At 65.1% G+C, this 57,671-nt stretch carries 35 protein-coding genes; 18 read left to right on the top strand and 17 right to left on the bottom strand.

Going from position 1 to position 57,671, the window contains the following annotated elements; translation table 11 throughout:
* Nucleotides 1-24 precede the first annotated feature (24 nt).
* The 4 genes from G0A00_RS18730 to G0A00_RS18715 all read left to right on the top strand — a co-directional run bounded on the left by G0A00_RS18730 (nucleotide 25) and on the right by G0A00_RS18715 (nucleotide 6,085).
* Nucleotides 25-1,413, top strand: coding sequence for an AAA family ATPase (locus G0A00_RS18730; RefSeq protein WP_164184332.1), 1,389 nt, complete (start codon nucleotides 25-27; stop codon nucleotides 1,411-1,413).
* A gap of 105 nt (nucleotides 1,414-1,518) precedes the next feature.
* Nucleotides 1,519-2,583, top strand: coding sequence for a ParB N-terminal domain-containing protein (locus G0A00_RS18725; protein ID WP_164184333.1), 1,065 nt, complete (start codon nucleotides 1,519-1,521; stop codon nucleotides 2,581-2,583).
* 161 nt (nucleotides 2,584-2,744) lie between these two features.
* Complete coding sequence (locus G0A00_RS18720) at nucleotides 2,745-5,237, top strand: glycosyltransferase (RefSeq protein ID WP_164184334.1); 2,493 nt, start codon at nucleotides 2,745-2,747, stop codon at nucleotides 5,235-5,237.
* Nucleotides 5,237-6,085 (top strand): hypothetical protein, encoded by an 849-nt coding sequence (locus G0A00_RS18715; protein ID WP_164184335.1) that lies wholly within the window; start codon nucleotides 5,237-5,239, stop codon nucleotides 6,083-6,085. The genes G0A00_RS18720 and G0A00_RS18715 overlap by 1 nt, the downstream gene beginning before the upstream one ends.
* Before the next feature lie 6 nt (nucleotides 6,086-6,091).
* Here the strand turns inward: G0A00_RS18715 and G0A00_RS18710 are convergent, their stop codons facing one another.
* Nucleotides 6,092-7,000 (bottom strand): hypothetical protein, encoded by a 909-nt coding sequence (locus G0A00_RS18710; protein ID WP_164184336.1) that lies wholly within the window; start codon nucleotides 6,998-7,000, stop codon nucleotides 6,092-6,094.
* 9 nt (nucleotides 7,001-7,009) lie between these two features.
* Complete coding sequence (locus G0A00_RS18705; RefSeq protein WP_164184337.1) at nucleotides 7,010-7,825, bottom strand: ABC transporter permease; 816 nt, start codon at nucleotides 7,823-7,825, stop codon at nucleotides 7,010-7,012.
* 301 nt (nucleotides 7,826-8,126) lie between these two features.
* On the opposite strand from G0A00_RS18705, the gene G0A00_RS18700 reads away from it, so the two are divergent.
* Both G0A00_RS18700 and G0A00_RS18695 read left to right on the top strand, forming a co-directional pair.
* Nucleotides 8,127-9,233 (top strand): hypothetical protein, encoded by a 1,107-nt coding sequence (locus tag G0A00_RS18700; RefSeq protein WP_368667714.1) that lies wholly within the window; start codon nucleotides 8,127-8,129, stop codon nucleotides 9,231-9,233.
* An 11-nt stretch (nucleotides 9,234-9,244) separates the two neighbouring features.
* The gene (locus tag G0A00_RS18695; protein ID WP_164184338.1) at nucleotides 9,245-9,907 is read left to right on the top strand and encodes an ABC transporter ATP-binding protein; all 663 of its coding nucleotides are present in this window, start codon (nucleotides 9,245-9,247) and stop codon (nucleotides 9,905-9,907) included.
* 36 nt (nucleotides 9,908-9,943) lie between these two features.
* On the opposite strand, the gene G0A00_RS18690 is transcribed toward G0A00_RS18695, so the two are convergent.
* Nucleotides 9,944-10,888 (bottom strand): glycosyltransferase, encoded by a 945-nt coding sequence (locus tag G0A00_RS18690; RefSeq protein WP_164184339.1) that lies wholly within the window; start codon nucleotides 10,886-10,888, stop codon nucleotides 9,944-9,946.
* Between the two features lie 188 nt (nucleotides 10,889-11,076).
* Between G0A00_RS18690 and G0A00_RS18685 the strand changes: the two genes are divergently transcribed.
* The 3 genes from G0A00_RS18685 (at nucleotide 11,077) to G0A00_RS18675 (ending at nucleotide 17,142) form a co-directional block, all read left to right on the top strand.
* Entirely contained in the window at nucleotides 11,077-13,773 is a 2,697-nt protein-coding gene (locus G0A00_RS18685; protein ID WP_164184340.1) for a DUF4214 domain-containing protein, read from the top strand.
* 160 nt (nucleotides 13,774-13,933) lie between these two features.
* Entirely contained in the window at nucleotides 13,934-15,991 is a 2,058-nt protein-coding gene (locus G0A00_RS18680; protein WP_164184341.1) for a DUF4214 domain-containing protein, read from the top strand.
* A 137-nt stretch (nucleotides 15,992-16,128) separates the two neighbouring features.
* Nucleotides 16,129-17,142, top strand: coding sequence for a DUF2793 domain-containing protein (locus G0A00_RS18675; protein ID WP_164184342.1), 1,014 nt, complete (start codon nucleotides 16,129-16,131; stop codon nucleotides 17,140-17,142).
* 99 nt (nucleotides 17,143-17,241) lie between these two features.
* Here G0A00_RS18675 and G0A00_RS18670 read toward each other — a convergent pair whose 3' ends face one another.
* From G0A00_RS18670 to G0A00_RS18645, 6 genes are all read right to left on the bottom strand, one after another.
* A complete protein-coding gene (locus G0A00_RS18670; RefSeq protein WP_164184343.1) occupies nucleotides 17,242-18,669 on the bottom strand; it encodes a mannose-1-phosphate guanylyltransferase/mannose-6-phosphate isomerase in 1,428 nt (475 codons plus the stop codon).
* A gap of 12 nt (nucleotides 18,670-18,681) precedes the next feature.
* The gene (locus G0A00_RS18665) at nucleotides 18,682-19,635 is read right to left on the bottom strand and encodes a sulfotransferase family 2 domain-containing protein (RefSeq protein WP_164184344.1); all 954 of its coding nucleotides are present in this window, start codon (nucleotides 19,633-19,635) and stop codon (nucleotides 18,682-18,684) included.
* Nucleotides 19,636-19,722: 87 nt separating this feature from the next.
* Nucleotides 19,723-22,353 (bottom strand): glycosyltransferase, encoded by a 2,631-nt coding sequence (locus tag G0A00_RS18660; RefSeq protein ID WP_164184345.1) that lies wholly within the window; start codon nucleotides 22,351-22,353, stop codon nucleotides 19,723-19,725.
* 16 nt (nucleotides 22,354-22,369) lie between these two features.
* On the bottom strand, nucleotides 22,370-23,383 hold the full coding sequence (gmd, locus tag G0A00_RS18655; protein ID WP_164184346.1) for a GDP-mannose 4,6-dehydratase: 1,014 nt from the start codon (nucleotides 23,381-23,383) through the stop codon (nucleotides 22,370-22,372).
* Nucleotides 23,384-23,610: 227 nt separating this feature from the next.
* Nucleotides 23,611-24,480: a hypothetical protein gene (locus G0A00_RS18650; RefSeq protein ID WP_164184347.1), complete on the bottom strand. Its 870-nt coding sequence runs from the start codon at nucleotides 24,478-24,480 to the stop codon at nucleotides 23,611-23,613.
* Nucleotides 24,481-24,485: 5 nt separating this feature from the next.
* Nucleotides 24,486-27,833, bottom strand: coding sequence for a glycosyltransferase (locus G0A00_RS18645; RefSeq protein ID WP_164184348.1), 3,348 nt, complete (start codon nucleotides 27,831-27,833; stop codon nucleotides 24,486-24,488).
* 211 nt (nucleotides 27,834-28,044) lie between these two features.
* Between G0A00_RS18645 and G0A00_RS18640 the strand changes: the two genes are divergently transcribed.
* Both G0A00_RS18640 and G0A00_RS18635 read left to right on the top strand, forming a co-directional pair.
* Nucleotides 28,045-30,303: a rhamnan synthesis F family protein gene (locus G0A00_RS18640; protein WP_164184349.1), complete on the top strand. Its 2,259-nt coding sequence runs from the start codon at nucleotides 28,045-28,047 to the stop codon at nucleotides 30,301-30,303.
* A 310-nt stretch (nucleotides 30,304-30,613) separates the two neighbouring features.
* Entirely contained in the window at nucleotides 30,614-32,281 is a 1,668-nt protein-coding gene (locus G0A00_RS18635; RefSeq protein ID WP_164184350.1) for a hypothetical protein, read from the top strand.
* Between the two features lie 46 nt (nucleotides 32,282-32,327).
* Here the strand turns inward: G0A00_RS18635 and rfbA are convergent, their stop codons facing one another.
* From rfbA to rfbC, 5 genes are read right to left on the bottom strand one after another with little or no spacing between them, the layout of a single operon-like run.
* A complete protein-coding gene (rfbA, locus tag G0A00_RS18630) occupies nucleotides 32,328-33,203 on the bottom strand; it encodes a glucose-1-phosphate thymidylyltransferase RfbA (protein ID WP_164184351.1) in 876 nt (291 codons plus the stop codon).
* Between the two features lie 13 nt (nucleotides 33,204-33,216).
* Nucleotides 33,217-34,029: a sulfotransferase family 2 domain-containing protein gene (locus G0A00_RS18625; protein ID WP_164184352.1), complete on the bottom strand. Its 813-nt coding sequence runs from the start codon at nucleotides 34,027-34,029 to the stop codon at nucleotides 33,217-33,219.
* The gene (gene rfbD, locus G0A00_RS18620; protein ID WP_164184353.1) at nucleotides 34,026-34,901 is read right to left on the bottom strand and encodes a dTDP-4-dehydrorhamnose reductase; all 876 of its coding nucleotides are present in this window, start codon (nucleotides 34,899-34,901) and stop codon (nucleotides 34,026-34,028) included. The genes G0A00_RS18625 and rfbD overlap by 4 nt, the downstream gene beginning before the upstream one ends.
* Nucleotides 34,898-35,968, bottom strand: a complete 1,071-nt coding sequence (rfbB, locus tag G0A00_RS18615) for a dTDP-glucose 4,6-dehydratase (protein WP_164184354.1) — start codon at nucleotides 35,966-35,968, stop codon at nucleotides 34,898-34,900. Before rfbB ends, rfbD begins: the two co-directional genes overlap by 4 nt.
* Before the next feature lie 6 nt (nucleotides 35,969-35,974).
* Nucleotides 35,975-36,541, bottom strand: coding sequence for a dTDP-4-dehydrorhamnose 3,5-epimerase (gene rfbC, locus G0A00_RS18610; RefSeq protein ID WP_164184355.1), 567 nt, complete (start codon nucleotides 36,539-36,541; stop codon nucleotides 35,975-35,977).
* A 212-nt stretch (nucleotides 36,542-36,753) separates the two neighbouring features.
* Here rfbC and G0A00_RS18605 point away from each other — a divergent pair, with 212 nt between their 5' ends.
* The gene (locus tag G0A00_RS18605; RefSeq protein WP_164214223.1) at nucleotides 36,754-38,076 is read left to right on the top strand and encodes a UDP-glucose/GDP-mannose dehydrogenase family protein; all 1,323 of its coding nucleotides are present in this window, start codon (nucleotides 36,754-36,756) and stop codon (nucleotides 38,074-38,076) included.
* Between the two features lie 60 nt (nucleotides 38,077-38,136).
* Here G0A00_RS18605 and G0A00_RS18600 read toward each other — a convergent pair whose 3' ends face one another.
* Nucleotides 38,137-41,217: a DUF4214 domain-containing protein gene (locus G0A00_RS18600; RefSeq protein WP_164185307.1), complete on the bottom strand. Its 3,081-nt coding sequence runs from the start codon at nucleotides 41,215-41,217 to the stop codon at nucleotides 38,137-38,139.
* Nucleotides 41,218-42,262: 1,045 nt separating this feature from the next.
* Between G0A00_RS18600 and G0A00_RS18595 the strand changes: the two genes are divergently transcribed.
* The 3 genes from G0A00_RS18595 to G0A00_RS18585 all read left to right on the top strand — a co-directional run bounded on the left by G0A00_RS18595 (nucleotide 42,263) and on the right by G0A00_RS18585 (nucleotide 47,931).
* Nucleotides 42,263-42,799, top strand: coding sequence for a helix-turn-helix domain-containing protein (locus tag G0A00_RS18595; protein ID WP_164185305.1), 537 nt, complete (start codon nucleotides 42,263-42,265; stop codon nucleotides 42,797-42,799).
* Nucleotides 42,796-44,703: a relaxase/mobilization nuclease domain-containing protein gene (locus tag G0A00_RS18590; protein WP_164185303.1), complete on the top strand. Its 1,908-nt coding sequence runs from the start codon at nucleotides 42,796-42,798 to the stop codon at nucleotides 44,701-44,703. Before G0A00_RS18595 ends, G0A00_RS18590 begins: the two co-directional genes overlap by 4 nt.
* A gap of 456 nt (nucleotides 44,704-45,159) precedes the next feature.
* Nucleotides 45,160-47,931 (top strand): DUF4214 domain-containing protein, encoded by a 2,772-nt coding sequence (locus G0A00_RS18585; RefSeq protein WP_164185301.1) that lies wholly within the window; start codon nucleotides 45,160-45,162, stop codon nucleotides 47,929-47,931.
* A gap of 406 nt (nucleotides 47,932-48,337) precedes the next feature.
* On the opposite strand, the gene G0A00_RS18580 is transcribed toward G0A00_RS18585, so the two are convergent.
* Together G0A00_RS18580 and G0A00_RS18575 are read right to left on the bottom strand one after the other, a co-directional pair.
* Entirely contained in the window at nucleotides 48,338-50,059 is a 1,722-nt protein-coding gene (locus G0A00_RS18580; RefSeq protein ID WP_164185299.1) for a DUF4214 domain-containing protein, read from the bottom strand.
* 239 nt (nucleotides 50,060-50,298) lie between these two features.
* Nucleotides 50,299-51,339, bottom strand: coding sequence for a hypothetical protein (locus G0A00_RS18575; protein WP_164214222.1), 1,041 nt, complete (start codon nucleotides 51,337-51,339; stop codon nucleotides 50,299-50,301).
* Between the two features lie 108 nt (nucleotides 51,340-51,447).
* Between G0A00_RS18575 and cysD the strand changes: the two genes are divergently transcribed.
* The 3 genes from cysD (at nucleotide 51,448) to G0A00_RS18560 (ending at nucleotide 57,378) form a co-directional block, all read left to right on the top strand.
* Complete coding sequence (cysD, locus tag G0A00_RS18570; protein WP_164185516.1) at nucleotides 51,448-52,353, top strand: sulfate adenylyltransferase subunit CysD; 906 nt, start codon at nucleotides 51,448-51,450, stop codon at nucleotides 52,351-52,353.
* Nucleotides 52,354-52,411: 58 nt separating this feature from the next.
* Nucleotides 52,412-54,319 (top strand): sulfate adenylyltransferase subunit CysN, encoded by a 1,908-nt coding sequence (gene cysN / locus G0A00_RS18565; RefSeq protein WP_164185517.1) that lies wholly within the window; start codon nucleotides 52,412-52,414, stop codon nucleotides 54,317-54,319.
* Nucleotides 54,320-54,552: 233 nt separating this feature from the next.
* Nucleotides 54,553-57,378 carry a DUF4214 domain-containing protein gene (locus tag G0A00_RS18560; protein WP_164185518.1) on the top strand — a complete coding sequence of 942 codons (2,826 nt, stop codon included), beginning with the start codon at nucleotides 54,553-54,555 and terminating at the stop codon, nucleotides 57,376-57,378.
* The last annotated feature ends 293 nt before the right edge of the window (nucleotides 57,379-57,671 follow it).

Genomic DNA, 57,671 nt, shown 5'->3' with positions numbered 1-57,671 from the left:
GAACATGGAAGGTCGCGCAGGGACATGAAGGCGGAGACGAAAACCGAGCTGCCCCCCTATTTCAACATCGACCCCGACGCCGCGCTGAGCGCGCTCGGCGGGCCCTTCGAAACCTCGGAGTTCGCCGAGATCGCGCAGGCTTGCGAGGCAGGGCGCAGCGATCTCGCCGGGCGCGGGCTCGAAGAGAATGGCGGGCGCAGCCTGCGGCTCTTCTCGACCTGGGAGATCACCCGTTACCTGATCCCCGTCGCAGTTGGCCATTTCCGCCGGGTGCTGAAGCAGAACCCCGAACTGCCGCAGGGCCGGTCGGAGACCGAGGGCGGCGCCAAATGGTTCACCTTCGAGGAGGTGCTGCGGCTGCGCGCGTATTTCGCCGCCGGTGGATCGAAGGCCAAGAACTATCTGCCGTGGCGCCCCGAGGGGCTGCCCGCCAAGATGGTTGCCGTGGCCAACTTCAAGGGCGGCGTCGGCAAGACCTCGACCTGCGCGCATCTGGCGATGAGCGCCGCGCTCGACGGCTACAAGGTACTGGTGATCGACCTCGACAGCCAGGGCTCGATGACCTCGATCTTTGGCGGCAGGGTCGAGGATGAATGGCAGACGGTCTTCCCGCTGCTGGCGCGTCACTACGGTCGTCACCTGCAATCGGAGAACCAGCGTCGGATGGATCGCGGCGACCCGCCGGTGCCGCTCGACGAAACGCTGTCGGGGGCGCTGGAGGCGAAGGCGCAGGATCTGGTGCAGACCACGCACTGGCCGAACATCGATCTCATCGGCGCGCAGCTCAACCTCTATTGGGCCGAGTTCCAGATCCCGGTCTGGCGCATGCAGGCGCGCGGCTGGAAGCTCTGGGACGCGCTCACCGAGAGCCTCGAGGCCGACGGGCTGCTCGACGAATATGACGTGATCTTCCTCGATACCCCCCCTGCCCTCGGCTACCTGACGATCAACGGGCTGGCCGCCGCCGACATCCTGCTGGTGCCGCTCGGTGCGTCCTTCCTCGAGTTCGACTCCACAGGCCGGTTCTTTGACATGCTGCATTCCACCTTCTCGTCGATCGAGGAGGCCGAGAACATGGCCGCCCGGGCGCTGGGGCGTGAAGGGCTGAACTTCCAATGGGACGCGGTGCGCGCGGTGATCACCCGCTACGACGGCACCCAGCAGGGCGAATTGGCGGCGCTGATGCAGGCCTATCTCGGGCCGGTGCTCTCGCCGCACCGGCAGGATTACACCGCGCTCATCGGGCAGGCCGGAGAGCAGGTGCGCGGCATCTATGAGGCCGACTACCGCGACTTCAACCGCGAGACCTATGCCCGCGGCCGCGAGACCTTCGACGCCACCTATGCGGCTCTGAAGCAGCTGCTTCTGGGCAGCTGGCGGCGCGATGAACAGGCTCTGCGGGCCGCCGAATGAGACTCTGTTTCGCTGCGAAACAATTTTTTGGGCGGCGGGGTCACCCCGTCTTAACCATGTTCGGGTCGGCTCTGTGCCGGACCTTTTCCTGACAGGAGCAGACGGATGGCCAAGCGCAAGAGACTGACCCCGGTCGAGCCCACCCCCCTCGGAGCCGAGACCGGCCCGGCGGGATTGGAAACGAAATCCATGTTCACCGCCCCCTCGCGGCGGGCCGCGCCAATCGCCGATGTGGCGGCGGGTGCTGCGGCCAGCGCCGCGCTGGAGGAATTGAGCGAGCGCTGGGAAGCGGCGAGGCGCGATGGCAAGCTGGTGCTGGAACTGCCGCTGGAGCAGGTCGAGCTGAACCATCTGGTGCGCGACCGTATGGCCGAGGATCCCGAGGAGGCGCAGGCGCTGCGCGACAGCCTGCGCGCGCGCGGCCAGCAGACCCCGATCGAGGTGGTCGCCCTGCCCGGCCGCGCCGGTTACGGGCTGCTCTCGGGCTGGCGCCGGTGCCGCGCTTTGGCGGCGCTGCGCGAGGAGACCGGGGATGCACGCTTCGGCACGGTGCTGGCGCTGCTGCGTCGCCCCGAGGATGGCCATGCGGCCTACCTCGCGATGATCGAAGAGAATGAGATCCGCGCCAACCTCAGCCATTACGAACGCGCCCGCATCGTGGTGAAGGCCGCCGAGCGCGGCATCTTCAACAGCGAGAAGGATGCGCTGGCAACGCTCTTTGCCTCGGTGCCGCGGGCGCGGCGCTCGAAGATCAATTCCTTCATCGGCATCGTAAAGACCCTCGACAGCGCGCTGCGTTTTCCCGAGGCGCTGAGCGAACGCGCCGGGCTCGAGCTGGCGCAGCAGCTGCGCGACCGCCCGCGGCTGGCGCAGGAAATCTCTGTCGCGCTGAAGGCCGAAGCCCCCGCCGATGCCGGGGCCGAGCGCGAGATCATCACCCGCTGCATGGCGGCGGGTCGCGCGGAGGAGGCCCCCGAGCCCGCGCCCGCGCCGCAGATCGAGAGCCAAACTCACTCTGTAGAGCCGAAAGAGCCACCCGAAACCCTCGCGCAATGGCCCGGGCTCACCCTGCGCCGTCGTGGCTCGCGGCTCGAGATTTCGGGGCCCGCGGCGGATGCCGAGCTGGGTACCGATCTCGCCGCCTGGCTTTCGGCGCGGATGGAGGGGTGAGGCCTGTGGTCGGCATGCTTTGGCAAAATGTTTCGCTGCGAAACAATTTCGCGGGCAGCGCTGTGGCGCGCGCACACCGGGCGGGCGTGGCGTGTGCCCATATGCTTGCGCCGCGCCGTCCGGCCCCGTAAGCCGGGCCGACTGTTTCAAGGAGACGATTTTTGCTGCTCGCCCGGGTTTATCGCATCTTCCTGCGCTACGCGGAGATGAACATCGAGCTGGATCGTCCCGGCGCAGTTTTGCGCGACGAGACCGGCGCGTCCTATGGCGAGATCACCCGCATCGCCCTGCGTCGCCACCGCATCCATGTGGAAGGCTGGGCCGAGGCGGCGCGCATCGGCCTGGCGGTCAACAGCACCCGCGCCTGGGTGGTGCCCGATCTGGTGCAGGCGGGCAGCGCGCGGCGCGGCTTCGCGCTCGATATTCCCTGCGAGACCGGTCCGATCACGCTGGTCGCCGAACGCGGCGAGGGGCAGGAGCCGCTGCGCCAGACCCTGCCCGGCTTCTCGCATGAGGCGCTGCTGCGGGCGCGGGCGCCGATGGCGCTGCGTTTCGTCACCACGCTGGCCCAGCTCGCCCCGGTGATCCACCGCTGGAAGCGTCAGGGCGATCTGGGCGCGCGTGAGGTGGTGAAGGAACGGCTGGGGCTGGTGCCGCGCTCGGATGCCGCCGAGATGCTGCCTGCGCTGCTGCCCGAGGTGCCGCCCGCCGCCGCGTCCGAGCGTGCCGCGACGCTGATCCTGCCGGTCTACAACGCCTTCCATCTGCTGCCCGAGGCGCTGGACCGCATCGCCCGGCATTCCGGCAGCGGCTGGCGGCTGCTGCTGATCGACGATGCCTCACCCGATCCGCAGGTCCGGCCTTTCCTGCGCGACTGGGCCGCGGTGCATCCGCAGGTCACCCTGCTGGAGAACGACAAAAACCTCGGCTTCATCGGCACGATCAATCGCGGCTTTGCCGAGGCGCTGCAGCACTGGCCGGAAGACCCGGTGGTGCTGGTCAATTCCGATGCCATGGTGCCCGAGGGTTGGCTGCCGCGGCTGCTGGCGCCGCTATCGGAGCCCGATGTGGCCTCGGTCACGCCGATGTCCAATGACGCCGAGATCTTCACCGTGCCGGTGATCTGCCAGCGCAACGATCTGGCGCCGGGCGATGTCGACGCGCTCGACGCGGCTGCGGCGGGCTTCGATCCTGTGGCGGGGCTGGCCGAGGCGCCCACCGGCGTCGGCTTCTGCATGGCGCTGGCGCCGGAGTTTCTCGCCCGTATCCCGCAGTTCGACCCGATCTTCGGCCGCGGCTATGGCGAAGAGAATGACTGGTGCCGCAAGGCGGTGGCCATGGGCGGACGGCATGTCTGCGCGCCCAATCTTTTTGTCGAGCACCGCGGTGGCCAGTCCTTCGGCAGTGCCGACAAGCAGCGCCTGCTCGAACGCAACCTGCGGGTGCTCTCGGGGCGCTACCCGGGCTATGACGCCGAGGTGCAGGAGTTTATTCGCCGTGATCCGCTCAACACGCCGCGGCTGGCGCTGGGGCTGGTGCTGGCGGCGCGGCGGCAGACAGGCGCGGTGCCGGTCTACCTTGCTCATGCACTGGGGGGCGGCGCGGAGAACTACCTGCAGGACCGTATCGCCGCCGAGACCAAGGCGGGCCAGTCGGCGCTGGTGCTGCGGGTCGGGCAGGGGCACCGCTGGAAGCTCGAGCTTTACGGCCCCACCGGCATGACCCAAGGGCTCACCAACGATTGGGATCTGGTCGCGCGGCTGGTGGCGCTGCTGCCCGAGCGGCGGATCGTCTATTCCTGCGGCGTGCATGAGCGCGATGCCTCGGAACTGCCGGACCGGCTGCTGGCGCTGGCGGCAAAGCCAGACGGTCAGGGCGCACATCCGGTCGAGATCCTGATGCATGATTTCTTCCCCATCAGCCCCTCTTACACGTTGCTCGGCGCCGATGGCGTCTACCGCGGCGTGCCGGTGGCGGGCGGGCCGCTGGAGGACGATCCGGCACATATCTACGAGCGCCCCGGCGGCGTCATGGCCTCGCTGCGCGACTGGCAGGCGGCTTGGGGCCGACTGATGGCGGCCGCCGAGCGTGTGGTGGTCTTCTCCGGCTCCAGCCGTGATATCGTGGCGCAGGCCTACCCGCAGGCCGCCCCCCGCATCGAGGTGCGCCCACACCAGCTGCCCGCGACGCCGCCGCGTATCGCGTTGGGCGGAGGTGCTGATGGCGTGCCAGTGATCGGCGTGCTGGGCAATATCGGGGTGCAGAAGGGCGCGGCGCTGCTGCAGGACCTGAGCCGGGATCTGGCCCGCTCCAGTGCCGCCCGGCTGGTGGTGCTGGGCCACATCGACCCAAGCTACAAGCTCGCCCCGCCGAGCCTGGTACATGGCAGCTACGAGCTGCGCGATCTGCCGGGGCTGGTGGCGCGCTATGGCATATCGAGCTGGTTCATGCCCTCGATCTGGCCCGAGACCTTCTCCTTCACCACCCATGAGATGCTGGCGACGGGCCTGCCGGTGGTGAGCTTCGACATTGGCGCGCAGGGCGAGGCGGTTGCCCGCGCCGTGGCGCAGGGCGCACCGGGGGCGGTGCTGCCGTTGCCGGAGAGCGGGACCGATCTGGCGGCGGCGCTGCGGTGGCCTGAGGGGGCGGTTTGATGTTTGGTCTCTTTCGGCGCAGACAGGCTGCTCCAGGTCCATTGGCTGAGGAGCTTCTGACCGGGATGGCCCGCGCTGGCGAACACGAGCGCCGGATCGCCGAACTCTGCGCGGGCCCGCTGCGCTTCGAGGGGGATGTTCCGGTGATCAACCGGCCGCTGGTGCTGTTGGCCTTCACCAACCGCTCAGGCTCTACGCTGCTGGGTGAGTACCTTGGCCAGACAGGGCTCTGCGCCCCGGCTGGCGAGTTTCTCAATCACGCGGGTATCCAGGCCCGTGGTGAGGATTTGGAGGGCGGTTTTCCCGAGTATATCGCCCTGCTCGCGGCGCAGGCCGGCGCAGGTCGTGCGCTGGCTCTCAAGGCCTCTTGGGACCAACTCGCTATGCTGTTGCGCTGGAACATCCCGGCGATGTTCCAGTCCTGCACTGTGCTTCATTCGCTGCGGGGTGATCTGCTGCGACAGGCAATCTCGCTCCGGATTGCAGAAGTCTCGGGGCAATGGACCAAAGACCAGCCTGCGCGCGGAACGGAAGGTACCTATCCAGCCTCAAACTCCGATCTGGCCCCAGCTCTGACTCCCGATCAGATCGCCCGTACCATGGCTGCTCTGCAGCAGGCCAACCTGCGCATCCAACTGCTCACCGAGGCGGCGGGGTTGCCGCGTTGGGAGGTCTCTTATGAGGCGATGAGCGTCACCCCCGAGCGTCATTTGCCGGAGGTTCTGGGCGCCGCGGGACTGGCTGAGGTAGGCTGGCGGCCCACGGTGCCGCGGCTGCGCAAGCAGGCCGGGGACCACAACGCTGCACTGGCCGAGGCCTTTCTGTCCGCGCTGAGGGCGCGGCTCTGAGCGGTTTCAGGAGGCAGTTGCCGTCTCCGGTTGCGGATCGACGGGAAATAGATCCTCGTCGCGCTTGAGAAAACGGCGCGAAATCTGCCGGTTCTTGGCACGGTAGAGCGCCTCGATTACCTGCCGGGTCTCGGGCGAGAGGAGCTCGTGCCGGTAAAAGGCTGGAGCGCGGTGCTTTGCAAGGATGCGGCTGCGCGCGGCTTGCAGACGCATTGGGTTATCAGCGTGACGACGGTTGGCCTCAAGCATCTCAGCCATTCCCCGGGCAGTAAGCCCGGGGTTGAGTTCCGCTGTTTTTAGCGAAAGCGGTCCGCGATCAAGCCCTATCAACTCGGCTATGTCCGAGACGATGTCACCGTTCTTCATGTGCGCTTTCTGGTAACGCCGCACGATGATCGCTTGCGGCCCGAGACCAAGCGCGGCCACGTTAAGATAATGCTGATATTCCAACCGTGGCGCGATCTGCGCCATGAAATCGAGGATCCCGCGCTGCTCACCAACAGATTTGACGTTGTGGTTGTAGAGCGACTCTATCATCTCAGCTTGGGGACGTAGGTAGCATATAAGCTGAATCTCGTAGCTCGCGAAGATTTCGGCGATGAGCTTGAAGGGCTCGGCTCCGGGCATGGTTGGGAAAGGCAGCAGCGCGAATTCTTCGGAGGAGATCATGACTTTGGGCAGCGCCTTCGCGTCGGCCTCCTCGCGCATGGCGGTCCAGAACTGGCGCGCCTTGCCACGGTGACGGAGCGCGTAGGCCAGTTCGTGATGTCCCCAATTCGCGGCTTTCTCCGATAGCCCCGTTTCGGGGTAGAGAATGCCCTGCTCGCGTAGCGCCGGGCGGTTGTCGTGCAGTGTCTTTTGCAGGCTTGTGGTACCGGTCTTGTGCAGGCCGACGTGGATATAGAGCGTGGGCATGAAGGAGATTTACCGCGTGAGGATGTCGGCGTGGAAGCGTTTCAGCAGCAGCAGGCCGAGCGTAAGGCTTATACCGGAGATGCTCAGGACGTAGGTGTAGGAGACATAGGTTGCATCATAGGTCGGATAGAAACCCTCGCGCATGAGACCGACAATATGAACGAGAGGGTTGTACCAAAGATAACCCTGATATGGCTCGGGGATGGTCTGGTAGAGGAAGAAAATGCAAGAGATGATGAACAGCGGTTTTGTGGCAATTCCCCAAGCTTTCTGGAACAGCGGGAAGCGTGTGAAAACATAACACATTAGCGTGCCAAGACCGAGGCCGAGGAAAGCCGCCAAGGCGAAGCTTTCGAAGATCTTTGGAAAATCCAACGTAACCCTCGTATCGTAAAGGATCATGATCCCGCCGAAAACGATGTAGCTGACAAGCAACTTCGTCATCACCTCAAGGATAAAGCGTCCAAGGATAGCGTCGATGAAGGTTACAGTGGGGTAGGCAAGTAAAGGTTTGGAGAAGTTTAGCGCACTGGCGATCTTGCCCTGTAGGTCGGTGTACATGAGGAACGGCATCATGCCGGTGGCGTAGAACATTGGAAAGCTAATCCCCAGAGCGGGGGCTCGCATGATCGCGGAGAACGCGAGTGAGAGCATCACGATGCCCCCCACTGGTTCAAGGATGGCCCAGATGTAGCCGCCCGGCGAGCGACCGTAGCCGGTAGCCATCTCGCGTAGGATTAGTGCAGCCACGGCACGGGCGCTGGGAAAAGACCGCTTACCAGAGATGGTCGGCGTGGCGGGAGGGGCGAAGTCTGTCGAGCTCATACCGAGGCCTTTGAATTCTGGTATCTTGTTTCTGTCCGGTGTATTAGCATCTCGATCCGGCAATTGACATTCCAATGGGGAACGTTTGACACAACCCGCCAAGGACAAGGCTTCCGACCCTGCACAGGGTCAGCCGCAGCAGGGCGGCAACGCCCCAGCCCGCCCCGGTCCCGCACAGAATAAAGCTCCTGAACAGGCACAGCCTTCGGCTGTGCAGCAGCCTAGGCCGCAGAATGTGGGCGGCCAGCAGGGCCCGAAGCCAGCAGCGCAGCAGGCGGGCAGTACACATCCTCCTGCCGGTGTGGCGAAGCCGCAGAGACGACACAAGCTGATGCTGCTGAGCTTCGTTGCCAGCGTGATCCTGCCCAGTATCTTAACTGCGCTTTATCTGTGGCTGGTGGCCGAAGACCAATACGCCTCCAGGGTGGGCTTCACCGTGCGCCAGGAGGATGCCGCTTCGGCGGTCGACCTGCTGGGCGGGCTGTCGAGCCTGTCGACATCGAGCTCGTCCGACACTGATATCCTCTACGAGTTCATCCAGAGCCAGAAGCTGGTGTCGGATATCGACGAACAGATCGACCTGCATGCAATCTGGACACCTCCCGGCTGGGACCCCGTGTTCAAGCTCGAAAAAGATGCTTCGATCGAAGAACTCATGGGCTACTGGGAGGACATGGTCCGGATCTCCTACAGCTCGGGGCTGATCGAGGTCGAGGTCCGTGCGTTCCGACCCGAAGACGCGACGCTGGTGGCTCAGACCCTGCTGGATGAAAGCGCGGATGTTATCAATGAGCTTAGCTCGGTCGCCCGCGAGGATGCGATCAGCTATGCCCGCGACGAGCTTGATGAGGCGGTGGAGCGGCTTAAGGAAGCCCGCGAGACGGTCACCCGCTTCCGCAATGAGAACCAGTTGGTCGACCCGCAGATGGACCTGCAGAGCCAGGCTGGGCTGTTGGGCACGCTGCAAGGGCAGGAGGCGGAGCAGATCATCGAGCTCGACCTGCTGCTCGAGACCTCGCAGCAGAACGATCCACGTGTCTCCCAGGCTGAGCGCCGTCTTGAAGTGATCCGCTCGCGGATTGCTGCCGAGCGTCAGAAGCTCGGCTTCGAGGGTGGCACGGGGCCGGGCGGGCAAGCCTTTGCCGATCTGGTCGGCGAATACGAGCGGCTGACCGTGGACCGCGAATTTGCCGAGCAGTCCTATGTCTCGGCGCTGGCCGCCTATGATGCGGCGCGCGCCGATGCCAAGCGTAAGAGCCGCTATCTGGCTGCTTATATGCAGCCAACCTCGGCTCAGACTGCGGAATACCCCAAGCGGGCGACCCTTCTGATGGTAACCGCTCTGTTCCTCTTCCTGCTATGGGCAACTGTCGTGCTTGTGCTCTACTCGGTCAAGGATCGCCGCTAGGAGGCCAAATCGTGATCCGTTTCGAGAATGTTACCAAGGTCTTTGCGCTTGAAGGTAAGCGTAAGACCATCATGCAAAACGTGTCGATGACCTTTCCGACGGGGCGTTCGGTGGGACTCTTGGGGCGCAACGGCGCGGGTAAGTCGACGCTGCTGCAGATGATCGCTGGTACCATGCCCGTTACCTCCGGGAAGCTATCTTCCACGGGCTCAATTTCTTGGCCGGTAGGCTTTGCTGGCTCATTTCACCCTGAGCTGAGCGGCGCTCAGAACTGCCGCTTCATAGGCCGCATCTACGGCGTGGATACCGACGAACTTATAGCCTTCGTTGAGGACTTTGCCGGGCTCGGGGTGCATTTTCATCTGCCACTAAAGACCTATTCTTCTGGTATGAAATCACGGCTCGCTTTCGGGACTTCTATGGGGATCGCCTTTGACACCTACCTAGTGGACGAAATTACTGCAGTAGGTGATGCCTCATTCCGGGCGCGCAGCGATGCGCTGTTCAAGCAGCGTATGCGCAACGCTGGAGCGGTTGTCGTGAGCCACTCCATGGGGCAGATTCGTCAGCTCTGTGATGCGGTGGTGGTGCTGGAAGGTGGGCATCTGACCTTCCACGACGATGTCGATAGGGGCATCCGCGAGCATGAGCAGAACATGAAGCGTCGAGCCTGACGCTCCAAACCTCCCGTTTTAGAGCCTGTATTAACCTCAGACCCGCCCCAGTGCGGCGGCGAGATAAAGACTGGCGGTGGTCAGCCGGGTCTGTCGGTGCAGCCCCAGCCGCCGAAAGGTCAGCAGCCGGCCCGGGCCGGGGTGCGGCTTTGCGGCGCGCAGTTCGGTGATCAGGGTGCGGTTTTCCTCGGTGAGCAGGCCCGACACCCGGTCGAGCGCGGTGAGGTTGGCGGCGAGCCAGCGTGCGTAGCTGCGGCCCAGCACCATGCGGGCGCGGCGCAGCTTGGGCGCCAGCCCCTGATGCGCGCCGACCGCATTGGTGCGGTGCTGGCGGTAGTAGATCAGCAGCGCCGGATCGACGATCACTGTGCCGCCGGCGCCGCTGACCAGCTGGTAGAGCCACCAGTCGTGATGCGGGATATCGGCGGGCACTCCGGCGCGGCGCACCAGTTCCAGCGCCCCGGCGCTGAGCGTGGCGCTGTGGCCGCTGATCACATTCTGGGTCAGCGCGTTGCGGAAACACGGCGCGCGGCGGGGCTGGCGCGAGCGCCCGATGACCCGTAGCGCCACGTCGGTGTGGTAGCTCTGCGCCCCCCAGAGCGCCAAGGGGCCGGCGTCTTTCAGCGCTGAAAGCGCCAGCCGCAGCTTGCCGGGCAGCCAGACGTCGTCCTGATCCGACAGCGCCGCCGGTCCGGCGGGCAGGTCGGGATGGCACAGCAGCGACAGGAAATTGGCGGCATGGCCGCGCTGCGGGCCCTGTACGATGCGCACTTCGCGGCGGTGGCACTCGGCGGCCTGAAAGGCACGCAGGATCTCCAGTGTGCCGTCGGTGGAGCCATCGTCGCTGACCCAGAGGTCCCAAGCCTCGTGGTTCTGCGCGAGATAGCTGTCGAGTTGCTCCTGCAGGTGCGCGGCGCCGTTCCATGTGGCCAGAAGGATGGTGATCCGGGGCAAACCCTCAGCGGGCAGGGCGGGGGTCATAGAAATCTCGTGTCGGCGGCGACGGGGAGTGGCGCGACGATGCCGGAGCGGGGGCACCGGCGCAAGCTGTTCTGCGGGTTTGTCGTAAAATCTGGTGCCTATACCACAAATTTGCCGCGCGCTCCGATCGCTTGGCGCCATCCGTCGCTGCCAGTCAGATGCGGGGGCCTGATCGCGGGCTGCGGTGGATGGTACAGTTGCGCCATATGGCGACGCGGCTCGATGGGCCGCAGACGCATATGACCTCGGTCAGCGGGCTGCTGACGGTGGTTTCGGAGGGCGGCGTGCTGCGGCTCTACAGCGCCAGCGGAGCCGGCGGCGGGTTGCTGGCGCGAGGCTCTGATCTGGCGCTGCAAGACGCAGCCCATTACGGCGCTGGCGCAGGACTCGACGCGCCGCGCTGGCTTGAGCAGTTGCAGATGGGCGGCGCTGACCTGCTGCTGGCACCGGGACGCTACGGCAGCACCCTCGAGGGCTGGGAGATCTCGGCCAATGGGGATCTGTCGGAGCAGAACCTGTCGCTGCGGATGCAGGGCGCTGCGCCGCAGGCGCTGCTGGCGCTCGACCACCTGAGCATCAGTGGGCAGGACTTCGTGATCACGGCCGGGCGGCAATCGGCGGGCGTGCATATCTGGCGGCTCGAAGGCGAGACGCTGGTGGCGCAGCCCCGGGACGTGCAGGCGCAGACGCCGGGTCAGGTCAGCGCGATCGAGGTGGTCGGAGAGGGCGCACAGAGCCGGGTTCTGGCTCTCTCCGCTGAGAAGAACAGTCTCTATTCTTACGCAATATCCACCGAGGGGCAGCTGTCGGACGTGCAGCGGCTCGACCTGCAGGATGGGCTTTTCCTCGACCGGCCGACCGTGCTGAAGACTGTCGACCTGGCCGGGCAGACTTATGCGCTTGTGGGAGCGGCCAATGGTGTGATCGCCGTGGTGGCGCTGGGGGCAGGCGGCAGGATGCAGCTTACCGACCTTATCGGTGACGACCTGCAGACCCGATTTGCCGGGGTCACCGCGCTGGAGACGGTGAGTTGGGGCGGGCAGATCTATGTGGTGGCCGGGGGCAGCGACGACGGGCTCAGCCTGATGACCCTGCTGCCCGGCGGGCGGCTGCTACATGTGGACACGCTGGCGGATGATGCGGTCATGGCGCTGAGCAATCCCGCGGCGCTGGCGCTGACGGCGGATGCGGAGGGGCTCGACATCTATGTGGCCGGCACCGCGCCGGAGAGTGCGGGCGGCAGCGGGATCTCTCGGATCAGGGTCGATCTGGGGCAGGAGGGCAACACCATCGGCCCTGCGGGTGCGGCGCAGAATCTTGCGGGCAGCGCCGGGCGCGACCAGATCCACGGTGCTGGCGGGAACGACACGCTGTCGGGGGGCGCCGGCGACGATGTGCTGATTGACGGGCCGGGGCAGGACCGGTTGAGCGGCGGGTCGGGGGCGGATGTCTTCGTCTTCACCGCCGATGGGCAGACCGATCGGATCACCGATTTCGAACGGGGCATCGACCGGCTCGACCTGTCCGATCTCGGGCGGTTCTACACGGTGGAGGCGCTTGATATCCAGAGCACTGCCCGCGGTGCGCGCATCGTGGTGAACCGCGAGGTCACCCAGGTTGATAGCGCAGACGGTCGTCCATTGAATGCCGGGGATTTCGACATCTCGGATCTGCGCGACCTGTGGCACATCGACAGCAGCGCGATTCCCGCTGCGCCGCTGTCGATAAGCGGCACCGGGGGTGCCGACCTGTTGCAGGGCCGTGAGGCGGCCGACACGCTGGAGGGCGGGCCGGGGGCGGATATCCTGCGCGGCGGAGAGGGCAATGACCTGCTCATCGGCGAGGCCCCGGACCCCGTGTTTGACCCTGTTTCGGGGCAGGTCTTCCGTCTTTACCAAGCGACGCTCGACCGCGCGCCCGACCTGCAGGGGCTGGTGAACTGGAGCGCTCGGCTGATCTCCGGCGAGCGCGAACTGGCCTCGGTCGCTGCGGGATTCACCAATTCGGCCGAGTTTCGCAAAACCTATGGCGCGCTGGATGACCGGGGTTTCGTCACGCAGCTCTACAACAACGTGCTGGACCGCGATCCCGATGCCGGTGGTCTGGCGGGCTGGACGGCGCGGCTCGAGGCCGGCATGAGCCGCGCGCAGGTGGTGCTGGGGTTTTCCGAAAGCGCCGAGTTCAAGGCGGGCACTGCCGCCGCGGCCAATGCCTTCAGTCTTGGCGGGCTGCAGCAGGGCTGGAGCGACGATGTCTTTCGGCTCTATCAGGCGACATTGGACCGCGCGCCGGATCTCGGCGGGCTGCTGGGCTGGTCCGGGCGGCTGGCCGAGGGGCAGGCCTATCTGGGCGTGGTCAACGGTTTCGTGCAGAGCGCCGAGTTCCAGAACACCTATGGCACGCTCGGGCACGCGGGGTTCGTCGCGCAGCTCTACCGCAACGTGCTGGACCGCGAGGGCGACGCCGCCGGGCTGGAGAACTGGACGGGGCGGCTCGAGGGCGGCATGAGCCGCGCAGAGGTGGTGCGGGGCTTTGCCCAGAGCGCCGAATTCGTCGCCGCCACCGCCCCGGATCTGCTGGCATGGATGCGCGACACGGGGGCGGATGACCTGCTCGAAGGCGGGGCTGGGCACAACCTGCTGGTCGGCGGGCTTCTGTCAGATTGTTTTTCCTTCCACGCCGGGGAGGCGGGCGAGCACGATATCGCTGGGCTGGAGCGCTGGGATCTGCTGCGCTTCGAGGGGTTCGGCTATACCGAGGCGGCGGATGTCCGGGCGCATCTGGTGCAGGATGACAACGCTATGGTGTTTTCGGATCAGGGTACCCGCGTCATCCTGCATGGTGTCGATCAATCTGATATTCATGATGACATGTTCCTGTTCTAGCACCCGCCCGCCGGTCCCGTGCTTGCAGCGCCGCGGCAGCCTTGTGCCTGCGGCGCGTGTGTAAGTCCGGGTTGCGGAAAGACGGAGGGGCGGCGGGGACGAACACCGAGGCAGCCCCCGAAGACCCCGCAAGAGACCCGAACAGGACGCACAGGACGCCATGTCGAGCCAGACCCCCACCGCCTTCGAGCAGCTGATGCTGGAATATATCAACCGCGCCCGGATCGATCCGCAGGGCGAGTTTGCCGCGATGATCGCTGACGCGGCGAGCGGGACCGCGGTGCAGGCCAATATCACCAATGCGCTGGGGTATTTCGGTGTCGATCTCGATCTCTTCGCCGAACAGCTGGCCGAGTATGATCCGGTGGCGCCGCTGGCTTGGAACAGCGCGCTGGCCGCGGCGGCGGAAGATCATTCGCAGGCGATGATCGATGCCGATATGCAGGGCCACCAGATGGACGGGGAGGCCAATCTCAGCACCCGGATCGAGGCGGCAGGCTACGATGGCTGGTCGCGGCTGAACGAGAACGTCTTTGCCTATACGCAGGACCCACTGCACGGGCATGCGGGTTTCTATATCGATTGGGGCGCGGGCACCGGCGGCATGCAGAACCCGGCCGGGCACCGCAACGCCATCCTCTCGGGCACCGTCACCGAGATCGGCATCGGCGTGCTCGAGGCGCCGGATGGGCTCGACGTCGGCCCCTATGTGGTGACGCAGGATTTCGGCACGCGCTCGGAGTATCAGGCGCAGCTGCTGGGCGTGGTGATCGACGATGCCGATGGCGACGACTTCTACGACATCGGCGAGGGGCTGGGCGGCATCACCGTCACCGCCACCGGCGCGAGCGGCACCTATACCACCACCAGCTGGGCCTCGGGCGGTTATCAGATGGTGCTGCCGAGCGGTGTCTACGAGCTTAGCTTCACCGGCGCCGGGATCGACGGCGCGGTCAGCTATACGATCAGCATGGGGTCGGAGAACCTCAAGGTCGATGCGATTGCCGATGAGGCACAGGCGGTGCAGGAAGAAGCGGTCGAGACGGTGCTGCGCGGCAGCACCGGCGCCGAGGCGCTGAATGGCAGCGATGGCTACGATCAGGTGCTGATTGGCAATGGCGGTGCCGATACGCTGACCGGTGCATCGGGAGATGATACGCTGATCGGCGACGATCTGGACCCGCAGCATCTGCCCGAGCTTTCGGGGCAGGTGTTCCGGCTCTATCAGGCCACGCTGGGCCGCAGCCCCGATGCCAGCGGTTTTGCCGGCTGGACCGAGCGTCTGCTCACCGGCGAGCGCACGCTGGCAGAAGCGGCGGCGGGCTTCACCGGCAGCCTTGAGTTCCAGAATACCTATGGCGCGCTCACCGATACAGCGTTCGTCGCGCAGCTCTATCGCAACGTGCTGGACCGTGAGGCTGATGACGGCGGGCTGGCCGGCTGGACTGCACGGCTCAAGGACGGCATGAGCCGCGAGCAGGTGGTCTTGGGCTTCTCGGAAAGCGCCGAATTCGTCTCAAGCACCCGCGGCGCGGTTTATAACGCTGCGGTTGCGGCCTCGGCGCAGGGATGGGGAGACGATGTGTTCCGGCTTTATCAGGCGACGCTGGATCGTGCGCCGGATGCTGCCGGCTTCGAGGCTTGGAGCACCCGTCTGGCCGAGGGGCGCGAGTATCTGAGCGTGGTCGACGGCTTCGTGCAGAGCGCCGAGTTCCAGGCGACCTATGGCGCGCTCGGTAGCGCGGGCTTCGTCGGTCTGCTCTATCGCAACGTGCTGGGCCGCGAGGGCGACGCGGCCGGGCTGGAGAGCTGGACCGGACGGCTGGACGCAGGCATGAGCCGCGCGGAGGTGGTGCGCGGCTTTGCCCAGAGCACCGAGTTCGCGGCCGCCACCGCCGATGCGCTGGAAAGCTGGATGCGGGCGCAGGGCACGGATGATGTGCTGGACGGTGGCGATGGGGAGAACCTTCTGATCGGCGGGGCAGGGTCGGATATCTTCGTCTTCTCCGCCAGCTCGGGGGGCACCTCCACCGTGGCCGATTTCGAGGCTTGGGACACGCTGCGCCTCGAGGGCTTCGGCTTCGCCGACGAGGCGACGGCCCGCGCGGCCTTCGTGCAGGAGGGCGACGATCTGGTGCTGGCGCAGGGCGATCTGGCGCTGACGTTGCTGGACACCGAGCTTGAGTTCCTGACCGGAGCACGGCTCGAACTGGCCTGATCGGGGCTGATTTCGACCCTGTTTTGGGGGTTTGCGCCGTTGCGCCCGGAACGCTCCGGGCGCACGGTAGGGCCGCATTCGCTTAACTCGTGCGTCTCACCCTCTGCGCAAAGCCCACGGCGCAGGGAGACCCGTTAATGTCCGAGCTATCCGCCAACCTGTCGCTGCCCTTTCTGGCACCGGCGCAGGCGCAGAAACATGTCACCCACAACGAGGCGCTGACGCTGCTCGATGCGGTGGTGCAGCTGGCGGTGCTGAGCCGCTCGATGGCCGCGCCGCCTGCCGCTCCTGAGACCGGGGCTCGCTACATTCTGCCTGCCGGTGCCAGCGGTGGCTGGGCAGGGCTGGAGGCCGGGGCGCTGGCGCTCTGGGATGGCACGGCCTGGCGAGTCTTCGGGCCGGGTGCTGGCTGGCGGGTCTTCGTGCTGGATGAGGCGGTGGAACTGGTCTGGCGCGGGGGCGACTGGCAGGCGATGCCGCTGCCGCCGCAGGGGCAGACCGGACTGCTGGGGGTGAATGCCGCGCCCGATATGACCAACCGCCTTTCGGTCGCCGCGGCGGCGAGCCTGCTCAGCCACGAGGGGGCGGGGCACCAGTTGAAGATCAACAAGGCGGCGGCGGGCGACACCGGCAGCCTGCTTTTTCAGACCGGCTGGTCGGGGCGGGCCGAGATGGGCTGCGCGGGCAGTGATGAGTTCTCGGTGAAGGTCTCGGAGGATGGCGCGTCTTGGCGGACGGCGCTCAGCTTTGAGGCCGCCTCTGGGCGGGCGCATGCGCCACAGGGCGTGCGGGTGGATGGTACGCTCAGCGGCTCGGGAGTGCTGGGCACCGTGGCGCAGCTGGCGGGGGAAAGCACCGGCGCGTTGCTCGAGACCGGAGAGGGCGCCGGGGGTGCCTACCTCCGGCTCGCCGATGGCACTCAGATCTGTTGGCACACGCTGACCAGCAGCGCCGCGGGTGCGGTGAGTTGGAGCTACCCGGCGGATTTCGCAGCGCCGCCAGTGGTGACCGGCAACTGCGCCTCGGGCGGCGCGCATCTGCTGTCGGCGGGATCGGTGGCGGCGGGCTCGGCCGGGATCTCGGCTTGGGACCTGACCGGCGCGCGGGTTGCTGTGGGCAGCGCGGTGATGGCGGTCGGACGTTGGGTCTAGGCCTGTGTCAGAGACAGGTCGGGAACAAAAAAACCGGCGCCGCGGGGCGCCGGTTGGTCTGTTTGTGGGGGGCTACCGGATGCGTAGCGCGTCCCCGGATCAGCCCTTGGCACCCTGACCGCGGGCGTATTTATCCTCGTAGCGGGTGATATCATCCTCGCCGAGATAGCTGCCGGTCTGCACCTCAATAAGCACCATCGGCACCTTGCCGGGGTTCTCCATCCGGTGCACGGCACCGAGCGGGATATAGACCGACTGGTTCTCGGTGAGCAGTTGCACCTTGTCGTCGACGGTGACCTTGGCGGTGCCCGCCACGACTATCCAATGCTCGGAGCGGTGCACATGGCTTTGCAGGGACAGCGAGGCGCCGGGGTGCACATGGATGCGTTTGACCTGAAAACGGTCGGCCAGCACCAGCGTCTCGTACCAGCCCCAGGGGCGGTGATCGACGGGGAAGTGCTGCGCCTGCTTGGCACCGCGCGCCTTGAGCTCCTTCACCGCCTTCTTGACGTTCTGGCTTTCCGAGATATCGGCGACCATCACCGCATCGCGCATGGCCACGGCGACGGTGTTCTTCAGTCCGATGCCGACCAGTTCGATCTCGCCTGTTTCCGAGCGCAGCAGTGTGTTCTCGCAGTCGAAAGCAGTGGTGTGCTCGGACAGAGCGTTGCCCTTCTCGTCCTTCTCGGACTCCAGCCAGACCGACTCCCAGCCGCCGAGATCCGACCAATGGCCGTCGAAGCGCACCACCGAGACGTTCTCAGCCTTCTCCATCACCGCGTAGTCGATGGAATCCTCGGGCACCTGCGCCCAGAGGTCCGGGTCGAGCCGGGTGAAGCTCAGATCCTCGTGTCCGGCCTCCAGCGCCGCCTCGACGGCAGCATAGATTTCCGGTGCATGTGCCTTGAAAGCGGCGATGAAGGTCTGTGCCGACGCGAGGAACACACCGGCATTCCACAGGTAGCGCTTGTCGCCGAAGAGCTCTTCGGCGCGGGCGGCATCGGGTTTTTCGACAAAACGGGTCAGCGCGTGCACGCCGTCGTGGGTGGCCTCGCCGGCCTCGAGCCAGCCGTAACCGGTCTCGGCGCGAGTGGCGGCGATGCCGAAGGTGACGATCTGCCCCTCTTCGGCGGCGACGCGGCCTTTGGCGACAGCAGCACGGAACGCCTCGGGGTCAGCCACCGCGTGGTCTGAAGGGACCAGCAGGATCATCGTGTCGGGATTGGCCTTGGCGGCAAAGAGCGCCGAAGCGATGGCCGCGGGCGCGGTGTTGCGCCCCTCGGGTTCGATCATGATCCCCGCTGCCTTGAGGCCGATATCGTCAAGCTGCTCGGTGACGATGAAGCGGAAGTCGTTGCCGGTCACCACCACGGGGTCGGAAAAGCCATTCCCCGTGAAGCGCCGGGCCGAGGCCTGAAACAGGCTCTCCTCGCCGATCACATCGGTGAACTGCTTGGGATAGCTCTTGCGCGACAGCGGCCAGAGCCGAGTACCGGAGCCGCCGCAGAGCAGGATGGGGGTGATCATGTTTGAAACCGTTTAAGTGTTAGGATCAGAAGCAAAGTAGGCAGATTTACAGATTTCGTAAAACTTGTTGTCCCAGTAGTTGAATTGATCGAAGAGCTCTTTCTGGGGCGCGTTCAGTTGTGCGAGAACCGGTGCGATTTCGGTCTTTTCCGGTGCCATGTTCAGCCGAGTATCCTTATGGCCGGAAATGATCTTCCGCTTGGTTAGACGTTCAAGGAAGTCGTCGAAATATTCGGTGAAGCCGTAGACAATATCTTCGGCGAAAATATTGTGCAGAGCTTTTTGGAACAGCTTTTCTTCCTGACCGATGCTTTCAATCTGGCGTGCGTAACCGGCAAGTCGCCGGACCTGTCCGTTGTCGGACTCCAGACGAACTTCGGGTGTGTCAGCGGCATATTCCAAGAAATCGCCGAAGCTCATCTTCTTTTTGGCAACTTGGACATGAAGGGGGTGGTCCGTAATGCGCTGTATGTAGCGGAAGTAGCTCAGAAGCCGGTTGCCGGGATCCCGTAGCACTGTGATGTAGGCGCAACTTTGTGGCAGGTGGCGTGCGACACCATGAGAAAGATGGCCAAAGATGAAGCGTAGTTCGCTTCGGCGCTGCAGCCCAAGTCCACTGAGATGCTGTAGATTATTGTCGCCGACCGTCATGTGGGTGGTTTGCGGGCAGGTTGGTGCGAGGATTGCGGTCAGCGTGCTCCCAGCGGATTTCGGTACGTGCAGGTGAATCAGCGTTTTCGCCTTTTCGGGTGTTGTGGTGCCCGAACCGCTGACCGCTTGCTGAACCCAACCGTTCTTTTTCTGGAATTCTGGCGAGTTCAGGAAAGTACGGCGGATGCTGTCGTAGTTGTGCCCATGCTCATGCATACGGTCCAGTTCGGACTCGTTTGGCTTTCGTCCTAGGAAGAGCTGATAAGCGTGCCTGATATCTTCACGACTCAATTCCGGCGTTTGCGTGTTCGTCATGTTCGTGTGCCTCTTGAGCGGGCGAGTCCCGTTTTGGGTGCATTATAGGCACGCATCCCTACCGAGTAGGCGCGCGCGAAATGGGTGTCAGGACGCCATCTTACCGTTCATATCCGCGAGAATCTCGCGCAGCCGTCCGCCGTAGCGCTTGGCGATGGCCGGCGCCGAGAAGTTTTCCCGGATGTGGGTATAGGCCGCCTCGGCTTTGGCGGTGCGGGCCTGCGGGTCGTCATAGGCGGCGCGCAGCTGGCGCGCGGCGTCCTCGACCGATGGTTCCGCCCAGACCGAGCCAGGGCGCACGAAGATGTAATCGCCTTGGCGCAGTTCGGTCTCTTGGTAGTCCACCAGCCAGGTGGTTTCCTCCGAGCAGAAATCCATGTTGCCCGAATAGGCGGTGCAGATCACCGGCACTTTCAGCGCCATGGCCTCGATCATCCCGAAGCCCCAGCCCTCGGATTTGTGCAGCGAGATATAGCAGTCCGAGCCGGCCTTGAGCTGCAGCAGGTCGCGGTAGCTCAGCGTCTCGTTCATCACCACGATGCGCGGATCGCTGGAGATGATCGCGTCGACGCGGTCCCAGAGGTTCACTTGCACCGGGTCGAACACGCTGTCGCGGTTCTGCGTCTTCACCACCAGCCGAGCGTTCGGCACGCCCTCGAAGGCCTTTTGGAAGGCCTTGAGCACCGAGACCGGGTTCTTGCGCTGCACGAAGGAGAAACTGTCGAAGGCCACGAGGCAGACGTAGTGGCTGTCGTCGAAGCGGAAGCGGCGGTTGACGAAGCCGCGGGCGGCCTCGCGGGTGATGTCGGGGTGTTCCTCGTAGCACATGCCGACGTTGACCACCGGCTTGCCCTTGGCGTCGGGCTTGTACATCTCGACGCCGTATTCGGTGGACACCCAGATCTCGTCGAGCAACTCCATGCCGAGGTAGTGGCAGTATGCGGGCTTATCGAGTTCCCAGAAGAAGTAGCCGATGTTGTAGGCGTTCGAGAAGACATCGGGCTGATAGGCGAAGGCCAGCGGCGTCGATTCCGCGTTGAGGTGAATCATGTTGATCTTCGCCGGGCCGTATTCCTCGATCAGCGTCTCCGAGGAGAAGCCCTCCGGCGCCGGGTTGTCGAGGTCGAAATCGACGCCGCGCACGTTCAGCCCGGTCTCGCGCAGGATCGCCGCCGAGAGGCGCGTGGCCTGACCGAGGCCCGAGGCCTTGGCGAGCGGGCCGATGAGCTGCACGTCCACTTCCTCGCGGTCGGGGCGCGGGATCGGCAGCGCGGCGGCCTCGAAACGGTTGCCCTCATGGTCGCGGGTCAGGAAGGAATAGCTGTCGAGATCGAAGAACTTCTGGCGCAGCGCCGCGGCGAAATGGTCGCGCGGCAGGGCGATATGCTCGGGCGCGGCGGGGGCCTCGGCGGTCTCGCTCTCTGCCGCCTTGTCGAGCGCGGCCTCCTGCGCATGGCCGGCGGCGATCAGCCCGTTGACGAAGACCTCGAAGTCTGAGGCGCCGTTCTCGTTTTCGGGATTTTCTCTCAGCAGCGCGTTGATCTGCGTGCGCGGCATGTAGCGCAGCAGGTCGGGACGGCGCGCGGCGCCGAGCAGCATCGACAGCATCAGCGTCTTGCGGCCCTCGGCGCTGCCCGGGTCGAGGAAGTGCAGCTTGGGGCTGTCGAGGAAGAAGCGCTCGGTGAAATAGCTTAGCGGGAAGGCGTCGAGCCGCCGCGAGGGGTGCACGCCGCGTAGCGCGTCAGCAAAACGGTCGGGGACGAGGCAATCCTCGAAATAGAGATGCGTGACGTCCTGATGGGCCCACCAGAACAGCACGTCCATGTAGTTGTCGCGGTCGTTGAGGTTGAGCTTGGCCATCAGGTCGGGCCGGGCCGACAGGCGCCACCAGATGATGCGACTGAGAGCAAAGCTCTGCCCGCCCATCACCAGCGGCGTGTTGAGGTAGTCGAGCTGCTCGGCCGAGAGCGGCGTGCGGCGCTTTTCCTGACCGCGGTAGGCGGTGAGATACCAGTAGAGGAAGCGGTCGGCGCTCTCGAGCCCTTTCTCCACCGCGTAATGCTCGTCCATCCGGTAGCGGTAGCGCACGTAGTCGAGATAGGCCGGCTGGCCGCTCTCGGGGATGTCGGGGACCAGAGGCTCCTTGGTGAACATCGTGCCGTGATGGGTGAAGGGCGGCTGCACCACCGGCGGCAGGGGCTCGGCTGCCTCGGGGGTGTCCTCGAGCAGGTCGAGTAGCGCCTCGAGGTCGTGCTTCAGCGCAAAGCGCGCACGGGTCACCACATCGGCGCCGATGCCGGGGTTGCTGGCGTCGGCGCGCAGCTCCAGCGTGCCGAGCTCGGCGGCACCGGCGCCCTCGGTGCGGATGCTGACCTTGCCGCCAGCGGCGACGATCTTTTGGTAGATAGCATCCGACAGGCCGAACTGGAAGCCGCACGCCGCCTCGCCACCGGTGGCGGCGCGCACGTCCTCACGGATCGCATCGGCGATGCCGGCGTCAAGCAATGTGTCGCCGGCATAGATCGCCACCGGCACCCGCCCCTTCTTGCTTTCGCGGTGGATCACCCAGCCGCGGATCACCCCCTCGTCGGACAGACCGTCCACATTGCCTCGGAAGGCGCCGTGGTACTGGTGGCCGTTGAGATCGAGCGGGCCTTTGAGCGCGCGGCGGGCAGCCGAGCGCAGCTTTCGGGTCAGCGGAGTGCCGGCGATGCTCATGGTGATGTCTCCCGGCTCAGGCGAGCGCGTCGTAGTCGGATTTCGCCATCATCGCGGCAAGGCCGCGGATGTCGGTCTTGGCTTCCCAGCCGAGCTTCTCGCGCGCCTTGGAGGCATCGCCGATCAGCAGGTCGACCTCGGCAGGACGGAAGAATTTGGGGTTCACCTTCATCACCAGCTTGCCACTCTTGCGGTCGGTGGCGGTCTCGTTCTCGCCCTCGCCTTCCCAGGCCAGATCCATGCCCAGCTCTTCGGCGGCGAAGGTGAAGAAGTCGCGGATGGTGGTGGTCACGCCGGTGGCCAGCACGTAATCGTCGGCGACGTCCTGCTGCAGCATGCGCCACATGCCCTCGACGTAATCGCCGGCAAAGCCCCAGTCGCGCTTGGCGTCCATGTTGCCGAGCTCGACCGCCGCGTCCCCGCCGTGCGCCAGTTGCGCCAGGCCGAGGGTGATCTTGCGGGTGACGAATTCCTTCCCGCGCAGCGGGCTTTCATGGTTGAACAGGATGCCCGAGCTGGCGTGCAGGCCAAAGCTCTCGCGGTAATTCATGGTGATGTAATGGCCGTAGACCTTGGCCACGCCATAGGGCGAGCGCGGGTAGAGACGGGTGGTCTCGCGCTGCGGAACCTCCTGCACGAGGCCGAACATCTCGGAGGTCGAGGCCTGATAGAAGCGGGCGTCGGGGCGCAGGGTGCGCAGCGTGTCGAGAATTTTCACCACCGCCATGCCGTCAACATCGGCGGTATAGACCGGCAGCTCCCAGGACGCGCCGACGAAGCTCTGCGCCGCGAGGTTGTAGAACTCGTCCATCTCGATTTTCTGGATGGTGCGGAAGATGTTGTTTTGCTCGGTCAGGTCGAACTCATGCAGCTCCACATCATCGGCGATCCCCAGCAGCTCCAGCCGGGTGGTCTCGGGCTGCGAGATGCGCCGCACGCCGCCATGCACCTTGTAGCCCTTCTCGAGCAGAAGCTTGGCGAGATAGGCGCCGTCCTGGCCGGTGATGCCGGTGATGAATGCTGTCTTCATAAGTTCCTGTCCTTGAAATTCTCGGTCCGGGGCGGCCCGCGCCGGCTCCTGATGTCCCTGTGACACAGCCTGTCGGCGTTGTGATAGTGGGCGGCCTGAGGAGGATCAAGCGCGCATGGTCGCACCCCGTCCCCGGTCTCACCGGGTGCTACATCGAGGGCACGGTTTATGGGCGTGTCATAAGCGGTTCTGCGGGTGTCTCCCGGAAGGGTTGTGGGGACGTTGCGTCAATCGCCAGAGCGCAGGCTGAGCCTCTGCAATTGCAGGCCCAGTTCCCGGGTGTCGGCGTTGATGCCCAGAGAGTGCGGCGACATGGTGTTGCGGATGACCAGCTCGAAACGGCGGTCACGTGCATCCGTCCAGTCGGGCAGGGGGCAGACCCAAGGTCCGGCGGTGTCGGAGGTGATGCGCCAGCTGGCCAATACGCTGCCTGCCTCGCGGAGGTCGATCTCCAGCGGTGGCTGCTCGGCCGAGCGTGGCAGCGTGTTGCCCTCGAAGACCAGTTCAGTGGCAGTACCGGGGGACAGATACCCGGGCAGATGCAGCACCGCGCTCGACCCCAGCGACCAGCTGCCCCCCGCCTCCGGCGGGGCCCAGCCCTCGACCAGTGCCGACGCGGCAGCGCCGGAGGTGGTGAACTCCAGCGGGAAGGCGATGTCCGGAGCGCCGGGCTGAATCTCGGTGACTGACAGGCCGAGCAGCCGCTCGTCGGGGCTGCGGCCGCTCAGGAAGGGGCTGCCAAGCTGATCAAGCTCTAGGCTGATCTCGCTGATCTCGGCCCCCGGCGCGTGGTGCGGCGTGTGCAGCAGCACCGCCACGGGTTCGGGAGTGGTGATCGTCAGGCTCACGGGTGCATGGCCGGGGCTTTCGGCGCGCAGTTGCCGGGGCCGGTTGGGCGCGGCGTCGAAAGCGCGCAGGCGCAGCAGCACCGGCACGGGGTCAGGATACTGCTCGGCCAAGACCAGCAGCCGGGCGAGCCTACTGCGCGACCAGGCCGCGCCTACTTCGGCGTGCCAGCCGCGGCCCAGCCGGATGCCGGGCGCCAGAGTGGGGCGTTCGAGCGGCGCTTCGAAGAGATTTTTGGGGGCGATCTGCATGGCGGTCACTCGGCTGAGGCGGAAAGGTCTTGGGGGGTGAGGGCGAGGTCCAGCACGCCAAGCCCGGCCAGCCCGCGCTCGTGTCCGAGGTGCAAATCGGCAGGGGTGGCCAGAGCGGTCGGTACGATCTCGAGAACCGCCGGTCCGGTCTGCAGGTCTGCGGCGTGCAGCGCCAGTGTGAGTTCGACCGGCTGGCTGTCGGTCCATGTGCACTCGGCCAACTGCCGCCCGTTCCAGAGGATGCGGGCGCCGGAGGGCGCTTGCGGAGAGGCCACGGGACGTAGGGTCAAGGCAAGCGTTTGCGGACCCGCGCCGGGCAGCAGCGGCACGAAGAGGGCAAATCGCGGATGCAGGCTGCCGACGCCCCAGCCGGGGGAAAACTGCAGCCCCGGAGCGACCACCTCGCGGTGAGGCTCGAGCGCGAAGTCGACCTCCTGCGGGTGCCGTCCTTCGCTCCAATGCGCCGATTGAGCCACGGCGGCGAGCGGGTTGTTCAGCGTCGGATCGAGCAGGCAGACCGAGACGAGGCCGATCCCCCGCGCCGCTGCGCTCTGCAGCGGCTCTTGGTCGGGGGGCGGTCGCGTCTCGGCGGTGGCATCGGGCATGGCCGGCAGCACGGGGAACTCGAGCGTGAGCGGCAGGCAGTCCTCGTCGTCGAGCGCGCTGGTTGGCACCCGGAGCATGAGATCGCGGGGCAGGCTGGCCCCTGTGATCGCGCTGTCGAAAAGGCAGGCCGGGCCGCTGCTGACGCGCAGGCGGGCGCGGCGCGTCTCGGGCAGGGTGCTGTGCAGATGCAGGTGCATGAGCAGATGATCCGGAGCGGCTGCCTCCTCTGCTCGGCGCAGCAGGCCATCGGCACGGACCCGGACCTCGGCGCGATCCGAGGCGGCCCAGCGGAGACCTTCTTCGGCCGGGTGCCAGCCCGCGCCGAACTGCAGCGCTTGCGGCGGTGCGTGAAAGCCCGCCGGGGCGGTTTCGCCGGCGCGTAGGTTGCGCGCCAGCCGCACCGGCTGCGGGGACAGGGCCAGTGCCGCCAGCGCGGTCGCAGGCTCTGCCCAGGTGCCCTGCGGCGTTTGGGTCAGCCGGGCGGGCGGAGTGTCGGCATGCGCCGAGAGGCGCGCTTGCCAGGCCGGCAGGTCGTCGGGGTCGAGTGCCTCCACGCCCGCGCGGGCGGCGCCAGTCAGTTCCGGGTCGGCCAGCGTCGGGATCTCGGCGACGAGGCACGGCGTGCCTTGTGCGAGGCTTTCGGTCACCGGCCAGTCCCAGCCTTCGCTCTGCGATGGGCACAGGGTGATCAGCGTATTGCGCAGCAGCCAGGCGAGATCGGCGCCTTCGGCCTCCAGCAGGTGCACGCGCCCGTCGAGCCGGGGATCACGGGCGATGCGCCCGGCCAGGTCTTCGCCGTCCGGCGCGATGCCGCCGGCGATCACCAAATGCAGATCTGGGTGCCACCCTTCGGCGGCAAAACGCGCCCAGATCCGGATCAGCAGATCAAGGTTGCCGCGCGTGCCGACCGCACCGGGCACCAGCGCGAAACGTTCCTCGGAGAAGCGGGCGGTCAGAGCCGGGTCAGGGGCGCCCTCGGGCACGGGCAGGGTAGGTAAGGGCAGGGCCGAGATCGCCTCGGCGCGCGGCGGCTCTGGCGCGCTCTGCAGCGCTTGGATCAGCTCGGCACGGGCGGCGGGCGAGGGGGTGACAAGCTGGTCGGCCAGCGTCGCGAGTCGGTGCAGCCGCGCAGCGTAGCCCTCGGCGTTTTCGGCACCAAAGAGATCGGGGCGCAGGCAGGGGCCGGCGTCTGCCGTGAGGGCGATCAGGGCGCCGCCGCTGAGGCCCTTGAGCGCCTCGAGCCCGCGCAGATGCGCCTCGTCACACCCCCAAGCGCCGCCGGCGACCAGCAGCGCGGTGCCTGGGGCGAGAGAGACGGGGGGCAGGCTGTGATCCGCAGCGGTACGCGCGGCATAGCGCTGCGCGTCGGCTGGGCTGAGAAAACTGTCTGGCAGATCGAGAAAGCAGCGCCTTACGGGACACCAGAAGATAGCTTTCGGCGGAGTATTCTGAGCGTGCAACGCCCGCGCCAGCGCCTCGGTGCTGCGTTGCACCTCGCGCGGCAGATCGGGGCGGGTGAGTGCGGTCAGATCGACCGCCCAGTGGTCGGCCTGCCGCAGCGGCCAGTGCGGCCTCTGCAGCGGTTTTACTGGCATCTCTTCGGCCTTTGCATAGGCTTGGGCGGTGGCCCGGGCATGGCTTGGCCAACTAAGTTCCTGCGCGACCCGGCGCTGCAGCGCTTCGGCGCGAGACGCAGCGTCCGCATCGGCGAGGGTGTCGCGCAGCGCGCTACGCAGGCTCTCGGGATCGCCGGGATCGCAGTAGCGCGCCAGATCGCCGAAGTACTCGCGCTCCGAAGAGCGGTCCGACAGGATCAGCGGCACGCCCGCCGCCGCCGCCTCGAGCGCGGCGAGCGAGGCGCCTTCGGCCCAGCTCGGCAGCACGAAGGCGCGGGCCCCGGCCAGCGCCGAGCGCAGCGTCTCGCCGCCGGGGGCGAGACGTCCGGGGCGGATCAGATTGGTACCGGCCTCTTGGCGGATTTGCGCGGCATAGGCCGGATCTCCCTCATGGCCGACCAGCGCCGGCCGCAGCGGCAGACCGCGCAGCGCGCGGACCAGCGCCAGCTGGTTTTTGCGCGGCTCTATGCGACCGACACAGATCACGTAGTCGGTGCTTTCGGCGCCCTGCAGGTAAGCCTCTCGGAAGGGCGCGGGATCGCCGCCCTGCCAGAGCGTCGCATCCACTGGGTTGTGCACGAGGCTGGCACGCGCGTCGGGCACCTCGGCGCCGATCTGTTCCAGCACTGCGCGCTCGGCTTCGCTGAGAAAGACCACATGGTCGGCCAGTGCCAGCATCTCGCGCACCATCGCGTGGTAGCCCGGCACGATCTCATGCTGCCGCCCGCGGCCCTGCAGGTGGCGCCGCATGGCGCTGCGTTCTTGTTCGGAGGCGCCGAGGGACCACGTAGGGCGCTCGGAGAAATCGAGGTAGATCGGCGAGAACACCACCCGCTTGCCCGCCGCCTTCAGCTGGCGCAGCGCCTGCAGCGCGCTGGTCGGTGGCCAGACATTGAACAGATGCACGTTATCCTCGGGGATATCCGATGGGCGCCGATAAAGCGCCGCCTGTGCCGGCACACCGATGTCGCGCAGTGCGGTAGCAGTGCGCGGCACCCGCACGCTAGGCCCGCCAAGTGTGCGGTCCTCCGAGCCGTGTAGCAGCAGGCGGACCGGGGGGACGACGGGGGGATTGTGCTCGCCGCCGGTAGTGTCGGAGCCGGGGTGCGGGCTGGAAGGGGAATGGGCCATGTTTGCCTTACGTCGGGAACAACTCCGGTCTTTCCCAAGGTTTTTGGCAGACACGAGACGAGGCGACAAGCCGGGTCGGGGGCGCTTGGCGCGTTGACGGGGGGCTAGGCGCGACCTAAGCAAGTGGCCGGGCCCGCTCAAGCGGGATCTGGCAAGCTGTCGCGGCGGAGCGCCGAGGCGGTCGATGAAGTGACACGGACGGAGACCTGTCTTGGCTTTGCTGCGCTCGCGTGACGAGAAATGTATTCGGAACAGTCGGTTTTTCGACGCGGGTTGGTATCGTCAGAGCTATGCGGACGTGCGGGGCGACGCCGCGCGGCACTACCTGAAGACAGGTGCCTTAGTCGGTTACGACCCGGGGCCGGAATTCAGCACCCAAGGCTATCTTGCGGCCAACCCCGATGTTGCGGCCGCCGGACTCAATCCGTTGCTGCACTACGAGCGGCATGGCCGCGCCGAGGGGCGCACGGGGCATGAGACCGGTGCGCTGCAGCCCGTTGCCGAGGCAGCCGCTGAGCCGACTCTGCCCACGCCCTGCTCGGATTACGCGGTGATCGTGCATGCGTTTCATCCCGGATGTTTCGACGACCTGCGCCGGGCGCTCGCAAATTTTCCTGAAACGGTGGACCGTTACGTTAGCTACCCGCGCGGCTCGCAGGCGCACTCCGAAGCGATAATTCGGGACGCTTTTCCTGGTGCGGTCCCCGTGGCAGTGGATAATCTTGGGCAAGACGTAGGTGCTTTTCTGCAAGTGTTGCAGCGGATCGGTCCGGGCAAATACGCGTTCTTTTGCAAGCTGCACAGCAAGGTCGGTGACAAGCTTCCCTCCATCTGGCGCGAGGCGCTGCTGCGCGGCACGGTCGGCAGCAGTGCGCGGGTAGCGCAGTTTGAGCAGCTATTCCGTATGCAGCCCGAGCTGATGCTGGGCGGTACGCGCGAGCTGTTCCTGCATGGTCCGAGCTATGTGATGGAAAACGGCGTGCAACTTGGGCGGCTCCTGGAGAAGGCTGGATTGTCGGGGGCTGCCTTGGACCAGGACTGGGGCTTCTTCGCGGGCACTTTCTTCTGGATGCGCGCTGCGGTGGCCGAGCAGCTGCTTGGGTGCATCGATCCGGCCGAATTCTCAGCTGGCAAGGTGCAGCGCGACGGCCAGCTTGCTCATGCCGGCGAGCGTCTCGCCGGGCTGTTGTCCCAGGCGATGGGCGGACAGGTGGCGCTGGCGTCCTGCCTTGATCTTTCGGCCGCGGTGGAGGTGCTGTCTGGCTTGCCGGACGAGAGCCCGCGCAGCTACGTGCCGATGATGCAGCTGCTGCAGTCGCTGCAGACCGGCTGGATTGGTCGCCGGGTCGAGGCGATGGTCGCAGGACGGGAGCCGGGTTTGGGCTCTTCGCGGGTTTACGACGAGGCCTCTCGCGCGGTTGCGCAACGTGCGGACTACGCCATCATCACCCCGACTGGCGACCGACCAGAGGCATTTCGCCAGTGCATCCGGATGGTGGCGACGCAGACGGTACAGCCGCAGGAATGGATCGTGGTGGATGATGGCCGAATGCCCCTGCTCGAAAGGGTTTCGCTGCCCGACTGGGTCACCTACGTGCGCCGGGACCCGGCCCCAGACGATCCGCCGCACACGTTGTCCTGCAACGTGCTGGCAGCGCTGGAGCATGTCAGTGCCGACCGAGTGCTGATCGTTGAAGACGATGACTGGTACTCGCCCCTCTACGCTGAATTCATGCTGCCCTGGCTCGAATGCTACGATCTCGTCGGACTGAACCTGATCCGCTACTATCACTTGCAAGGCCGGGCTTGGAAACACGGTCATCCCCCGGCTCACACCGCCTTCGCGCAGAGCGCCTTTCGACGGGGGCATGCCTGGGAGCATTTGGCAGCGGTCTGCCGTACCGGATTTCCTGAGGTCCGGGAAAAAGGTGTGCTGGACCGCTACTGGTGGCATAGTTTCGAGGGTAAAAAGTACTTGGTGGATGCTCACCCCTGCCTACATCTGGGGTTGAAGGGTGGCTTTGGTCGGCCTGGGCTCGCCTCGGGGCACGACCGGGCGGAGGTGGATTACATTCCTGATCGCAATGGCGCATATATGGAGGTGGTGCTTGGGCCGGACGTCGTGCATTACGCTCGCTTCCGTAAACGTGTGTGCCGCCCTTTCGCCCTGTGCACGGTGGTTTCGGGACAGGGTGCCGCGCAGGAGCTTCCCGACCTGGGTCTGCCGTTTTTCGACTGCTACGTATTTTCCGATGTGAAGATGGCATTGCCTCCGCCATGGCAGCAGCTGCCGCTCGATTGGGATAAGGAGCGCACCCTCGACACTATGGCGCGGGGTAAGGCGTTGTCGCATAAAAACTTTCCAGATTATGAATGGACGGTATGGGTAACGCCGGAGGCGCTGAGCCGAGAGGATATAGGGCGGGCGGCGACAAAAGCGATAGCAGCAAAGATTGCTGTGCTGGAATGAGAAGACGGCGGGTGTGGCAGCGACTGTTGTGCCGCGACTGATGTCTCCGGCGGCTTCCTTGTGCTCTGGGCTGGCGACAATTGAAAGTTGGGCGACTCGGTGTGGGAGAGCAGAGGTATCGGTTCCGCATGCGATGGGAACAACGGGGGAGACCAAAGATGAAAGCGGCAATATGAGCAAGCAAGATCGTATTACTGGGCCAGACGCTCCAGTTCGGCAACTGGTCGTGGTCCTAGGGATGCACAGGTCCGGAACATCGGCGCTCGGTGGCATTCTTCATCATCTTGGATGCGGGATGCCGAAGTCCCCGATGCCGGCCAACGAGAACAATCCCAAGGGATATTTCGAGAGCTTACGGGTCTATCAATTCAACGATGAAGTCCTGCGGGTAGTGAAATCGAGCTGGCGCGACTGGCGGGAAATCAATCCCAGTTGGTTCGCGTCAGCGCAGGGGCAAGCCTATCTACACAAAGCGCGAGATGTCCTGATACACGAGTTTGGGGAGTTGCCGTTGGGAGTGCTGAAGGACCCACGCATTTGTCGCATGGTGCCGTTCTGGGCCGAGGCCGCGCGTATGGCCGGGTTCCAGTTTTTGCCTATTCTGGCCCATCGCAATCCGCTTGAAGTCGCCAAGTCGCTGAATACACGGGACGGCATAGATGCCTCGGAGGGGATGCTCGTTTGGCTGCGCCACGTACTTGATTCTGAAGCCGGTACGCGTGGTATGCCGCGCTGCACCACCAGCTATACGGCGGTGCTGCATAACTGGGTGCAGCAGGTCGCGACGATCCAAGACGGCCTAGGCGTGGTCTTTCCGGATTTCGATGACCGTAGCTCGATGGAGATCGAGGCGTTCCTTTCGCGTGGGCTGCGACATTTCGACGAAGTGCCTGAAAAAGTCATCGAGAACCCGGCGTTTTCGGCTTGGGTGCGTGAGGCCTACGAAATTCTCGAGCGTTGGGTGTACCAGAAGGAGACCAAGGGGGATCATAAACAGCTGGACCGGATCCGTGCTGAATTCAACGCGGCGGCTCCGGCCTTCGGACAGCTGGTCGGCGGCCCGGAGGACAACCGTTTCAGTCTATACACTCGGCTGGAGACCGTGCAGCAGGAGGTCGCCGCGGCCGAAGCCCGGGAGGTGGAATTGACCCAGCGGATCAACGTCGCTCGGCAGCAGCGGGAGGCGTTGCAGGAGGAACTCGCCGATGCACGGAGGAAGGTGTCGGAACTCGACGGCCGACTGGGTGAGGCGGAGGAGCGAAACGCTGAACTGTCGGAGCACGTAGAACGCGACGGCCGTCGCCTTACAGCACTGCAGAACGAACGCGATGGCCTGACCGGGCGGCTCAGGTCAATCGAGGACGAACTCGGGGACGTGCGCGCCGAACTGGCACGTAAGAACACGCAAATCGAGGAAATCGAGCAGTCCTGGCACCAATCACGCAATGACGTCTCTCAGATGCAGAGCGCTCTGGCGCAGCGCGGGCTGGAAGCAGAGCAGGCGGCGGAGCAAGCGAAGGTCGCGGAAGAGAAGCGTATCGCGGAAACCGACCGCGCTGAACGGCTCGAGTACGACTTAGGTAGGCTGCGGGCGGAGAAGAGTGTCCTTGAAGTCGCTCTTGAAGATACGCAGGCGCAGCATCGCGCCGCGCTGGCCGCGGAAACCGATCGCGGGCAAAAGAGAAATGACGTGCTGTCAGTGGAACTCGCCGAACTGCGCGACAGTTCGGCCCAAGATAGGGCCCTGATCGCCGAGCTCAGGGCGCGGGTCTCGATGGTCTCCACCGATCGCGCAAGCTTTCAGGCGGCGAGCCGAAAGCGCGAGGCGCAGTTAAGCGAAGCCCTAGCATCGCGCGAGGCGCATCTGCAGGAAGTGAGGCGCCTCTCCAAGGACCTGGAGGCGTTGCGTAATAGCACTTCTTGGCGGCTGACCGGGCCTGTTCGGGGGCTGCTGAACAGGCTGCGGGGCGCCCGCTAATGGCTTCCGAGCCGCGACGCAGAAACTGCGGAGTTTCTGCCGCGGGTCAACCCCGGAGTAGTCCCATAAGGTACCGCCCATAGTCGTTCTTGCGGAACTTCTCGGCGCGGGCCGCCAGTTGCTCGCGGTTGATCCAGCCCTGATCGAAGGCGATTTCCTCGGGGCAGCCGGCCTGCTGACCCTGACGCTTTTCCAGCGTGCGCACGAAGTTGCCGGCGTCCAGAAGCGAACCGTGGGTGCCGGTGTCGAGCCAGGCGTAGCCGCGGCCCATGCGTTTCACGTCGAGTAGGCCTTCGTGCAGATACATTTCCAGCAGCGTGGTGATCTCCAGCTCGCCACGCGGCGAGGGTTCGACCTTCTTGGCGCGCTCCGGTGCCGTGCCGTCGAGGAAGTAGAGGCCGGTGACCGCGTAGTTCGAGGGCGGCACCTCGGGTTTCTCGATGATCGAGGTGGCGCGGCCGTCGGCGTCGAAATCCACCACGCCGTAACGTTCGGGATCGGCAACCCGGTAGCCGAAAACGGTGCCACCGGTCTCGCGCGCATCGGCCTCTGCCATCATCTGCGGCAGCCCGTGGCCGTAGAAGATGTTGTCGCCCAGAACCAGCGCCGAGGGGGCGCCATCCAGAAAGTCTTCGGCCAGAAGATAGGCCTGTGCCAGCCCGTCGGGGCTGGGCTGGACCACATAGGTCAGCTCGATGCCCCATTGGCTGCCGTCGCCGAGCGTGCGTTTGAACTGTTCTTGGTCCTGCGGCGTGGTGATCAGGCAGATCTCGCGGATCCCGGCCAGCATCAGGGCGGTCAGCGGGTAGTAGATCATCGGCTTGTCGTAGACCGGCAGAAGCTGCTTCGACACACCCAGAGTGATGGGATAGAGCCGGGTTCCGGAGCCGCCTGCGAGGATGATACCTTTACGCTTGGTCATTGGGAGAATTGCCTCAAGTCGGGAGAAGGTCTGGGAAAGAAAGCAACTGCGCATCGAGATGCGCGGCATAGAGGGTCAAATCGCCTGCATAGAGCGCCGCGACCTGGCGCGCGAGCGCTTCGTCGTAAAGCTGGGCGTGGGCGGGCAGGCTGCCGCCGCGTTTCATCTGTGCCAGTTCGGAAATCGGCGTATCGGCGAAACTGCCCTCGCGGATCATCTCGACCCGGTCGGTGCCATGCCCGGTGAGGGCGCGGGCGTCCTGTACGGTGAAGCCGATCTCGTCTTGCAGGATCGGCACGGCCTCGCGGAATCGCTCCAGCGCGAAGACATGGCTGTAGCGCTCGTAGACGAGGAAATCTTCCTGCGGGCGCCAGTGGATGTTGACCTTGAGCAGGTCCTCCTCGTCCAGCAGGGTGATGAAGTCGCGGAAGGTCAGGGCATCGGGGTCAAAGCCGTCGCGGGTCAGCCGATAGAGCTGCCAGAGCTCGGGGGTCTTGTCGACGATCTTGTCGAGAAAGACGCTGGCCAGACGCGCGTGCGGGCAGCGCAGCACGGTAAAGCTGAACGGCGCGCGCACCAGATCCGGCAAGCTGGCCGAGAAGGTGCCGTTGTTGAGGTGGATCCAGGTCCAGTCCTCTGGGCCGGCGATGCAATTATTGGCGATCGCCATTGAGTAGCGAAGGGTCGAGCAGGCGTTCTTCGGGATGAAGCTGTAGATCGCGCCCGAGGGGTAGTGCACCAGCGCATTATGCGCGGCAAAGGCATGCGCCTTGTTCTGAGACAGGGTCACATCCTCGGTGCGTGCGTATCGCAGAAGTCCGGTCATTGCGTCACCGTTTTCCGGTCTGCCTCCAGATCCGCGAGGATCTCGCGCAGTCCGTCGCGCCACTGCGGCCGCGCGATGCCAAAGGCCGCTTCGGTCGCGCTGTTGTTCATGCGCGAGTTGAGCGGGCGCTTGGCCGGCGTGGGGTAGGCGCTGGAGGGGATGTCGGTCACCTCGCAAGTGATCCCGGCCTGATCGAAGATGCCGCGGGCGAAACTGGCCCAGCTGACGTCTGGCGCGCCGGAGAACTGGTAGGTGCCGCTCTTGGCGGGGTCCTCGGCCAGCTGACGCGCGATCTCGAGGCAGGCATCCGCGATGTCGGCGGCAGAGGTCGGCCCGCCGATCTGATCGGCGACGATGGTCAGCCGGTCGCGCTCGGCGCCGAGCCGCAGCATGGTTTTGACGAAGTTCTTGCCATGCGCCGAGACCACCCAGGAGGTACGCAGGATGACGAAGGCGCCGCCGGCGGCGCGCACCGCCTCCTCACCCTTGAGCTTGCTGCGCCCGTAGGCACCGAGCGGGGCGGTGGGGTGATCGGCGGTGAAGGGTGCCTCGCCCGAGCCGTCGAAGACGTAATCGGTGGAGACATGCACGAAGGGCAGGCCCTTTTCGGCGCAGGCCCGGGCGATGGCGCCGGGGGTGTCGCCGTTGACGCAGGTGGCAAGCGCCTCTTCCTCTTCGGCCTTGTCGACCGCCGTATAGGCGACGGCGTTGATCACCGCATCTGCGTCCGAGGCGGCGACCAGCGCCGCGCAGGCGACGGGATCCGAGAAATCCGCGGTCTCCCGCCCGTGCATTTCAAGCGTCACGTTCCCGGCCCGGCGCGCCAGTTCCATGGCGAGCTGGCCGGTCTTTCCGAAAACAAGAACCTTCATGCCGGGGCTTTCTCGGCGCCGGTTCCGGTGCCGAGACGTTCACCGACGCCATGCCGTTCCTGCAGCGGACGCCACCAGGCCTCGTTGTCGAGATACCATTGCACGGTTTTCTCGAGCCCTTCCTCGACGGTCACCGAGGGGCGCCAGCCCAGCTCTTCGCGGATGCGGCTGGGATCGATGGCGTAGCGCGCGTCATGGCCCGGACGGTCGGTGACGAAGGTGATCTGATCGGCGTAGCTGCCGCTCTCTTTCGGGCGCTTGCCGTCGAGGATCGCACACAGGGTCTTCACCAGCTCAAGGTTGGTGCGCTCGTTCTCGCCGCCGATGTTGTAGCTGCGCCCCAGCGCGCCCTTTTCCACCACCAGCAGCAGCGCGTCGGCGTGGTCCTCGACGTAGAGCCAGTCGCGGATGTTGTCGCCTGTGCCGTAGATCGGCAGCGGCTTGCCGGCCAGCGCGTTGAGGATCACCACCGGGATCAGCTTTTCGGGGAAGTGATAGGGCCCGTAGTTGTTGCTGCAGTTGGTCAGAACGACCGGCAGCCCGTAGGTCTCATGCCAGGCGCGCACCAGGTGGTCCGAGCTGGCCTTGGAGGCCGAATAGGGCGAGCGCGGATCATAGGGCGTGTCTTCGGTGAACTGCACCGAAGGATCGGCGGGCAGCGAGCCGAAGACCTCGTCGGTGGAGATATGATGGAAGCGGAAGCTCTCGGGCTTGCCTTGCGCCACCCAATAGGCGCGGGCGGCTTCGAGCATGTTGTAGGTGCCGGTGATATTGGTCTCGATGAAATCACCCGGGCCGTCGATCGAGCGGTCCACATGGCTCTCGGCAGCGAGATGCATCACCGCGTCGGGCTTGTGGGCGGCAAAGACGCGGTCGAGCGCCGCGCGGTCGCGGATGTCGGCCTGTTCGAAGGCATAGGCCGGGCTCTGCGCGGCCTCGGCCACGTTCTCCAGACAGGCGGCATAGGTGAGTGCATCGAGGTTCACCACCTCGTGGCCGCGGGCAATTGCCAGGCGCACCACGGCCGAGCCGATGAAGCCGGCGCCGCCGGTGATCAGGAGTTTCATCTGGGCTTATCCTTCAAAGGTGAACGGGCTGTCGAAGTCTTTCAGGAAAGGCGCGGCGGCGTCCTTCTCCGAAAGCACAGCGTCCGAAAGGTCCACGCCCCAATCAATGCCGATCTCGGGATCGTCGAAGCGCACCGCACCGTCGCACTCGGGCGCGTAGTAATCAGTGCATTTGTAAATGATTTCGGTGTCCGGCTCGAGCGTGGCAAAGCCGTGCAGGAAGCCTGCCGGGATCATCAGCTGACGGCCGTTCTCGAAGCTCAACTCCTCACCGACCCACTGCCCATAGGTGGGCGAGCCTTCGCGGATGTCGACGGCGACATCGAAGAGTGCCCCGCGCCCGCAGCGCACCAGCTTGGCCTGCGCATGCGGCGGCGCCTGGAAGTGCAGCCCGCGCACGGTGCCGACCTTGGCAGAAAGCGAGTGGTTGTCCTGCACGAAGTCATAGTCGAGCCCGTGCTGCGCCATGCGGTCCTTGTTCCAGCTTTCGGAAAAGAACCCGCGGTTGTCACCGAACCGGCGCGGGGTCAGGACCAGAACACCGGGCAGGGCGGTTTCTTCAATTTCCAACATGCGATGAAGTTTTCTCGTCCTATCAATATCTCGCTGCTTGTCTATCGGGGAAATTCCGCTGACAAAAGAGCCGAGCCGGGAAACTCGGCGGATTTCGCAAAAGGTGGTGCCGGATCCCTGCTCAGCGAGGCACCGAAGCCGCACCCTCTCTTGCAAATCGGGCGGCACCAGCCTCATAACCCTCGCAAAATCACTTATCGGGACGGGCTCTCATGAAAATTGCGATTATCGGCACCGGCTACGTGGGGCTTGTGTCTGGCGTCTGTTTTTCCGACTTCGGCCACGAGGTGGTTTGTGTGGACAAGGACCCGCGCAAGATCGAGATGCTGGAGCGCGGTGAGGTGCCGATCTACGAGCCGGGGCTCGATACGCTGATGGCCAAGAACGTCGAGGCCGGGCGACTGTCGTTTACCCTCGATCTGAAGTCGGCCATCGATGGCGCCGAGGCGGTGTTCATCGCCGTCGGCACGCCGACCCGCCGCGGCGATGGCCATGCCGATCTGACCTATGTGATGGCCGCCGCCGAAGAGATCGCCAAGACCGCCGATCATTACATCGTCGTGGTCACGAAATCGACCGTCCCCGTGGGGACGAACCGCAAGGTGCAGCAGGTGGTCGCCGCCGCGAACCCGGAGCTCGAGTTCGACGTCGCCTCCAACCCCGAGTTCCTGCGCGAGGGCGCGGCGATCGACGATTTCATGAAGCCCGACCGCGTGGTCGTCGGCGTCGAGACCGACCGCGCCGCCAAGGTGATGGAAGACATCTACCGCCCGCTCTACCTGCGTGATTTCCCGATCGTCACCACCGATCTCGAGAGCGCCGAGATGATCAAATACGCCGCCAACGCCTTCCTCGCGACGAAGATCACCTTCATCAACGAGATCGCCGCGCTCTGCGAGAAGGTCGGCGCGGACGTGAAAAGCGTGTCCAAGGGCATGGGGCTCGACGGGCGCATCGGCAATAAGTTCCTGCACGCAGGCCCCGGTTATGGCGGCTCGTGCTTTCCGAAAGATACCAAGGCGCTGGCCCGCATCGGGCAGGAGTTCGCCTCGCCGATCTCCATCGTCGAGACGGTGATCAAGGTGAACGAGGACACCAAGCGGCGGATGACCGACAAGCTGCTCGACCTCTGTGACGGCAGCTTCAACGGCAAGAAGGTCGCGGTGCTGGGTGTCACCTTCAAGCCCAACACCGACGACATGCGCGACGCGCCCGCGCTGACCATCGTGCCGTCGCTGGTCGGCGGCGGGGCCTCGGTGTCGGTGGTCGATCCGCAGGGCAAGCGCGAAGGCGAGGCGTTGCTGCCGGGCGTGGCTTGGGAGGAAGACCCCTATGCCGCGGCCGAGGGCGCCGACCTGCTGGTCATCCTCACCGAGTGGAACGAGTTCCGCGCGCTGGATCTGAAGCGCCTGGCGGGGGGCATGAGCACTGCACGGCTCGCCGACCTGCGCAACATCTACGCCCCCGAGGACGCCAAGGCGGCGGGGTTTGTCGCCTACGAGGCCATCGGCCGGGCCGGGTATCCGGTGGCCTGAGGCTCCAGAATCAGAACTTGTCCCCGGGGGCGGACGCCGCCCCCGGGGACTCTGAAAGGGTCAGACCCAGATCATATCGTCGGTGATCTGCTCGATCCGGGTGTTGGCGAAGGTGATCTGCGTGTCGCCGTTCTCAAAGATCACGTTGCCGTCGCTGTGATACATGTAGACGCGCGCGTCATCGGCATCCTCGAAGCCGAAATCCAGCAGCGAGATATAGTCCCAGGCCTCGAGGTCGAGCACCTCGTGGGTGCCGCCGGTCTCTGCTGAGAAGCGGAACTCGTCGGCGAAGAGGCCTCCGACCATCAGGCTTTCACCCGGTCCGGCGATCAGCACGTCCTGTGCTGCGCCCTCAGTGCCATGATCGAGCCCGCGCACCCAGTCCTTGAGCGCCGTCTCGGTGGAGAGGACGAACTCGCGGCTCTGCGAGAAGCCGGTGACCACCTCGGCGCGGCTCATACCGCCGTCGAGACGACCGCTCCAATTGGCCAGTCCGGTGGCGTCGGGGCTCCGGCCCAGCACGTTCTGGTAGAGCAGCGTGACGAAGGCGGCATTGTTCAGCGCGCCATAGGTGTTCTGGAACTCGGCGCTGCGCACAAAGCCCTGGGCCGCGGTCTCGATTTCCATACCGTCGCCGAGCCGCTCGCTCCAGTTCGCGAAGCCGACCGCATCGGGCGCGCGCCCCAGCGTCGCTTGGTAGAGCCGGTAGACGTCGTCGCCCCATCCGGCCTGCGCTTCGGCGGCGAGGCGGGTGATCTCGTCGCTCCAGCCGATCTGTGATGTGGTGTCGCTGAAGGCGCTGGCGGCGGCGGCGGTGTTGCTGATGAACTCGCCGCTTTCCGAGAAGCCGCGCACGACCTCGGCGCGGCTCATGCCGTTGTCGAGGCGGGTGCTCCAGTTGTTCAGCCCCGTCGTATCCGGGGCGCGGCCCAGCACGTTTTGATAGAGCAGCGAGACGAAGTCCGCGCTGTCGAGCGCTCCGTAGGTAGTGCGGAACTCCTGACTCTGTACAAAGCCGGAGATCACCTGCTGCAGCCCATAGTCCCCGGTGTAGAGCCGTTCGGCCCAATTGGCGAAACCGGTGGCATCGGGCGCGCGTCCCAGCGTCGCCTGGTAGAGCCGGTAGACCTGGCCCGCCTCGCTGGCGACCATATCGCCGGGGTCGAGGTCCTCGCCAAAGAGCAGGTCATGTCCGCCCTGGCCCGAGATCACGTCGGCTCCGGCGCCGCCCGCCAGCAGGTTATCAGCCAGATCGCCCTCAAGCACGTCATTGCCCGCCCCGCCGTGGAGGTTCTCAAAGCCGAGTAGCGTGCCGCGGGTTTCCGAGCCGTCGATTGCCACCACATAGCCTTCGAGCAACGAGGCGGTGGTGCCAGCATCGCCGAGTTGGAAGGTATCGCTGCCCGCGCCGCCTTCATGTCGGTCCGTGCCAAGGCTCTGGATCACCAGATCGTTGCCCGCCCCGCCGATGATGCTGTCGTCACCTGCGGTGCCAGACAGCGTATCGGCCTCGGCGGTGCCGGTCTGCGCCTTGAAATTTTCGGCATAGCTGTATGCGACGCGCACATTGCCCGTTTCGCTGGATTCCCAAGTGGCGAGGATGCCAGTTGCGGTCGGCGCCACTGCCGGGCTGTAGTGGTTGCTCGAATTGCCGCCCACGTAGTTGCTGACGTCGAACCACTCGCCCAGTTCGCCGACCTCGTCCAGGTAGACGGTATAAGCGTGCGAGCTGTGCGGCGAGGCTTCGGCACTGTTACCGGCCAATAATTCGAAGCTGAGCCAGGCACCGCCCGAGGGGTCCTCAATCAGCGAGATATAATTGTTGGCAAATTCCCCGTCGAAGGGCAGGTCGAGCGCCCGATGCGTGCTGGTGCCGGTGCTCTCGTCGTATTGCAGCAGGTGGACCACCCGGTCATCTGTCACCGCGGCGATGACCAGCGTGTCATCATCGAGCCGTGCGACACTGCTGTAGCTCACATAGAGCCCCTCGTCGAACTCGTGCAGGCGGATGGTCTCGACTTCCTGCGCATTCTCGTCGAGCCGCATAAGGGCGATGTAGTGGGTGTCCTCATCGGCCCATTGCGCACGGTAATCATCCTCGAAAACGAGAAACTGAGCACCGTCGAGAGCGATCAGCCGGTGTTCGTCGGTGGTGATCTTGTTGAGATCAAGGCTCTCGAGGTCGGTGACCGTGCCGTCGAGCTCGGCATATTGCACGAGATAATCATAGCGGTCGCCGCCGCCCACCGCGAGCCGCCCGTCAGAAAGCTGTTCGAGGGTCAGGTGTTCGGCGTAGTCATAGCGGCCGCTGCGCAGTTCTGTGGCCTCGGTGCGGATGCTGCCATCAGCATTGAAAACCTGCAGGTAGACCGTGCGAACATCGTCAAGCGACGTATCCGCGAATTCGGTGTCCTGCATCCAAACCATGGCGACACCGCCATCCTCGAGCGCGGTGAGCCGGGCACTGCGATCGGTGGTCGAGACGTAGGTGCTATTGTCTGCCGAGGGTCCCTCTGTGCCGATCGGCTCGCTTTCCCAGATCACCTTCCCGTCGTCGTCGAGACCGCGGACCGTATAGGTGTTGTAGGTTTCGCTGTCGGACCAGCGGTCGTAGAGCACCTGCACCACGGTGTGATCGGCCAGCGTCACCAACCCGTAGGAGGGATCGGCGCGCAACATGTCGGCACGGCTCTCGGTGATCGGCACGGTCTTGGCCAGCAGCGCGAGACCGGGCCAGTCGATGGTGCTGGTGGTGCCGTCGGGGCTCTCGATACGCTCGACATTGCGCAGCAGTGCCTGCGTGCGTTCGACGGTGGTGGTGCTCGACGTCGCGACATCGACCAGCAGCACACGGGTATCATATCCGGCAAAGAGCAGCGGATCGACCTCTTCGACCATCCAGTCGGCGTAGTAGCCGCTGAAGCTGGTCTCGTGATCCTCGACGATAAGCGTGTCGATCCCTTCGCCGCCGTCGATCCGCTCGCTCATGTCGAGCGGGAACCCGAGGTAGTCGCGTACGTCGTAGGCGGGGCGGTACTCGCTGAAAAGGATACGGTCGTTGCCGGCGTCGGCGTAGATCACGTCCGGAAAGGCGTTGGGGATGATGCTGTCAGCGCTGCTGGAGCCGAAAATATAGGCCATGGAAACTCGTTAATTTGGACACATTGGGCAGTTGGGTACTGTTTTCGGCGGGGAAGGGCGGTAGGGCAAGAAAAAATGGCCCTGACGAAAGAACGCTCTCACGTTTGAGGATAATCGGAGACGGCACGCATCAGGATACTTTTTGTAGGTTACTAGGCGTCTCGCGCCGCCGGCGTCCCTGATTGGCCCGGTTCGGGAAGGCTATTTAATTGTAAGCGTTTGGCTTCGGGGTGGAGTGCGACCCTGCGGCTGGGCATCTTCAAGCGGCTGTTTTGACCATGGCGAGGGTATGGCGTTCTTCGAGCTGCGTAGGGCCGAGATAGCCCAAGGCCAATGCAGGCGGCGATTGTTATAGGCTTCGATGAAGCGGGGCACACCATCGGTGACCTCATCGCTGCCGCCTTTCATCATCATAGTCGAGATGGTCTTCAAGCTCGGTCCTCCAAGTCCTGCGGCCCACACATTCGGGACGCCAGAACTCCGGCGGCCCAAGCCTCCAGCGATCAACATCACTACGGCTCCGGCACTCAAGCTCTCACCTTCTCAATGAGTTAAAAACTCAATATTTCAATATCTGCAGCATTCCGCCGATCCAGCAGTCCAGCGATCGTGCACTCATTTAATCCTGCTCTCCTGCGTTCCAGCGACCCAGCACCGGCAGAGATTTCTTGGCCCGGATATTGCGCGCGGAGCGCACCTGGGGCTGGGGGCCAAAAAATCTGACATTGGCCCTCTCCGTCTGGCGTGGGGCGCAGGCGCCCCACGCCAGGCACATCGGGACGGGTGTGATCCGCGGACGGCCCCGGCGGCAGCTCTCGCAGGGGCGAGATTGCCGCCTCCTGGCCTGCGGATCACCGCGCCCTGCCTGAGTGACCCCGAAGGGTCACCGGGCGCGACACGGAGACCATGAAGGCTGACCGGTTTCCGCAAGCGGAAATCCCCCGAAGGGGCGTAAACCGGCCTTCATGGTCGGTTGGCTGGAACAGTTTTGTGTTGTACATCTATAGAGCGTGTTTGAATTTTGATTGCTGCTTGAGGTTGCGATATGCCCCGCGGGCCCCGTCTCACCCACAAGGATATTGCCGAGATCAATCGCCTTCTGGGCGAGGGATATCCCGATGCCGAGATCGCCCGGCGCAGCGGACGGTCGCGTCAGACGGTGGCGCGGGTGCGGAACCAGGCGGTCTCGACGCACACCACGACCGAAGGCGCGGTGATCGGAACCCGGGTTAGTGTCGAGGAGTATGCGGCCTTCAAGGCGCTGATGGAGGCCGAGGGGTTGACGCCTTCGGACGGCATTCGCCGCCTCATGCGGCTCGCCGTCGGGGCGCTCGATCTGCGGGTCGAGGAGATCGAGGCGCTGGCGCAGAGCCGGCGGGAGCTCGTGGCGGTGGGGCGCAATCTCAACCAGATGACCCAGCTTGCGAACTCTGGGCGGCTCAAGTGGAACGCCCGCGACGGCAAGACCGTGGCGCAGCTCGACGCGCGGGTGGGAGATCTCACCGAGGCGCTGACCAATTTCATCAACGTGGCGCGCCGGCGGACGCTGGCGGATGTGGTCTTCCCGCAGGCGGGTGAATGAGGTCGGGGTCGCTGTCGATCGAGGAGGCGGTTCTCGGCTATCCGCTCGAGGACCTCGCGCGCCGCAGCCGGAGCGGCGGGAGTGGCACGCGCGTTCCGGGCGCAGGGCAGAGCAGCGTGCAAGCCCGGTCGTTCCGCGCCTTTGCCGGCAATGCGCAGCGATCGCCGCAGTCTGTGGTGAAGCGGATCCGGGCTGGGGGCTGTCACTCGAAGGAGGAGCTGACCCGGCAGCTCAACTACATCACCCGGGAAGACGCGGCGCATGCCACCTGGACCAACTTCGCCGGGGTGGATCGTGATCTACGAGCCAACACTTTGTCGCGGGCGGTGGAGGACTGGTCTTCGTCCTGGCGCGGTGCGCCCCGGCGCGGGCACACCGACCACATCATCCTGAGCTTTCCCAAGGGCACGGGCATCGAGGCAGCCGAGGCCGTGGCGCGGGAGTGGGGGCAGGCGATCTTTGCCAGCGGCGACTATGGCGATCAGTGGCGCTATGTCGCCGCGGTGCACCGCGACCCGGATCACATCCATGCGCATTTTGTCGTCGACAAGGTCGGCTGCGACTGGGGTAACTTCCTGTCGATCAGCATGAAGTCGGATTTGAACTACGACGTGATGCGCGAGTGCCATGCCGAGCTTTCGCGGGCGCATGGCATCGACATGGTGGCCTCAAACCGCCTGTCGCGCGGGATCATCGAAAACCCGCCGCGCGAGACCGAGTATCGCGCGGCGCATGACAGGACTGGCCGGGGGGACCTGGTTCCGCCGCCGCCGATGTCGGATGCGGAGAGGGCGCACCGCCGTGCGGTGGTGCAGGACTTTGCGCGGCAATATTCCAGTCTTGGTCTGCTCGCGTCCCTCTCCGGTCCCGGAAACGCGTTCATGGAAAAGCTGTCGCAGGCGTTCTTCGCGTCGGCGCAAACCCTAGAAGAAGGAGGCTCTCTCTTGCCCGAGGCAGACACCCTGATGCCACCGCAAACCCACGCTGCCACGCAGGACGGGAGCTTTGATCCCGTCGCGGCCATGACGCAGGCGCGCGAGCAGTTGCTGGCTGAGGCGCGGGAGACTTGGGAGAGCATCCAGGCCATGGAGGCCGGGCCCGAGCGGGTGCGGATGGAGGCGGAGTTCTCCCGCACCAGCACCGAGCTTATGGCGGCGACCCAGGCCGATCCCTTCTTCCAGGACCACGCGATGGTGGCTGAGACGCGTGACGATGTCTTTGCGCATCTGACCGCCGCGTCGCTGCAACACGTAAGGGGCGGGCTGGAGGCGGATGATCCCCGCGTTGGCCAGATCGACAGCACGCTGGACGATCTGCGCGAGGCGCTGACCGCCGCCTTTGCGCAGGATGCGGATCTTATGGCGCAGCTTGGCACGACGCCCGAGGAGTTGGCGGAATATGCGGCGCAGGGGGACCACTCCTTGGCGCAGGCAGCGCTGTGGCAGGGCCGCGCGGAAAGTCTGGACGAAGGTGCATCCGCGCGGCTGGCCGCGGTCTTTGAAGAGGGGCATCGGATCATCGACGGCGTGGCGGTGCCGCGGGACCTTGTCGAGCAGCTGGCACTCGACCAGCTGCTGACTGTGGACAAGCACCACCAGCTTGCCGACGTGCCCGCCATCGAGAGCCTCGTCGATCGGATGGCGGATACGCTCTCGGACGCGGAGCTCGCACAGATCCTCGAGGGCGACAGCACGCCTCTGCAGGAGGAAATCCGCGATCCCGCGGTTCGGGCGGCGGTCGCGGCCGAGCTGAAAAACGAAGCCGACCTCGTGGTGGGGCAGGGGGACCGCGAGCGCGAGACCGTGGAGGCCTACCAGGCCATGGCGCGAGAGCGGCAGGCCGAGCTCGCGGCCGAGCATGCCGCGGAGCGCGGCTTGGACATTGAGGACGGGCACGAGCTCTAAGCAGACGGGAGGATCTCTGTCGATGATCCAGAATCTAGATACGGCGTGGCGCTACCCGCTCGCCGTGATTGGCGGTCTGGACACGTTCCTTGACGCTCAGTTGCGCGTAAACCGCTCCCATGGCAGACTCTCTCCATTAGATAACCATCTGTTTTCTAATGGGAGTCGCACTTGAGGGTAGCGCGCACCGCTACACATACCTAAGTCGGATAAGTATAGTTATGGTAAATATTTACTCGGCGAGCCGACAAGACTTGCGTAAAAGCGGAAGCTTAGCCAAAACTCCAGATTCAAACGGTCTAGTTTTCAGAGGGCAGAGCAGACGCTGTTGCCGCCTGTGCCCCTACTGCCCCGATCTTCCGGTAATACGCTCCAGCGCGAACCTGAGTGTGGAACCGCGCACCCATATCTGGCTAGCCTGCCACACATGTGTGGTTAAAACAGTGACGGGTCCCGATGAGCTACGAGAACACGGCGCGGTACTATTCCTTCGAACTGGGCTCAAACGTCTCGCCCTCGACCTTCGATATTACCGATTTTGATGGCGATGGGCTCTGGGAGCTAACCTTCACACAGTTTGACCGCGACGGCGCTGGTCTGCACGACCACCCAATCGTCATTCTCGAGTTCCGGGACGTGGTACCAGAAGAGAACCAAAGCTGGATCTTCGAGCCTGAGAGTGCGCTGGTCGACATCACAGCCGAGATCTTCGCCAGCGACCCGAACGGCATCCCGAGCATCAATTTCGGCCGCCAGATGATCATCGATGATGTCAACGGCGACGGCTATGACGACCTGGTGGTGGCCAACCACGGCTACGACCGCGCCCCCTTCCCGGGCGGCACGAACATCATCGCGATCTCCGACGGTCAGGGCGGCTTGGTCGATCTCTCAGCGCAATTCGAGACCGAGCCGGGCTTTACCCACTCCATGGCGGTGGGCGATTTCGACGGCGACGGGCGCAGCGACTTCTTCTTCGGCAACCTCAACGTCGACGCCGCATATTTCGCCACCCTCGCCGGGCGCAGCGCCGTGATGAATAGCTTCCCTCTGGTGCCCGACGCTGACAGCTACACCCGCAGCTATGCCGCCGATATCGACGGGGACGGCAAGGATGAGCTCTTCCTCGGCGGCGACGAGAATGTGCCGGATCGCATCGCGCGCTGGACCGGCAGCGCCTGGGCGACCACCACCCTGCCCACTGATGCCGCGCAGAGCACTATGGATTTCCGCAACGGCGATGTGAACGGTGATGGGCGCGACGACCTCATCGTGCTCTCGACCGGGCAGAACGGCTTTTATCAGGGCATCGAGATCAACGTGCTTCTGCAGACCGCCGCGGGTGGGTTCGCCGACGCCAGCAGCACCTGGATAGGCAGCGCGATCGACAGTCTGCCTGGCTCGACCTGGGCCAGCGACATTAGCCTCGCCGATCTCGACGGCGACGGTGATCTCGATATGACCCTGTCGGTGCAATACCCGTTCAACGACCGGGTGCTGTGGAACACCGGCAGCGGCTTCACCCTTGGCGACGAGCCGACCACCACTCTCTTCGGCGAAACCACAGAAGGCGCCTGGGGCCATGACCCCAATGCCACCTCTTTGCTGGCCAAGGATCTCGACGGTGACGGCGTGGCCGAGGTGATCGCGCTTGAGCTGGGGATCGTCACCATCTATCATTACGACACGCCCGTCGAGACGGGCACCGCAGGCGACGATACGATGCATTCCGGTGCCTGGGCCGATGCGATCCTGCACGGCGGCGCAAGCAACGATCTGCTGCACAGTTGGAACGGCGACGATCTGCTCTATGGCGATTCTGGTAACGACACCCTCAACGGCTGGCGCGGCAACGATACACTCTACGGGGGCACCGGGGATGACTCGCTGATCGCCGGTGATGGCATGGACCTTGCCTATGGCGGCGAGGGCAGCGACACGATCGAAGCCACCGAGACTTGGGACCTGGCCTCCCCCACCGAAGGGTCGAATATTTTCTTCGGCGAGGCGGGCGACGACAGCCTCTGGGGTGGATACGGCGCCGACACGCTGGTCGGTGGCGATGGGCATGACACGCTCAATGGCGAGAACGGTTTTGATACGCTCTACGGTGACGGGCTCGATCTTACCGCCAGCGAAAATGCCGCGCGGGTGTTTCGCCTTTATCAGGCCACGTTGGGCCGCGCCCCTGATGCCTCGGGCTTCGAGAACTGGGCCGGGCGGCTCGACCTAGGGCTCTTCGAACTGCGAGATGTCGCCACCGGTTTCGTCGCCAGCACCGAGTTCCGCACCGTTTATGGTGCGCTGTCGGACGAAAGCTTCGTCACGCTGCTCTATAACAATGTGCTGGACCGCGCCCCCGACGCAGCTGGCCTTGCCAACTGGAGCACCCGGTTGGCTGGGGGCATGAGTCGCGAGCAGGTAGTACTGGGCTTTTCCGAAAGCAACGAATTCGTCGCGAACACCAGCGCCGCGGCCACCACTTTTGCCGCCGAACGCATGGAGGCGAATTGGACCGACGATGTCTACCGGCTCTATCTCGCCACGCTCGGACGCGATCCCGATGCCAGCGGCTTCGAGAGCTGGAGCGCGCGGCTGGCGGCGGGCAGTGAATATCTCTCGGTTGCGGCGGGCTTCGTCAACTCCAAGGAGTTCCAGAACGTCTATGGCGATCTGGACAACGCGGGTTTCGTCACGCTGCTCTACAACAACGTGCTGGACCGCGATCCCGACGCGGCAGGTCTCGCCAATTGGGTCGGGCGGCTCGACAGCGGCGAGATGGACCGCACCGAGGTACTTCGCGGTTTTGCTCAAAGCGCCGAATTCGTCGTGGCGACGCAACCGGGCCTCAGCGGTTACATGCGCGATCTCGGTACCGACGACGTTCTGCATCTGAACGCCAGCCCTGATACAGCCTATGGCGACGGCACCGAGGAAGGGCGCGCGCTGCTGCATGGCGGCGCGTATGCCGACCGTTTCGAGATCGAGGCGGGCGACGCCGATATCGCCGATCTAGAGGCATGGGACACCATCGTGTTGCCGACCGTCTGGGTCGGCGACGACAGGCTGACAGAGACGGGCCTTCTGTCGATGCTTCAGCAGGACGGCAGCGACGTAACGCTGGAGCTGCAGGAGACTTGGGGCGACGAGACCTACGACATCCTCAGCTTGCGCCTGCTGGACACCCAGATCTCCGACGTCACCGCAGATAATTTCGCTTTTCTCTGAGAGGGCAAAGTCACCTCGACGGCGTCAGGGAAAACAATACCCTCTCCGACGGCCTGCTGCGAAATGCCTTCGACACCGCGCGCAACATCTTGGCGCACCTAGAAGAGCAGGAGGATAGCCTCATCTTCGAGGGGCAAGGCGTGAAGATCACCTTCGTGGCCCCCCGCGACGAGGCTTTTAGTGCCAGTGCGCTTCTGGTGTGATGGCGCAGGCTTCCCCCCAGAGGTGCCGGTTCATCAAGTCAGACATACCAGGTTCCCGAAACGCGAGGCCGCACTTCGGGAAATGATTTCAATATAAAGCCGGCACGAAACGCTGCCGAAATCCTACGGCAAATATTTTCGGCCTCAGCCTCTCACGTGCCGCCTACAAACGCCACTGCTGGCGCAGGCACTTTGATGATCCGTCACACCAAAACGCTTACCTCGTCGAACAACGCCAGATCGGCACGCATGAAGGTGACCGCGACCCCTTGATCGGAGAACACCACGTCATCTCCGGCCTCACGCATGTGCGTGACAGCCGCAGCGGCATTCGCGTAGCCAAAACCGTTGAACGCCACACTGTCCCAGGCGTCGAGTTGCAGCACCCGATCGCTACCCTTGTCAGCCTGATCGAAGACGAAGGTGTCAGCGCGTAGCCCGCCATAGAGCAGGTCGTTGCCTGGACCGCCATCGAACCAGTCGCCCTCGTTGGAGGCCATGAAGGCGTGGAAGGCGGGTGTAGTCTTATCGATGAACTCAGCGCTCTGGGCGAAACCCTGCACCACTTGCTCGCGGCTCATGCCGTTATCGAGCCGCGCCGTCCAGTTGGACAGGCCCGCGCTGTCCGGATCGCGATCCAGAACATTGTTGTAGAGCAGCTTTACGAAACCGGGATTTCCTACCGCTCCGTAGGTGGTCTGGAACTCCTGAGAATTAACAAAACCGGTGGTCACCGACAGGAAATTGGAGCCTTCTCCTAGGCGTCCGGCCCAGTTCAACAGGCCGGTGATGTCTGGTGCCCGGTCCAGCGTCGCCTGATAGAGCCTGTAGACATCATCCGCCCAAGGTGCAGCGTCTCCGGCTTCTACATAGGAGAAGGCCTCGGGGTTGGTCTTGGCCATGAACTCGGCGCTTTCGGAGAACCCGCGCACGACCTGCTCGCGCGATGTGCCACTGTCGAGCCGGGCGGCCCAGTTGTTCAGCCCAGAGGCATCGGGCGCACGATCCAGCACATTGTTGTAGAGCAAGGTGACGAAACCGCGGTTGCCCAAGTCGCCATAGGTGTTCTGGAATTCGGCCGATTTCACGAACCCCGAGATCACCTCAAGCAGCGACACGCTGCCGCTCTCGAGCCGCGCGCTCCAATTATCGAAGCCCGCCGTGTCCGGCACCCGGCCCAGCGTCGCCTGATAGAGCCGGTAGACCTGCGCGCCGGTCTCGGTCGAGACATCCTCGACATCGCCGCCGATCAGCACGTCATCGCCATCGTTTCCGTTGAGCGTCTCGGCGGCGGCGGTGCCGACGAGGATATCGTCGGCGTCGACGATCTGGAGGGGCGCGCTGGTCAGCACTTCCAACTCGCCGGCGCCATCGGTGTAGCTGACCCGCACCGAGATCGCCGCGCCGATGTCATCGTCGGTGGTGGTGTAGCTGGCAGAGGTGGCCGACGCGATCGCGTTTCCATCGCGGAGCCACTGGTAGCTGAACGCCCCGAGGCCATCGGCATCCTCAATGGTCGAAGTGTCGGCATTGAGCAGTTGGTCCTGCCAGCCATTGCCGCTGACGGCAGCCGCGCCGGTCGGCGCGAAGCGGCCATCGTCATCTACGATGGTGAAGGTCGCAGTCGCTTGCGCTTGGTAGCCAAGAGCCTCGCTGATCATCTGATCCCAGACGCCGAAGACAAAGGTCTCGTCGTCTTCCGCAAGATTGTCGGCATTCAAGACAAAACTGACGGAATCGCGCGAAGTGCCATCACTTCCAAACGAAACGAAGGTCGACATGGCGAATTCATCGGCCGGCTCTCCACCAACCATATCGGACCAGAAGTCGTCCCAGAAGTCGCCATACGATCCGGTGACCGGCTGGACGGTGACCCAACCGCCAGTCCGCAGCGGATCGATCTGCTCGACAAAGAAGCTGATCACTCTGCCAGCCCCCTGAGGCGCGATGCCGAGTGTGCCCTCTGACACTTGGCGGCCAAAATCGGAGTAAATACGATAATTTCCGGAAGTTGCGAGTAGCTGAACCACGATTCCCTCACAAAAAGCTCTATATCGTAGTTAGTTACCTGGCTTGAAAAATGTAAAGTGGGCGCGCAGCGGGACCGCGAAATTGCCTGTGGGGGCCTCACCTCCAGCCTTCACCCAGCCTGCCCCGGCCAGTCTCACCCCAACCAAACCGCGCTCTCTAGCACTCGCCGGACCACACCGGTCTGGCCCGAGACCCCCATGCGCGCGTAGATCTGCTTGGAGGTGCTGCGCGCGGTCTCCGGCGTCCAGCCCAGAACCTCCGCCGCCTCGGTGAGGCTCAGCCCGTCGCAGAGGCAGGCGGTCAGCCGGGCCTCACTGCGCGACAGGCCGAAGGCGGCCGCCAGCCGTTCCGGCGGCAGACCCCGCGCCGAGAGGCCCCGGCGCAGCCGCCCGACCAGCTGCGGGCTGCCTGCGAGCATCTCTCGGGTCAGCGCCAGATCCAGCCGGGGCGCGGCGCTCAGTGCCAGGCGTTGCACGCCGCCCTGCGCCGCCGCCGCCAGCGCCTGTCGCAGCGCCTGCGCCACCGGATCCGGCAGCGCCAGCCGACCGTCGGCGCGCAGCCCGATCCCCGCCGCGTCGCGCAGCTGCTCCGCCAGCCCCTCTGCCATGGCGCTGACCTGTCCCGCGGCGGTGAAAATGATCCATCCCGCGCCGAGCGCGGCACCGATCTGCCGGTCGAGCGCGGCATGGGCGCGCTCGCGCACAAGCTGCCGCCAGCCGCTCAGCGCCGGGCCCAGATGCGGCATGAGCGCCGACAGATGCAGCCCGTCCGTGGCGCGAAAATCCTCGCCCGTGCGCTGCAGGCTCAGCAGCGCCAGACCGCCTTCGTCGAGCCGCAGCCGCAGCGCCCGGAGCGGAGCGGCCTGCGCGGGCGCGCCCGGCGGCAGCGGCAGATCGACCTGCGAGTAGACCCGCCCGGTGCGCATGCGCTCCAGCGTGTCCTCGCCCGGCCCCGGCACATCCGCGCCGACCCGCCAGCAGCGGGCGGCGCCCGCCCCCGGCACCCCCTGCAGCCGCAGCTCGGCGCTGCCTGCCTGGGTGATCTGCGCCAGCAGGCCGAGGAAATCGGGCCAGAGATCGCCGGAGAGATCCCCCTCTGAGGCGTCCCCCTCCCCGGGCGCGCTGCCCAAAGAGGCGGCAAACATCGCCCGCAGCAGGGCCGTTTCATCAGACATTGCAGCGCTTTCCCGCTTTTCTGCGCAACTGCCCCCCATATGGGGGGTTATCGACGCAAACCGCAAGGCTAGCTCTCAGGGTCAATTGAGTTCTGACAGAGACCCCCGATGGACAGCAAAACCCTCACCCACCTGCAGCGTCTGGAAGCGGAAAGCATTCACATCCTGCGCGAGGTCGTCGCCGAGGCCGAGAACCCGGTCATGCTCTACAGCGTCGGCAAGGACAGCGCCGTCATGCTGCATCTGGCGAAAAAGGCCTTCTACCCCTCGCCGCCGCCCTTCCCGCTGATGCACGTCGACACCACCTGGAAGTTCCAGGACATGTACAAGCTGCGCGACAAGGCGGCCAAGGACGCCGGCATGCAGCTGCTGGTCCATCAGAACCCCGAGGCGAAAGAGCGCGGCATCAACCCGTTCGACCATGGCGCGCTGCACACCGACATGTGGAAGACCGAAGGTCTGAAGCAGGCGCTCGACAAGTTCGGCTTCGACGTGGCCTTCGGTGGCGCCCGCCGCGACGAGGAGAAATCCCGCGCCAAGGAGCGGGTGTTCTCCTTCCGCTCGGCCAACCACCGCTGGGATCCGAAGAACCAGCGCCCGGAGCTCTGGCGGCTTTACAACGCGCGCAAGGCCAAGGGCGAGAGCGTGCGGGTGTTCCCGATCTCCAACTGGACCGAGCTCGACATCTGGCAGTACATCCATCTCGAGGGCATCGAGATCGTGCCGCTGTATTTCTCGGCGCCGCGCCCGACGGTGGAACGCGACGGGCTGATCCTGATGGTCGACGACGACCGCTTCCCGCTCAAGGACGGCGAAGAGCCGGTGATGCGCTCGGTGCGCTTCCGCACGCTGGGCTGCTACCCGCTGACCGGCGCGGTGGAGAGCGAGGCGCAGACGCTGCCGGAGGTCATCCAGGAGATGCTGCTGACCACCACCTCGGAACGCCAGGGCCGCGCCATCGACCACGATCAGGCCGCCTCGATGGAGAAGAAGAAGCAGGAAGGCTATTTCTGAGCGCGCCTGAAACGCCGCGCCAGCCTCCCTTCCAGCCCCTCATTTTCAGGTACACGCCATGACCACCCAGGACCCCATCTACAAGACCGACGCGCTGATCGCCGAGGACATCGACGCCTATCTCGAGGCGCACCAGCACAAGACCATGCTGCGCTTCATCACCTGCGGCTCGGTGGATGACGGCAAGTCGACGCTGATCGGCCGTCTGCTCTACGACAGCAAGATGATCTTCGAAGATCAGCTCGCCGCGCTGGAATCCGATTCCAAGCGTTCGGGCACCCAAGGCGAAGAGATCGATTTTGCGCTGCTCGTCGACGGGCTTGCCGCCGAGCGCGAGCAGGGCATCACCATCGACGTCGCCTACCGCTTCTTCGCCACCGAAAAGCGCAAGTTCATCGTCGCCGACACCCCCGGCCACGAGCAATACACCCGCAACATGGTGACCGGCGCCTCCACCGCCGATCTGGCGGTGATCCTCATCGACGCGCGCAAGGGCGTGCTGACCCAGACCCGCCGCCACAGCTATATCGTCAATATGCTGGGCATCCGCCACGTGGTGCTGGCGGTGAACAAGATGGATCTGGTGGGCTACGACCAGGAGACCTTCGACAAGATCGTCGCCGATTACCGCGCCTTCGCCGAGAGCATCGGCATCGAGGAGTTCACCCCGATCCCGATCTCGGGCTTCAAGGGCGACAACATCACCGGCCCGAGCGAGAACACCCCGTGGTACGACGGCACCGCCCTGCTGCCGCTGCTGGAAGAGGTCGAGGTCGAGGACAGCCGCGAGCAGACCGGCCCGTTCCGCATGCCGGTGCAATGGGTGAACCGCCCCAACCTCGATTTCCGCGGCTTCGCCGGGCTCATCGCCTCGGGTCAGGTGCGCCCCGGCGATCCGGTGCGGGTGCTGCCCTCGGGCAAGACCTCCAGCGTGGCGCGCATCGTCTCGCTCGAGGGCGACCGCGAGCTGGCGGTGGCCGGCGAGTCGGTGACCATCACGCTGGCCGATGAGATCGACTGCTCGCGCGGGCAGGTGATCGTGGCGGCGCAGGCGCCGCTCGAGGTCGCCGACCAGTTCGAGAGCACGCTGGTGTGGATGGACGAGCACGAGCTGCTGCCCGGCCGCGCCTATTGGCTGAAGATCGGCACGCAGACCGTTTCGGCCACCGTCGCCGAGCCCAAATATGAGGTCAACGTCAACACCCAGGAGCATCTGGCCAGCAAGACGCTCGACCTCAACGCCATCGGTGTCGCCAACATCACCACCGACCGCGAGATCCCCTTCGCGCCCTATGCCGAGAACCGCGATCTGGGCGGCTTCATCCTGATCGACAAGATCACCAATCACACGGTCGCCGCGGGCATGCTGAACTTTGCCCTGCGCCGGGCGCAGAACGTGCATTGGCAGGCCACCGACATCGGCCGCGATCACCACGCCTCGATGAAGCACCAGAAGCCCGCCGTGCTCTGGCTCACCGGCCTCTCGGGCTCGGGCAAATCCACGATCGCCAATATCGTCGAGAAGAAGCTGGCGCGGATGAACCGCCACACCTTCCTTCTGGATGGCGACAACGTGCGTCACGGGCTGAACAAGGACCTGGGCTTCACCGAGGCCGACCGGGTGGAGAACATCCGCCGCGTCGGCGAGGTCGCCAAGCTGATGACCGATGCCGGTCTCATCGTGATCACCGCCTTCATCTCGCCGTTCCGCTCGGAGCGCGACATGGTGCGCGGCATGATGCAGCCGGGTGAATTCGTCGAGGTGTTTGTCGACACGCCGCTCGAAGTGGCCGAGAGCCGCGACGTGAAGGGTCTTTATGCGAAGGCACGCTCGGGCCAGCTGAAGAACTTCACCGGCATCGACAGCCCCTATGAGCACCCGGAATCCCCCGAGATGCGCATCGACACCACCGAGATGACCGCCGAGGAAGCCGCCGACGCGATCATCGCCCGGCTGATCCCGTAAGGGGGGCAGCAGAGGAAAAAGGAAGGGCCCCGACGGTGATCACCGTCGGGGCCCTTTTCGCAAGCTGTTCGGAAACAGTACCGCAAAGCCACGACGCCGCTCTGACACAATCGCGTCGGACAAATTTCTTGCCCGGCGGGGGCCGCATGTGAAGACTGTCCGCGGCCCGCCAGAGTGCGGCGGGTCGCGCGCGCCCCGCGCGCAGGATGTGTTTGGGTAACGAGGGCAGTGGTATGGCTGACTATTTCGACGATCTCCGGCGCGTCGCCGCCGAGCGGTATGACATGAATTTCGACGATCTCGTCTTCGGCGTGCTCGCGCGGGTCTATCGCTCCTCCGTCAGCGAATACAACTTCGGGGCCGTGGACACCGTTGATGAGACTGCCTCCGGCTGGATCGAAATCTCCGACCCGTGGCGCCAGACCAACCTTGCGGTCTACGAGGGCGACAGCGTCTACTTCTATGCCGGGCTGATCAACCGCGAGACGGACGAGCCGCTGTCGAACTGGACGCGCATCTGGGGCAAGTCCTGGTTTGTCGATCACGTGCTCGAGTTGGAACTCGACGGCATCGATCAGGGCGACAGCAAGGACACCGCCGCCTGGGCGCCGACCTACGATCCCGACTATTACCTCGAAAGCGGCGAGAGCTTCGAGGGCGTCGACGGCTACGACAGCTACCTGATGACCCAGACCCGGGAGTCGCTCTACGATTTCGACTGGTGGGACTTCGACTTCGGCGATTTCTCCCTGCACTCGTCCTACGCCGGGCCCGGACAGGCCGAGGCGGAAGAGGGCGAGCGCACGATCGAGACGGTCTACATCAATGCGACCTGGCAGAACCCGTTCTTCAACTTCATCGGCGAGGTGGTGATCCCCGGGCTGGAGACCGGCACCACCAGCGGCCTGGAGTCCTCGGGGGCGACACCGGCCACCACCGGCTATGACGACATCGTCTATGGCGAGGGCGCGTTCGACGGCACGATCTCGACCGTGGCGAACGCCGCCTTCAACTACATCGACCTGCCCGACGGGGTCTATTACAGCTCGCGCTATTCCGAGGCGGTGGCTCCCGAGTTCACCGAAAGCGAGGTCTTCGTCGTTCCCGAATACGAGGTCTTTGCCCGCTCTCCGGCGCTGGCCGTGCCGATCGACGCGCTCTCCACCATCAACGACCCCGACAGCGAGGGGCTGCTGGAGCTTCACGCCGGCTATTTGGGTGCGCCCGATCTGGAGGCTGCGGCCTTTGGCGACGTCACCGTCTCGGGCGGCATGCTCTACTACCGCCCCAACGAAGAATTCGCGCGCATCAACTTCGACATCATCACTTTCTACGTGCGCGATCAGGACGGGAAGTTTGCCTTCGGCTCCGTCGAAGTAACCTCCTACGAAAGCATCCAGGTGGGATACGGCGGCGATCACCCTCACGGCGAGATCACCTACAGCCACCCCGAGCCCGGCGAGCCGGGCTACGACGCGAGCCTGCTCGACGAGACCTACCGCGGCAGCGATGCCAAGGACTACCTCAATGGCGGCCTGGGCCATGACACGCTGCTGGCCGAAGGTGGCAACGACTGGCTGTTCGGCGAGGCGGGGGATGACCGGCTCGAGGGCGGTTTCGGGCGCGACACGCTGATCGGTGGCGAGGGCGATGACACAATTCTCGGCGGGCCAGGAGACGACATTTCTTATTTCCTCGATCCGCTTTCGGCCGTCACAGTAACGCGCTCGGGCGAGGGGCTGCTGCTGACCTCTTCCGAAGGCACCGACTATGTCGCCCCCGATGTCGAGACCCTCGGCTTCGGCGAGACTTGGGAGACATTGGTCGAGTACAGTTTCGATGATCTCTACGGCGAGGACACCGGCAGCCCCGACGCCGAGCCCCCTGCCCCCGCGCCCAGCGAGACCGTGCGGGTCTATGGCGACAGCGACAGCGGCGGGCGCATCCTCGGCAGTTCGATCGGCGATTTTCTCTACGGCGACGGGCTGCAGGCGCGCTACTTCATCGACACCGCCAACGCCATCTACAGGCTCTATCAGGCCACTTTGGGCCGCGCTCCGGACATCACCGGCCACGTCAACTGGACGACGCGGATCGCGATGAACGAGGTGGCGCTGGAGGATATCGCCACCGGCTTCGTCGCCAGCCCCGAGTTCCAGTCGCGCTACGGCGATCTCGACACCGAAGGCTTTGTCACCCTGCTCTACAACAACGTGCTGGGCCGCGCGCCCGATGCCACGGGGCTGGCGAACTGGAGCGCAAGGCTCGAGGCCGGGACCTCGCGGGAACAGGTGGTGCTGGGATTTTCGAACTCGGCAGAGTTTCAGCGCGGCACCAAGGCCGAGGCCACCCGTTTCGCCATCGACTCCGACCCCGCCAGTTGGAGCGACGATGTCTTCCGTCTCTATCAGGCCACCCTCGACAGGGCGCCGGATCTCGCCGGGTTCGAGAACTGGTCGGAGCGGCTCAGCGAGGGTCGCCCGCTGCTCGCGGTGATCGACGGCTTCGTGAAATCCGCCGAGTTTCAGGCCACCTACGGCGATCTCGACACCGAAGGCTTCGTCACCCTGCTCTACAATAACGTGTTGGACCGCGACCCCGATGCCGCCGGGCTGGAGAACTGGAGCGCAAGGCTCGAGGCGGGCGCCAGCCGCAGCGAGGTGGTCATGGGCTTTTCCCAAAGCGCCGAGTTCACCGCGGCCACCGCGCCGGCCCTGACAAACTGGCTGCACGCGCAGGGCCCGCATGACGAGTTGGCCGGGATCGGCGGCACCGACCAGATGTTCGGCGGCCGGATGTCGGATGTCTTCATGTTCTCGCCCGACCTGGCCGGACGGACCACGATCCGGGATTTCGAGCCCTGGGACGAGATCAACCTCGGCAGCTTTGGCTATCTGGATGCAGACGAGGCGCGATCGCATTTCACCCGCACCGAGGGCGGGCTGCTGTTCTCCGACGGCGATGTGGAGGTGCTGGTGCAGAGCCTGCCCGGCGAGACGCTGCCCGGGCTGAACGCCCTGCTGCTGGATATCGGCACCGCCGCCGAGACGCTCCTCTGACACCGCCAAGCTGAGGCGGGCCGACGCCCTACCCTTTTCCTACTGGCCGCGCTGCAACAGGCGCGGCCGCGCCCTCCGCCAGACGGCGATGAAGGCGTTGCATGTCGGCGGCGTCTGACGCAGCTATGCGGCAACGGCAGCAAGAGGATAATCCGACCCATGGCACCCAAATTCGGAACCAGCGGCCTGCGCGGCCTGGTGGTAGAGTTGACGCCGGATCTGGTGGCGGATCACGTGCGCGCCTTTGCCAGCGCCTGCGATCACGGCGGCACGCTCTGCGTCGGGCAGGACCT

It is taken from the genome of Salipiger sp. PrR002 (assembly GCF_010500775.1).
In the GTDB taxonomy this organism is placed as follows: Bacteria; Pseudomonadota; Alphaproteobacteria; order Rhodobacterales; family Rhodobacteraceae; genus Salipiger.
The sequence above is the reverse complement of the archived record's forward strand: the minus strand, read 5'-3'. Positions and strand labels throughout refer to the sequence as shown.

Coding starts and splice junctions, on each gene's coding strand:
- G0A00_RS18625 (WP_164184352.1), bottom strand. CDS start 34,029: ATGACCGGACTTCTGCGATACGCACGCACCGAGGATGTGACCCTGTCT.
- G0A00_RS18730 (WP_164184332.1), top strand. CDS start 25: ATGAAGGCGGAGACGAAAACCGAGCTGCCCCCCTATTTCAACATCGAC.
- G0A00_RS18725 (WP_164184333.1), top strand. CDS start 1,519: ATGGCCAAGCGCAAGAGACTGACCCCGGTCGAGCCCACCCCCCTCGGA.
- G0A00_RS18685 (WP_164184340.1), top strand. CDS start 11,077: ATGGTACAGTTGCGCCATATGGCGACGCGGCTCGATGGGCCGCAGACG.
- rfbC (WP_164184355.1), bottom strand. CDS start 36,541: ATGTTGGAAATTGAAGAAACCGCCCTGCCCGGTGTTCTGGTCCTGACC.
- G0A00_RS18680 (WP_164184341.1), top strand. CDS start 13,934: ATGTCGAGCCAGACCCCCACCGCCTTCGAGCAGCTGATGCTGGAATAT.
- G0A00_RS18590 (WP_164185303.1), top strand. CDS start 42,796: ATGAGGTCGGGGTCGCTGTCGATCGAGGAGGCGGTTCTCGGCTATCCG.
- cysN (WP_164185517.1), top strand. CDS start 52,412: ATGACCACCCAGGACCCCATCTACAAGACCGACGCGCTGATCGCCGAG.
- G0A00_RS18690 (WP_164184339.1), bottom strand. CDS start 10,888: ATGACCCCCGCCCTGCCCGCTGAGGGTTTGCCCCGGATCACCATCCTT.
- G0A00_RS18575 (WP_164214222.1), bottom strand. CDS start 51,339: ATGTCTGATGAAACGGCCCTGCTGCGGGCGATGTTTGCCGCCTCTTTG.
- G0A00_RS18705 (WP_164184337.1), bottom strand. CDS start 7,825: ATGAGCTCGACAGACTTCGCCCCTCCCGCCACGCCGACCATCTCTGGT.
- rfbD (WP_164184353.1), bottom strand. CDS start 34,901: ATGAAGGTTCTTGTTTTCGGAAAGACCGGCCAGCTCGCCATGGAACTG.
- G0A00_RS18715 (WP_164184335.1), top strand. CDS start 5,237: ATGTTTGGTCTCTTTCGGCGCAGACAGGCTGCTCCAGGTCCATTGGCT.
- G0A00_RS18600 (WP_164185307.1), bottom strand. CDS start 41,217: ATGGCCTATATTTTCGGCTCCAGCAGCGCTGACAGCATCATCCCCAAC.
- G0A00_RS18645 (WP_164184348.1), bottom strand. CDS start 27,833: ATGGCCCATTCCCCTTCCAGCCCGCACCCCGGCTCCGACACTACCGGC.
- gmd (WP_164184346.1), bottom strand. CDS start 23,383: ATGAAGACAGCATTCATCACCGGCATCACCGGCCAGGACGGCGCCTAT.
- cysD (WP_164185516.1), top strand. CDS start 51,448: ATGGACAGCAAAACCCTCACCCACCTGCAGCGTCTGGAAGCGGAAAGC.
- G0A00_RS18665 (WP_164184344.1), bottom strand. CDS start 19,635: ATGACGAACACGCAAACGCCGGAATTGAGTCGTGAAGATATCAGGCAC.
- G0A00_RS18710 (WP_164184336.1), bottom strand. CDS start 7,000: ATGCCCACGCTCTATATCCACGTCGGCCTGCACAAGACCGGTACCACA.
- G0A00_RS18635 (WP_164184350.1), top strand. CDS start 30,614: ATGCCGGCCAACGAGAACAATCCCAAGGGATATTTCGAGAGCTTACGG.
- G0A00_RS18595 (WP_164185305.1), top strand. CDS start 42,263: ATGCCCCGCGGGCCCCGTCTCACCCACAAGGATATTGCCGAGATCAAT.
- G0A00_RS18675 (WP_164184342.1), top strand. CDS start 16,129: ATGTCCGAGCTATCCGCCAACCTGTCGCTGCCCTTTCTGGCACCGGCG.
- G0A00_RS18660 (WP_164184345.1), bottom strand. CDS start 22,353: ATGAGCATCGCCGGCACTCCGCTGACCCGAAAGCTGCGCTCGGCTGCC.
- G0A00_RS18670 (WP_164184343.1), bottom strand. CDS start 18,669: ATGATCACCCCCATCCTGCTCTGCGGCGGCTCCGGTACTCGGCTCTGG.
- G0A00_RS18650 (WP_164184347.1), bottom strand. CDS start 24,480: ATGCAGATCGCCCCCAAAAATCTCTTCGAAGCGCCGCTCGAACGCCCC.
- G0A00_RS18585 (WP_164185301.1), top strand. CDS start 45,160: ATGAGCTACGAGAACACGGCGCGGTACTATTCCTTCGAACTGGGCTCA.
- rfbB (WP_164184354.1), bottom strand. CDS start 35,968: ATGAAACTCCTGATCACCGGCGGCGCCGGCTTCATCGGCTCGGCCGTG.
- G0A00_RS18560 (WP_164185518.1), top strand. CDS start 54,553: ATGGCTGACTATTTCGACGATCTCCGGCGCGTCGCCGCCGAGCGGTAT.
- rfbA (WP_164184351.1), bottom strand. CDS start 33,203: ATGACCAAGCGTAAAGGTATCATCCTCGCAGGCGGCTCCGGAACCCGG.
- G0A00_RS18605 (WP_164214223.1), top strand. CDS start 36,754: ATGAAAATTGCGATTATCGGCACCGGCTACGTGGGGCTTGTGTCTGGC.